The organism is Yersinia sp. 2542 StPb PI, assembly GCF_048593855.1.
Taxonomy (GTDB): Bacteria; Pseudomonadota; Gammaproteobacteria; order Enterobacterales; family Enterobacteriaceae; genus Yersinia; species Yersinia enterocolitica_E.
Genome location: NZ_JAZGQA010000011.1, coordinates 1 through 45,773 on the forward strand (window position 1 = coordinate 1; position 45,773 = coordinate 45,773).

Sequence of the window (45,773 nt, forward strand, 5' to 3'; positions counted from 1 at the left end):
CTATATTTTATGGTGTTTCACAGCTAACTAAACTCGCGCAATATGATCCATATCAATTTTCACGCTATACTGCTTTGCTAGTATCTCGTTGTGCTTTATTAACCCTTAAGAGAGAGTTAGTGTGAAAGCTGACAACCCCTTCGATGCATTATTACCTGCGGCAATGGCTAAAGTAGCCGAAGATGCCGGTGTCTATAAAGCCACCAAGCATCCGCTAAAAACCTTTTATTTAGCGATTACTGCTGGTGTGTTTATTTCAATTGCGTTTGTTTTTTATATTACAGCGACTACCGGTACTGCTGGCGTGCCTTTCGGCTTTGCCAAATTGGTTGGTGGTATTTGTTTCTCCCTGGGGCTAATGTTAGTGGTGGTGTGTGGGGGTGATCTCTTCACATCGACCGTACTCACAACTGTCGCTAAAGCCAGCGGCCGTATCACATGGCGTCAATTGGCATGTAACTGGGTTAATGTCTATATTGGGAATCTGTTCGGTGCACTGTTCTTTGTGTGTCTTATTTGGTTCGCAGGCCAACATACTGTGGCGAATGGTCAATGGGGTCTGAATGTTTTGCAAACAGCCGACCATAAATTGCACCATACTTTTATTGAAGCAGTGTGTTTGGGTATTTTAGCTAACCTGATGGTCTGTCTGGCGGTATGGATGAGTTACTCCGGCCGTACCATAATGGATAAAATGTTCGCAATGATCTTACCGGTGGGGATGTTTGTTGCCAGCGGCTTTGAGCATAGCATCGCAAATATGTTTATGATTCCTATGGGCATTGTGATTAAAAATTTCGCTTCGCCTGAGTTTTGGCAATCCATAGGATCAACACCTGAGCAATTTGCTCACTTAACCGTAAGTAACTTTATTATTGATAACCTGATCCCAGTCACCATCGGTAACATCATTGGTGGCGGATTATTGGTTGGGTTGACTTATTGGGTAATTTATCTGCGCGGTGACCAGCAACATTAATATGTGGCCGCTACGTCTGGTTTTCGAAGAAATTAACATTAAAAGGTAGATGCATTATGACCGAACTTAATGAAAAATTGGCCAAAGCATGGCAAGGTTTTACCAAGGGTGACTGGCAGAACGGTGTAAACGTTCGTGACTTCATCCAGAAGAACTATACCCCTTATGAAGGCGATGAGTCCTTCCTTGCCGGCCCTACCGATGCGACCGACAAACTGTGGGCGCAGGTTATGGAAGGCATCAAACTGGAAAACCGCACCCATGCGCCAGTTGATTTCGATACCGACGTAGCTGCAACCATCACATCTCATGATGCTGGCTATATTAATAAAGATCTGGAAACCATCGTTGGCTTGCAGACTGAAAAACCATTGAAACGTGCACTGATCCCATTCGGTGGCATTAAAATGGTAGAAGGCTCTTGCAAAGTTTATGGTCGTGAACTTGACCCACAACTGAAAAAAGTCTTCACCGATTACCGTAAAACACACAACCAAGGTGTGTTCGACGTTTATACCAAAGACATCTTGAACTGCCGTAAATCTGGTGTACTGACTGGTTTGCCAGATGCCTATGGCCGTGGCCGTATCATCGGTGACTATCGTCGTGTAGCCGTTTACGGTATCGACTTCCTGATGAAAGACAAACTGGCTCAGTTCAATTCATTGCAAGATGATTTGGAAAACGGCAAAGACCTGGAAATGACTATCCAGTTGCGCGAAGAAATTGCTGAACAGCATCGTGCTCTGGCTCAAATCAAAGAAATGGCGGCCAAATATGGCTGTGATATCTCAGGTCCGGCAACTAACGCCCGTGAAGCAGTACAGTGGACCTACTTCGGCTATTTAGCTGCGGTTAAATCCCAAAACGGTGCGGCAATGTCCTTCGGTCGTGTATCTACCTTCCTTGACGTGTACATCGAACGTGACATGAAAGAAGGTAAGCTGACTGAAATTGAAGCGCAGGAATTGATTGACCATTTGGTTATGAAACTGCGTATGGTTCGCTTCCTGCGTACCCCTGAGTATGATGAACTGTTCTCTGGTGACCCAATCTGGGCAACTGAGTCTCTGGCCGGTATGGGCGTTGATGGCCGTACTCTGGTGACCAAAACCAGCTTCCGCTTCCTGAACACCCTGTACACTATGGGGCCGTCTCCAGAGCCGAACATGACCATTCTGTGGTCTGAAAAGCTGCCACTGAATTTTAAAAAGTATGCGGCTAAAGTCTCCATCGATACTTCATCTGTGCAATATGAAAACGATGATCTGATGCGCCCTGACTTCAACAACGATGACTATGCTATCGCTTGTTGTGTTAGCCCGATGATTGTCGGTAAACAAATGCAGTTCTTTGGTGCCCGTGCCAACCTGGCGAAAACCATGTTGTACGCAATCAACGGCGGCGTTGATGAAAAAATGAAGATCCAGGTTGGCCCGAAAGAAGCGCCAATGATGGATGACGTGCTGGACTATGACAAAGTCATGGAACGCATGGACCACTTTATGGATTGGCTGGCTAAACAATATGTTACCGCGCTGAACATCATCCATTACATGCATGACAAGTACAGCTATGAAGCTGCGCTAATGGCACTGCATGACCGTGATGTTTACCGTACTATGGCATGTGGTATTGCAGGTCTGTCTGTTGCTGCTGACTCCCTGTCTGCTATCAAGTATGCCAAAGTAAGCACCATCCGTGATGCTGACGGCCTGGCTATCGACTTCAACATCGAAGGCGAATATCCACAGTTTGGTAACAACGATTCACGCGTTGATGATATCGCTTGTGACCTGGTTGAGCGCTTCATGAAGAAAATTCAGAAGCTGCGTACTTACCGTGGTGCAGTGGCAACTCAGTCCGTGCTGACCATCACCTCTAACGTGGTTTATGGTAAGAAAACCGGTAACACCCCAGATGGTCGCCGTGCTGGTGCACCATTCGGTCCAGGTGCTAACCCAATGCATGGCCGTGACCAGAAAGGTGCTGTTGCCTCTCTGACTTCGGTTGCTAAACTGCCGTTTGCTTACGCGAAAGATGGTATCTCTTACACCTTCTCTATCGTGCCAAACGCATTAGGCAAAGATGACGAAGTACGTAAAGCTAACCTGGCCGGTCTGATGGATGGTTACTTCCATCACGAAGCGTCCATCGAAGGTGGTCAACACCTGAACGTGAACGTAATGAACCGTGAAATGCTGTTAGACGCGATGGAAAACCCGGAAAAATATCCGCAGTTGACTATCCGTGTATCGGGTTACGCAGTACGTTTCAACTCGCTGACCAAAGAACAACAGCAGGATGTAATTACTCGTACCTTTACACAGTCGATATAATTCCCTGCCGCAGTAAAATGGCATAAACTTAAAGGCTCCACTTTAGTGGGGCCTTTATTCATCCAGCGTTGGAGAAATCCTGCTATGTCAGTACTTGGTCGTATTCACTCATTCGAATCCTGTGGCACTGTTGACGGCCCGGGTATCCGATTTATCGTATTCTTCCAGGGCTGCTTGATGCGTTGCCTGTATTGCCATAACCGTGATACTTGGGATACCCACGGCGGTAAAGAAGTTACCGTTGAAGAATTAGTCAAAGAAGCCATCACCTATCGCCACTTTATGAATGCATCTGGCGGCGGTGTGACTGCATCAGGTGGCGAAGCTATTTTGCAGGCCGAGTTTGTGCGCGATTGGTTTCGTGCGTGTCATGAAGTTGGTATCCATACGTGTCTGGATACCAATGGTTTTGTACGCCGTTATGATCCGGTCATCGATGAGTTACTTGATGCCACAGATTTAGTGATGCTGGATTTAAAACAGATGGATGACAGTGTGCATCAGAATCTGGTGGGGGTATCGAATCATCGAACACTGGAGTTTGCCCGTTACTTGGCAAAACGTAACCAGAAAACCTGGATCCGCTATGTGGTGGTGCCGGGTTGGTCAGATGATGATAAATCGGCGCACATGTTAGGCGAGTTTACCCAGAACATGACCAATATCGAGAAAATCGAATTACTGCCTTACCATGAGTTGGGTAAGCACAAATGGGTCGCCATGGGTGAAGAATACAAACTGGATGGGGTGAAGCCCCCTACCGCAGAGATCATGGATCGGGTGAAAGGCATTCTCGAAAGCTATGGTCACAAAGTAATATATTAAGTCATTACAGTTGCAAGCAGCTAATGGTGCGGCAACTTCAAACAAGAAGGGGGGCGTAGTCAGTTAATTAACGCATCCCCATAGATACCGCCAAATTGGGTTATGCCACTGGCGGTATTTTTTTGGTTGTTATATGGCAGCGTAAGGGGTCTGTTGTTTACCTGGCTTACGCAGCAACATCATCAAATACACTAAGGCGACAGCGGCTATCATGATAAACAGTAAATTATCGGAATAGCGCTGCATCAGCAGGGAAGTCATGGTTGGGCCGGTCAGGCTGCCGAGGGTATAACTCATCAGTAATGCCTGATTCATCGCCACTAACTCATCAGCACTGGCCTTTTCACACGCCCAGGCCATGGCGACCGGATAAAGGGTAAAACCGGCACATCCCAGAATAAATAATGCCGGAGCCAGGGCATAATTACCTAAAATAGCTACACTGCCGAGGATGACGACAAACACCTGAATGCGCAGCACCAGTAAACGACCATAACGGTCCGCCATTTTGCCTATCGGCCATTGACCGATAATGCCTGAGCTAACCAGTAAAGCCATCCACCATCCAACGCTGGCATCACTCATGCCCTGATGTGATAGATAGAGCGGCAACAGGCCATAGAGCGAACCTAACAGTATCCCTGAGATAATGCAGCCATTAATGCCCAGGCGAGCGCTACGGCGCTTAAGCATCGGCCAAATGGCAATGTGTGAGGACTCACTGCTACCCTGATGCGAGAAGTGGGCAAACAACAGCGGCAGCATGGCCGTAATGACCAATGTACTGACCCAAGGGATAACATTGAGTAATTGCGTTGACACGACACCTAATAATAATTGCCCGGTGACGGTTCCCAGATAATAGACCATCATATAAGCCGCCAGCAGTTGCCCACGATTGGTTAACGTGCCACTACGCAGTAACGCACTCTCAACAATGACCCAAATCAGAGCGCAGGCGACGCCCGCCAAAAAGCGCCATCCCAGCCAACTCCAGAAATCCACTGATAGCATTAATCCGCAAGTCGCCAACGCAAATAAAAAACAGGCGTAATGGTAGCTGCGATTAAATCCAAATTGCTGGATCAAGCGCCCCGCAATCAATGTCCCAACCAGATTCCCACTAAAATAAGACGAGCTAACCATCCCCACCTGCCAGGTTGGCAATTGTTGATGAGATAACCATAAGGGAACCAATGTATTTAACACCGCGATAGAAATCGTAAACAGCAAAAGCCCACAGAGCAGAAGCAGAACCGGGCGAGAATATGCGGACATAATAAGACAGGAGCCGTCGGGACGATAAAAGTGAGCGCATCATGCCACCGGCGATATAAAAGTCAATTACTGCGCGGGAGGGGATAGCACAATATGTTGGAAGCACCTACTGACAATCTTCAGCCTTTACTCTGGCTATACGCCAAAAAGAAAAAGCGCCCTGAGGCGCTTTCTGCATATTGGATTAGTGATTAATCCGTATGTTATTAACCGATAAAGTCCAGGCCACCCATATATGGGCGTAATACTTCTGGAACCTCAATTCGGCCATCTGCCTGCTGGTAGTTTTCCAGCACTGCAACCAGGGTGCGGCCAACCGCCAAACCAGAACCATTCAGGGTATGAACTAAACGGGTTTTTCTATCGGTTTTATTGCGGCAACGAGCTTGCATACGGCGCGCCTGGAAATCCCACATGTTAGAACAGGAAGAGATTTCACGGTAAGTATCCTGCGCTGGCAGCCATACTTCCAAATCGTAAGTCTTGCTGGAACCAAAGCCCATATCACCAGTACACAGCAGCACTTTGCGGTATGGCAGGTCCAGTAATTGCAGAACTTTCTCTGCATGACCGGTCAACTCTTCCAGCGCCTCCATCGAATCTTCCGGACGAGTAATCTGCACCATCTCAACTTTGTCGAACTGATGCATACGAATCAAGCCACGGGTATCACGACCATAGGAACCCGCTTCAGAACGGAAGCATGGGGTATGGGCCGTCATTTTCAATGGCAGAGTGTCTTCTTCCAGAATCTCATCGCGTACCAGATTGGTCAGCGGCACTTCAGCGGTCGGAATCAGTGCATAGTTACTGCTATCTGACTCTTCTTCCAGCGGTTTGGTGTGGAATAAATCTTCACCAAACTTAGGTAACTGGCCAGTACCGTACAAAGTGGCATGGTTAACCAGATAAGGAACATAAGCTTCTTGATAACCGTGTTTTTCGGTATGCAGGTCCAGCATAAACTGGGATAACGCACGGTGCATACGGGCTATTTGCCCTTTCATTACCACAAAACGCGCACCGGTCAGCTTCACTGCGGCAGCAAAATCAAGGCCACCGGCCATTTCGCCCAGCGAGACGTGATCTCTCACTTCAAAATCATACTTACGCGGCTCACCCCAACGGCTGACTTCAAGATTGTCTTTCTCATCTCTACCCACAGGGACAGAATCATCCGGCAGGTTAGGAATAGACAACGCCAGTAAGCGGATTTCGTTTTGCAGTTTGTCCAGCTCGGCCTTAGCCGCATCCAGCTTTTCACCCAGCGCATTTACTTCCAGACGTAATGGCTCGATATCTTCGCCACGCGCCTTGGCCGCACCAATCAATTTCGATCGGGAGTTACGTTCTGCTTGCAGACTTTCTGTTTCAACCTGTAAAACTTTGCGGCGCTCTTCTTGTTGGCGCAACATCTGAACATCAAGTTTAAAACCTCTGCGAGCAAGTTTTTCGGCGACTGCGTCTAGCTCATTGCGCAGCATATTGGGATCGAGCATGCTAGTCCTGTGCTTGTAGTTATAGAATGCCTTTCATCTTTGAAGTTGCAGCGGTATTAGCAGCGTTCTCTCACCCGAATCACTTACCTCAGTAAACTCATCGAGACTCGCTTACTTGCTGCCTACCTGCCACTTCAACTATTTTGGGCATAATGGTTATTAAAGGAGAATTTCATGACATAAGCGGTATAAACAGCCACTTACCATATAGCGCTAACCTTACCGCAACAGCAAGACTAGCGGTAGCGTTTTATCGGGCTATTTTGATCCTGCTCAGCCAACCATGCCAGCTTTTCACCGATTTTACCTTCCAGACCACGGGATGAGGGTGAATAGTAGCGAGTCGCGGCCATTTCTGGCGGGAAATAGTTCTCACCCGCAGCATAAGCATGCTGTTCATCATGGGCATATCGGTACTCCGCCCCAAGCCCCATCTCTTTCATCAGTTTGGTCGGTGCGTTACGTAGGTGTTCTGGCACATCAAAGTCAGGCTTATCACGCGCGTCCTGCATCGCTGCTTTAAACGCGGAATAAACCGCATTACTTTTTGGTGCACAAGCCAGATAAACAATGGCCTGAGCAATCGCCCTTTCACCTTCTGCCGGACCGACTCGAGTAAAACAGTCCCACGCTGATATAGCCACTTGCATAGCGCGTGGATCCGCATTACCGACATCTTCCGAGGCAATAGCCAATAAACGGCGGGCGACATAAAGGGGATCCCCCCCTGCGGTGATAATACGCGCATACCAATATAGCGCCGCATCCGGGGCCGAGCCGCGAATGGATTTATGCACCGCCGAGATCAGATCATAATAACGATCACCTTTGTTATCAAAACGGGCGCTCCGCTCGCCAGACACTTCTTTCAGCAAATCAGGGGTTAATACTCGCACCCCGTTGGCATCTATTTCTGCCATATCTGCCATCATCTCAAGGCTGTTTAACGCGCGACGAGCATCACCACCAACCAGCTCCGACATCATGCGGCGGGTCTCGTCCGGCAGTTTGATATTCTGCCCACCGTAGCCACGGCTGCCGTCTGACATCGCTTGATCGATCACTTTCTCGATATCTGCGGCGGTTAATGCCTTAAGCAAATAAACCCGCGCTCTGGAGAGCAATGCCGAATTCAGTTCAAACGAGGGGTTTTCAGTCGTAGCACCGATAAAGGTAATAGTGCCATCCTCAATATGCGGCAAAAAAGCATCCTGCTGGCTTTTATTGAAACGATGGACTTCGTCAACAAACAAGATAGTGCGCCGACCAGCATCACGGTTTTGCCGTGCGCGTTCGATGGCCTCACGAATCTCTTTAATACCGGAGGTCACGGCAGAAATGCGTTCCACATCAGCTTGACCGTAACGACCAATAATTTCCGCCAATGTGGTTTTGCCCGTTCCAGGTGGCCCCCAGAGGATCATGGAGTGTAACTGCCCCGCAACGATTGCCCGTGGTAGCGGTTTACCCGGTGCCAGCAAATGTTGCTGACCAATATATTGATCCAACGTCAAAGGCCGCATCCGCGCGGCCAGTGGCTGAAACTCATTTTGGGAAAAGTCGAGGGACATATTACTCACACAAACCTCACTGCCGCTGGTCGTCCAGCGTCACCCCTTTTGGTAGGGTAAATTTAAATTTGCTGGCGTCAGCCGAGCTATTTTGCTGGCCTTTCAGGGTGTAAGCACTGCGCTGCCCATCTTGCTCAACCGCAGTAAAACTCTTGATAGTCCCCGTTGGCGTAACTGTAATGGCAAATTGCTTCAGATTACCGCTGGCACTTTTAGGTGTCAGTTCAAAATCATCACCTTTCTGCTTAACATTGTACTGTTTCCAGTCATCCGGGTTGTTGCGGGTAATCAGCATAAACGGGGTGTTACCGGTTGCATTCTTCAACCAGGTTGCCGTGGCCTGCTCAACAAAAGGGTTGTAGAACCACAAGGTTTCCCCGTCTGAGATAAGTACGCTTTCATCCGGTGAGGTCATATGCCAGTTAAACAGATTTGGCCGTTTCACCCACAGCTCCCCTTCACCTTCCTGCACCGTCGCGCCATCAGCGCTGGTCACTTTTTGCGAGAAATTAGCATGGAAACTGTTCACCTTACTCAGACGACCTTGCAAATCGGTACTGACATCCGCCAGAACTGAAGCTGAAATTAAACCCGATAACAGACAGCAAGCAACAAGCAGTTTTTTCATTATTCTAAATACCTTATAAAATTCTCTGATAAATACGGGGTTATGCTTCTTTGCATAAGGGCCGCAAAGCGGCCCTGTCTATACTCGTCATCTTTCAAGATGCAGGGGGTTGGCTGCCATCACTACTCGGCCCGTCCATGGACCTCGCCTCTGCGAGGCCGCGGCAAGCAGCGTTCAAATCTGCTCCTGACAGATTTGTCACCCAACTCATTGAGTTATCTCAACTCCTTGGGTTCATTTCGTTGCCGCCTACCTGCAACTCGAAATCTATTGGGTATATGTTAACTTCCTCAGAGCAAAATATGACTATTCATGTGGCGGCGGGGCCAACACTTCACGATTACCATTATGGCCCGGCGTACTCACAATCTGCTGGGCTTCCATCTGTTCGATAATACGTGCAGCACGGTTATACCCAATACGGAATTGGCGCTGCACGCCAGAAATTGACGCCCGGCGCTTCTCTAACACAAAGTTCACGGCCTGATCAAATAGTGGGTCCAGCTCTTCATCACTGTCCAATCCAAGACTACCGCCTTCCCCTTCTTCACTACCACTAAGAATGCTCTCAATGTATTGAGGACGACCTCGAGCTTTCCAATCATTAACCACGGCATGCACTTCCTGGTCACGGACAAAGGCACCGTGCACACGTACCGGAATCGAAGAGTTTGGAGCCATATACAGCATGTCCCCCATCCCCAGCAGTGATTCCGCGCCGCCCTGATCGAGGATAGTCCGTGAGTCGATTTTACTGGAAACCGTAAATGCGATACGAGTTGGAATGTTAGCTTTTATCAAACCGGTGATGACATCTACCGATGGGCGCTGGGTAGCCAGCACCAGATGGATACCGGCAGCACGGGCTTTTTGTGCCAGACGTGCTATCAGTTCTTCAACTTTTTTGCCCACTGTCATCATTAAATCGGCAAACTCATCCACCATCACCACGATATAAGGCAGTTTCACCAGCATCGGCGGTGAGATGTCCATGCTATCGGATGGCTTCCAGAATGGGTCAGGGATTGGCCGCCCCATAGCTTCAGCCTGAGCTACGCGCTCGTTATAGCCTGCGAGATTACGCACGCCCAGTGCCGACATCAATTTATAGCGCCGTTCCATCTCGCCGACACACCAGCGCAATGCATTCGCGGCATCCTTCATATCGGTAACCACTTCGGTTAGCAGATGAGGAATGCCTTCATACACCGATAACTCCAGCATTTTCGGGTCAATCATGATAAAGCGCACCTCATCCGGTGTAGCTTTATACAAGATACTGAGGATCATCGCGTTCACCCCAACCGACTTACCAGAACCGGTAGTACCAGCCACCAGCAAGTGTGGCATTTTGGCTAAGTCTGCCACCACCGGCTGCCCGGCAATATCTTTACCAAGCACAATAGCAAGCGGAGAAGGGTTATCACGGAATTTGGCACAGTCGAGCACTTCCCTCAGGTAGACCGTTTGACGATGCTTATTCGGCAATTCAAGTCCGACATAAGGTTTGCCCGGAATAACTTCCACTACACGCACGGCGATAGCTGATAGAGAACGGGCCAAATCGCGGGAAAGATTGGAAATGCGCGACGCTTTAACACCTGGAGCCAAATCCAACTCAAAGCGAGTAATGACTGGCCCTGGAGAAATACCCACAACTTCCGCTTTTACCCGATAATCACCTAAACGTGCTTCAACCAGACGAGCCGTTTGCTCTAAAGCAAACATATCAACGGGTTCTTCCTCCGCTGGCGGAGAAGAAAGTAAATCAAGCGTAGGCAGTGGTGTGGTCGGTTTAATCAACGGCTGATCATTACGCATCAGGAACGGGTGAATCAAGCTGTCCATTGCTGGCGTTGGTTGCACCGGGGCGACAGGTGGTACCGGTATTGTTGGCTCAACAGCAGACGGGGCTATTACCGGAGCATGTGCTGTTGTCGGTGCATAAGTAGGCGTTGCCGCAGACTGCGTATAGGGTGCTGGCACCGATGTGGCTTGCCCTGAATGCGTTTGATGCACTGATGGCTGCTGATATTGCGCTGGTTGCTCAGGCGAAATAGCGTCTGGAGAAGCGGTGGATTCCCCTTCATCAACATAGGGAGAAAGCGTAAACAAGGGCTCACGAGGGCTATCATCAACAAGATCTGCGACCGGCGAGAATGTATAGGCGCGGCGGATATCAACAGGCTGCATTCCTTCTGCGGCACTGTTTTTGTGATGAGTAGCGTCTTGGTGATGAATAGCGTCTTGGTGCTGAACCGCCCCATAACGATGCTGTTGTTGTACTGCGAATGCCTGCCGTAATGCGGCTTCTTCTAAAGCTTGCTCATCTTCTGGCTCAGGGGCGGTGAACGTATTACCCCCTGCGTCTGATGATTGCTCGTAACGCTCGGACTGCTGGTCGGCAAACGCTTTACGCAATATAGCCTGCTGCAACGCATCATCATCTTCTGATAGAGGCTCGCTGTCGAACGACGCTGCATTAACCTGAGGATTTTGCGCTTCTTGTTCGCGTTGTTCCTGCTCCGCCATACGTTGTGAAGGCAACTTGATACCGTAAGAGGCCAACTCACGCCGCGTTGGAATACGCACTGGGTTAGGCCGTGGTAACTCAGGACCGATGCCCTGTTTTACCTGAGAACCGGTGTCACTAGTAGCAGTAAATGCTGGCATAAACGTCGCTGCTGCACTCGCAGCGGCGATGGCTGTTCCCGACAAACCGTGATGAGACAATGGGTTATTTGACAAGCTGCTATTGATCAATGGGTCACTAATCAGTGGATCACTGGCCGAACTTACTGCGGCCAAACCATCAAGGGCACGGCCAAAACCAGTGTTCGTATTAGGAACGCTATCGACCTGATCACTATGGCGCTGTGCTGTTGAGAAATCGAACGGCGAATGGCTGACAGGTGCAGGTGGTACATCCCATGCCCCCATTTGTGGCTCTGGCCGCTCAACAGGCGTGGCAACGCGAGTCTGAACCGGTGATGGCGTCTCTTGCGGAATTTCAAACGAATATAACGGCGGTGTCGCTGTCGAGTTAGCCGTCATCGGTGCCGTGCTATGGCTGCTAACAGACTCGGCTATCGCCCCAGGAGCAGGTTGATAGTCATCATCTGTTGCCCGCAGGCTGCTTAATAGAGGATCATAGTCGCCATTGGACCCAGGCACTGGGGATAAGGCCGGCTCAGGCACATTGGCGATGGCGTCGGTTGCTGATGGCGCGGAGAATAGCACGTCGTCGTCAGCATGAGCCGCAGATGCCGCAAGTGCGGCGCTAGCCGCGCCTACTGCTAGCGCTTTATTTGAAGCCGCCCCCTGCTCTTGTTCAGCAACGTCGGAATCTTCAACCTGATAATCGTCATCTTCATCGTCATAGCGTTCTTCACGACGTGAGCGATTAGTCATAAATGTCAGTGAGCCTAAGACCACCCCGCCAATTTTCTCAGCAATGACCAACCATGACCAGCCGGTAAACAGCGTCAGGCCAACAGCCCAGATACAGAGCAATGTCAGTGTTGCCCCGACACCATTGAACCACGGCAACATGGCATTACTGAACAAGCTGCCAATTACCCCACCAGAGGCAAAGTAATAAAGATCGTCAACATTCAATGCAGCCAGGCCACATGACGTTAAAATCAGGGCTAATGTGCCAATCAGGCGTAAAGAAAGAGCAAAGTAATCGACGTGTTCATTGGCATCGCGCTGACGGAAAGCCGCCCAGCACAACATCACCATAATCACAGGGATTGCGTAAGCCAAAACACCAAAGGTGAAGAACAGTGTATCGGCCATCCAGGCACCAATACCCCCACCAAGATTGTGGATAGGCTCGTGCCATGCAGTCTGGGACCAGCTTGGGTCCGAAGGATTAAAACTGAGCAGCGCCGCCATCAGGTAGGCTGCCAAAATTGTTACCACAATCAAAACCGCCTCAAGTAAACGACGCCCGCTGCTGAGTTTTTTCAGGGTAACTTCTTTATCTTCTGTATATTCCTGGCTCAAGAAAGGCTCTCCAGGTTCCTGTTAACTGGTATGAGTGACAACGCCGAGAACCCTCCCGGCGTTGAAACTGTATGAATAAACAGGAGTGTAACCAAATTACTCAGGTTTTGCACTTGCCTGTTTACCGCGTTTTAATGACTAGGCGGTTACTCTGCTTCACTTCTTCCATGACCACATAGGTACGGGTGTCATTGACGCCCGGCAGGCGAAGCAAGGTCTCACCGAGTAATGTACGGTAAGCAGACATATCAGGTACGCGGGTTTTCAACAAATAGTCGAAATCGCCGGAAACCAGGTGACACTCTTGAATTTCCTCAAGATTTTTAACAGCGGCATTAAATTGCTCAAACACATCCGGAGCGCCACGATTCAGAGTAATCTCAACGATAACCAGCAGCGACGCATCCAAATACTGTGGATTAAGCAGTGCTGTATAACCATGGATGAAGCCCTGACGCTCTAAGCGGCGAACCCGTTCCAAACATGGTGTTGGTGATAATCCTACTCGTTTTGAAAGCTCAACGTTAGAGATACGCCCATCCTTTTGTAATTCATTCAGGATGTTACGATCTATACGATCAAGCTCTTTCCCCGGGCGTTTTTTATTATCTATCATCTTATAGTCTCTCTTAATTTCCTTGAGTCTGTGACATGCTCTCATCGTGCTTATACTTCGAGCCTGCTACAGACAACGACCCGCAGCCTGTTTTATGCAAATATATCAACACGTTGTTATCTCACACCCTGTCTGTCCAACTGTATGCGAGGTACTCGATGATTATTAGCGTTGAGGAAGAGATAGCACATCACGAACCGCCGTAGAAACTCCCCCCTACAGTTGTTCGAGAACTTACTTCACACGCCATCCAGCATTAATCGAAAACGTTCCAGGGTTTTCGCTTGGCATCACTGATACCAAATCTGAAATTTATGGCGCGCAGATAATTTCTTCTTCCACTGATGTTTTCGCAAATGCACAGCCGATTGTCAAAGTAAAAGAAGTTAAATCAGTAGAACGTGCCAGAATTAAAATCCCAGAGTGTTTCCCTTAGCTATTTTTTCGCCCTAAATTTGCTATAAAATGGTGCAAAAAGGTGGTTTAGTGTCATGGCTATTTTTTGCTCAATCGGCTTGCAAGCCACATGTTTTATAGGGTCAAAGCTTTTCAGCGCGAGTTGGCGCGTAACGTAAAAATTAATTTGGGTCCAATTTGCCCGTAGCCTGACGTCGCTTCACCGCTAACTGCCGATTCTTAATACATTTAGTTCATTAAATAGGCATCACCTATCAAACAAATCGCTAACAACATTTTTGTCTGCTTTTTTTAATGCCCAATTTTCCCTACAATCGCTAACATTGTCCGCCATTGTGGGAAAGAGGTATTCATGAGCACGGCTAAACATAGCAAATTGATTATTCTGGGTTCTGGCCCTGCGGGTTACACTGCGGCGGTTTATGCTGCACGCGCCAACCTGAAACCTGTATTGATTACCGGAATGGAGAAAGGCGGTCAGTTAACCACCACGACCGACGTGGAGAACTGGCCTGGTGATCCTGAAGGATTGACTGGCCCTGCTCTGATGGAGCGGATGCATGAGCATGCAGAAAAATTCCAAACAGAGATTCTATTCGATCATATCAATAGCGTGGATTTGCAAAACCGCCCATTCCGCCTGTTTGGTGATGGTGCTGAGTACACCTGTGACGCGCTGATTATTGCTACAGGGGCTTCTGCCCGCTATCTGGGAATGGCGTCAGAAGAAGCCTTCAAAGGCAAAGGGGTCTCTGCCTGCGCAACTTGTGATGGTTTCTTCTATCGGAATCAGAAAGTGGCAGTAGTCGGTGGCGGTAATACTGCGGTTGAAGAGGCGTTGTATCTGGCGAATATCGCAGCTGAAGTTCATTTAATTCATCGTCGTGATAGCTTCCGCTCAGAGAAAATCCTGATTGATCGCCTGATGGAAAAAGTAAAAAACGGCAACATCGTATTGCACACTGATCGCACCTTGGACGAAGTTTTGGGTGATGACATGGGTGTCACCGGTGTCCGCCTTAAATCCACCAAAAACAGTGAGACAGAAGAGATTGCTGTTGCTGGCGTCTTCATTGCGATTGGCCACAGCCCAAATACCGCCATCTTTGATGGTCAACTGGCACTGGAAAACGGCTACATCAAAGTTCAGTCAGGTCTGCAAGGTAATGCCACACAAACCTCCATTCCGGGTGTGTTCGCTGCAGGCGATGTTATGGACCATATTTACCGCCAGGCAATTACCTCCGCCGGTACCGGCTGTATGGCGGCACTGGATGCAGAACGCTATCTGGATGGGCTAGTAAACGATAAGTAACGATTCCGCATGGGGATCCAAGCGCTATGTGGCGGGTGGTTTACGATAAGTGAACCACCCGTTTTTTATTTTCACTCGCCCGCATCCCAATTAAAAACAGTAAATTACTCCTGTTGTGGAATGCGGCGACTATCACAACCTAATGGTTTCACCTCTCGTCATGACAAGGTAATATTGCCTTTCGCGAGTTTGCCACCGTCAGCGGTGACAAACACTTTTTGATATTTTCTAGCTCCCTGCGCAGATAAATTGCCTGATGAATAAAACAAGACAGTATGAGTTGATTCGTTGGCTGAAAAAACAAAGCGCCCCCGCGCAACGTTGGCTCCGCCTGTCCATGTTACTTGGCCTCCTCAGCGGGTTATTGATCATCGCTCAGGCATGGTTACTGGCCACCCTGCTGCAATCTCTGATTATCGACCAACTCCCCCGATCGGCATTGACTGCTGATTTTTGGCTACTGGCCGGAACCTTTGCATTGCGCGCCGTGATCAGTTGGTTGCGCGAACGGGTGGGATTTATCTGCGGAATGAAAGTTCGCCAGCAGATCCGTAATGTCGTTTTAGACCGATTAGAACAGCTCGGCCCTGCGTGGGTGAAAGGTAAGCCCGCGGGCAGTTGGGCAACCATCATTCTGGAACAAATTGAAGATATGCAGGACTACTACTCCCGCTATCTGCCACAGATGTATCTGGCCGTATTCATTCCATTGCTTATCCTGATTGCCGTCTTCCCTATCAACTGGGCGGCAGGTTTGATCTTATTTGTCACCGCGCCATTGATCCCGCTGTTTATGGCACTGGTCGGGATGGGTGCCGCCGACGCCAATCGGCGTAACTTTGTCGCACTGGCACGGTTGAGTGGCAACTTCCTTGATCGCTTACGCGGATTAGACACGTTACGGTTATTTAACCGCGCTAAAGCAGAAACCGACCAAATTCGTGATGCCTCAGAAGATTTCCGCCGCCGCACCATGGAAGTGCTGCGTATGGCATTCTTATCTTCAGCCGTATTAGAGTTTTTCGCCGCCATCTCTATTGCCGTGGTTGCCGTCTACTTTGGTTTTTCCTATTTGGGTGAACTGAATTTTGGTAGTTATGGTTTTGGCGTCACCCTGTTTGCGGGTTTTTTGGTATTGATCCTGGCCCCTGAATTCTTCCAACCGCTGAGAGATTTAGGCACGTTTTACCACGCAAAAGCTCAGGCAGTTGGCGCAGCAGAATCGCTGGTCACATTTTTGAGTAGTGAAGGCGAAGCGATTGGCCAAGGTGACCAAGTGCTGCCGGGTAACCAAGCTATCACCCTAGAAGCCGACCAACTGGAAATTCTGGCCCCTAATGGCACCCGGTTGGCCGGACCGTTGACGTTCTTATTACCCGCAGGCAAACGCGTTGCCATTGTTGGTCTGAGTGGCGCAGGTAAAAGTTCATTACTCAACCTGCTGCTGGGCTTTTTACCCTATCGCGGCTCACTGAAAGTGAACGGGGTTGAATTACGCGAACTGGAAGCACCAGCGTGGCGTAGGCAATTAAGCTGGGTTGGCCAAAACCCACATTTGCCGGAACAGACGCTGGCGGCCAACATTTTGCTGGGCCAGCCAGATGCGTCACACAGCCAATTGCAACAGGCGGTAGAGCGTGCTTATATCAATGAATTCCTGGCTGATTTGCCACAAGGGCTGAATACTGAAGTCGGCGACCATTCTGCACGTCTCTCCGTTGGGCAGGCGCAACGTGTTGCCGTTGCCCGCGCCTTACTGAATCCGTGCCGCTTATTGCTGCTGGATGAACCCACCGCCAGCCTTGATGCTCACAGTGAACAATTGGTGATGAAAGCACTAGAGGAAGCCTCTCGCAGGCAGACGACGCTACTGGTTACCCATCAGTTAGAAGATACGCTGGGTTATGATCAAATCTGGGTAATGGATAGTGGCCTTCTGATTCAGCAAGGTGATTACTCCACCCTCAGCCAGTCTGACGGTTCATTTGCCAATCTGCTGTCCCATCGCAGTGAGGAGCTTTAATTATGCGCGTACTTCTTCCTTTTTTGGCGTTGTATCGCCGCCATTGGTTCCTGATTTGTCTGGGTATCGTGCTGGCAATTGTCACGCTGCTGGCCAGTATCGGCTTGCTGACATTATCAGGTTGGTTCCTTGCGGGTACCGCCATCGCTGGCCCTGCTGGATTATATACGTTTAACTACTTGCTACCGGCTGCCGGTGTCCGAGGGGCCGCAATTACCCGTACGGCGGGCCGCTACGCAGAGCGAGTTGTCAGCCATGACGCGACATTCCGTGTACTGGCACATCTGCGGGTCTTCGCTTTCCAGAAGATCCTACCACTCTCCCCTGCCGGTATTGCCCGTTTTCGCCAAAGTGAACTGCTGAACCGGTTGGTCGCCGATGTTGATACCCTCGATCATCTCTATCTGCGCGTCATTTCACCGCTGGTGGCCGCCATCGCAATTATTGCTGCCGTGACGTTTGGTTTGAGCTATCTGGATGTCAATCTGGCCCTGACACTCGGTGCAATTCTGCTGGGGTTATTACTACTCGTCCCATTGATCTTCTATCGTGCCGGTAAGCCCATTGGTCGTGACCTGACGGACCTGCGTGGTCTCTATCGTTCGCAACTGACCTCTTGGTTACAGGGGCAGGCAGAGTTATTGGTATTCGGTGCGTTACAGCAATTCCGTGCCTCGTTGCAGGATATTGAACAACGCTGGATGAGACGCCAACAACAGCAAGCATCCTTGGCTGGTTTAGCGCAGGCGCTAATGATTCTGGCTACTGGCCTAACGGTCACGCTAATTTTATGGCTCGCCGCTGGAGGTATTGGCGGGAATAATCAACCAGGCGCATTACTGGCGCTCTTTGTTTTTACCTCTTTAGCCGCATTTGAAGCCTTGCTGCCGGTGGCTGGTGCATTCCAACACTTGGGACAAGTTATCGCTTCTGCGACCCGCGTTGCGCAATTGATGGAACAACAGCCTGAAGTGACATTCCCGACCAATGGTCCAGAGGTGGCCGCACAGGTGGCGCTAGAAGTGACAGGGTTGAGTTTTACCTACCCACAGCAGCCCTTACCCGTTTTGCAGAATATATCTCTGTCACTGGCCGCAGGGGAGCATATTGCGCTACTTGGGCGCACAGGCTGTGGAAAATCCACACTGTTACAATTATTAACCCGGGCCTGGGATGCCAGCCAAGGAAGTATCACGCTTAATGGGGAACCATTGGCCAATTATGACGGAAATACCTTGCGCCAGATGATGACAGTGGTCAGCCAGCGGGTACATGTCTTCAGCAGTACATTACGTGAAAATCTGTTGCTGGCTTGCCCTACGGCGTCTGATGCACAGTTGAAAACAGTTTTGGAACACGTCGGGTTAGCCAACTTACTTGATAACAGTGAGGGACTGAATGCCTGGATGGGGGATGGCGGCCGGCCACTCTCTGGCGGTGAACAGCGTCGTTTAGGAATTGCCCGTGCCTTGCTACATCCTGCGCCTCTTTTGCTACTTGATGAACCTACCGAAGGGTTAGATGCTGAAACAGAACAACAAATTCTGGCTCTGCTGCGCCAACACTGTCAGCACAAGAGCCTGATCATGGTCACTCATCGTTTATACGGTCTGGAATATATGGATCGAATCTGCGTGATGGATGGTGGCAAGATAGTCGAGCAAGGCAATCACCACAGTTTATTGCAACACAAAGGGCGCTATTACCAATTCCATCAACGCCATTGAACACTGGGCTGCGTGAATTGTGAATGAGTCACCTGATGCGAGCAGGTAATTAGCATAATTCGCGCTAATATGAATAAAAACCACTGAAGAAAAAGTGGTATTCATTGTTATTTATTATACCCAGCGAACTTAGCGTAGCAGCTAACAACGCTGTGGCTTCAAGTACGAAGGCTATGAGCCTGAAGATATCATCAGGGGGATTTATGCGCATTACACAGCTATCTTCTCAGTCATTTGCATTCCCCTCACCTGAGCTGGCTCTGCGCGAACCTAATGGTTTGCTGGCTCTTGGGGGCGATTTAGCCGCTCCTCGCCTGCTGGCAGCTTACCAGAAGGGAATTTTTCCTTGGTTTAGCCCCGGAGAGATGATCCTATGGTGGTCGCCGGACCCGCGCGCGGTGTTATTCCCGGAAGATTTGCATATTAGCCGCAGCATGCGCCGCTTTCTGCGCCGTTGTCCTTATCGCCTCACACTTAACCATGCTTTTGCCGATGTGGTCAGCGCTTGTGCTGCGCAACGTGATGAGGGGACGTGGATTGGCGAGGATGTACAGCAAGCTTATTGCCAATTACATGCATTAGGGCACGCGCACTCAGTTGAAGTTTGGTTGGAAAATGAACTGGTTGGCGGATTATATGGCATTGCAGTGGGTAAACTGTTTTGCGGAGAATCGATGTTTAGCCGAGCTGACAATGCTTCAAAAAGCGCATTAATGGTTTTTTGTCATCATTTTACCCGTCAAGGTGGAGAACTGATTGACTGTCAGGTCCTCAACGCTCACACTGCGTCGCTGGGTGCGATTGAGATCCCACGAAACTTTTTTATGCAGCAGTTGAGTCAACTCCAGTTTAGTCCACTACCGGCTGAATGCTGGTTACCGCAATCGTTGAATTTTTCATCCGCGATGCAGTAAAGATCAACCGTTGAGAAAGTACCCCACATTAGGCTTTATCCCCTCTTACCGGCAGACTAATTTTGCTGAAATGGTGCGATGACCGCCAACACTTCTTTACATAATGTGGGTTTTTCGGCATTATCTTGCCGGTTAAAAACTAAGGTAGTAACACCTAGAGGATTCGATGGCCAAAGAAGACAATATTGAAATGCAGGGCACCGTTCTTGATACGCTGCCGAACACCATGTTCCGCGTTGAATTGGAAAACGGGCACGTGGTAACCGCTCATATCTCCGGTAAAATGCGTAAAAACTATATCCGCATCCTGACGGGTGACAAAGTCACTGTAGAGCTGACCCCGTACGACCTGAGCAAAGGCCGCATTGTCTTCCGTAGCCGTTAATCGGCTAATCTGTCGCCAGTTTAAGACTGGCGAGCTCTGAGGATGTAGTCCCCCTCCGGCGCCCTTCCCATTTATGGCAAGGGCGTTTTGCGTTTTCTTTTTTTTATCGATTGAGTAGGTTTATTCATCGTGAAATCAACAGCAAAATGCAAAAGTCACTAATCGTGGAAAACAAAAAGGGCGATAAGTTTATAGCTTATCGCCCTTTTTTATTGCCCGGTATACTTGACGCAGTAGCCGTGTAACGCCGATATCCCCCGAATCACTCAATACTCGCTCATCGGGAATCTTTCATTTGCCATCGACTGCAACGCCACTTATTTCGGACATCTTACATTTAATGAACGGCACCTTCAGTTTTGCGTTTCTGTGCACTCTGAAACTCATAAGCCAGTTGTTGTTTTTCTTTATCCAGCCCAACAGTGACCGAGCCACCATCAATCAGAGAACCAAACAACAGCTCGTTTGCCAGTGGTTTCTTCAGATTCTCCTGAATCACCCGCGCCATTGGTCGTGCACCCATCGCTTTGTCATAGCCTTTATCAGATAACCAATTACGGGCTTCTTCACTGACTTCCAGTGATACGCCTTTAGCATCTAACTGCGCCTGCAACTCAACGATAAATTTATCGACCACCTGCTGAATAACGGTAGGTGATAAGTGGTTGAACCAAATAATGTTATCCAACCGGTTACGGAATTCCGGGGTAAACACTTTTTTGATCTCTTCCAGTGCGTCAGTGCTGTTATCTTGCTGTTTAAAACCAATTGAGGTCCGTTGCGTTTCACGCACACCAGCATTGGTGGTCATCACCAGAATGACGTTACGGAAATCAGCTTTACGCCCATTGTTATCCGTCAGAGTGCCGTTATCCATCACCTGTAGTAACAGGTTAAACACATCTGGATGGGCTTTTTCAATTTCATCCAGCAGCAGAACTGCATGAGGATGTTTGATAACCGCATCGGTCAACAGACCACCTTGATCGTAACCTACATAACCCGGAGGCGCACCAATCAGGCGGCTAACAGTATGGCGCTCCATATATTCAGACATATCAAAACGCAGCAGTTCGATATCCAGTGCTTTGGCCAATTGCACCGTAACTTCCGTCTTACCTACCCCTGTTGGGCCAGCAAACAGGAACGATCCGACCGGCTTATGCTCATGCCCTAATCCTGCGCGGCTCATTTTGATCGCCTCGGATAGCGCATCAATAGCTTTATCCTGACCGAATACCAACATATTCAGCCGATCACTCAGATTTCTCAGCACATCGCGATCACTGGCAGAGACGGTCTTCTCAGGAATACGGGCGATACGAGCCACCACGGATTCAATGTCCGACACATTGACAGTTTTCTTACGTTTATTAAGTGGCATCAGGCGGCTACGAGCACCAGCCTCGTCAATCACATCAATGGCTTTATCCGGTAAATGGCGGTCATTAATATACTTAACCGACAACTCCACCGCTGCGCGTATCGCTTTCGCGGTATAACGCACATCATGATGTGCTTCATATTTCGGTTTCAGGCCGTTAATAATCTGAACGGTCTCTTCCGGTGTCGGCTCAGTAATATCAATTTTCTGGAAACGCCGTGCCAGTGCGCGATCCTTTTCAAAGATATTGCTGAATTCCTGATAAGTGGTAGAGCCAATGACCCGGATCTTGCCACTAGAAAGCAGTGGTTTAATCAGGTTAGCTGCATCCACTTGCCCACCGGAGGCAGCACCTGCGCCGATAATGGTATGAATTTCATCGATAAACAGGATGCTGTCTTTGTCATTTTCTAACTGTTTCAGCAGCGCTTTGAAACGCTTTTCAAAGTCACCACGGTATTTGGTTCCGGCCAGCAGTGAACCGATATCCAGTGAGTACAGAGTGCATTCCGACATCACTTCAGGAACATCGCCCTGCACGATACGCCAGGCCAGGCCTTCCGCGATAGCCGTTTTACCGACACCGGATTCTCCGACCAACAGCGGGTTGTTTTTACGCCGACGGCACAATACCTGAATAGTCCGTTCCAGCTCTTTGTCGCGACCGATAAGTGGGTCAATGCCCCCCACGCGAGCCAGTTGATTCAGATTGGTGGTGAAGTTTTCCATACGGTCTTCCCCTCCTGCCTGCTCTTCATTTACCGGGTTTTCTGCATTCGGTGCTTGACCCGGTTCGTCCTTACGAGCGCCGTGGGAAATAAAGTTCACTACATCCAGACGGCTGACATCATGCTTACGCAGCAGGTAGGCCGCCTGAGACTCTTGTTCACTGAAGATGGCGACCAACACGTTGGCACCCGAGACTTCATTGCGCCCAGAGGACTGGACGTGGAAAACTGCACGTTGTAACACGCGCTGGAAACTGAGCGTAGGCTGGGTGTCACGCTCTTCTTCGCTAACAGGTAATGTTGGTGTGGTTTGTTCGATAAACGCTTCCAGCTCCTGGCGTAACGCTACCAGATCAACCGTACACGCCTCCAGCGCTTCCCGCGCAGCCGGATTGCTTAGCAATGCCAGCAATAGGTGCTCCACGGTCATAAACTCGTGTCTGTGCTCACGCGCTCTGGCGAAAGCCATATTGAGACTGAGTTCAAGTTCTTGATTGAGCATAGGCACCTCCCAATAATTGCCTTAATCAGGCTTTTTCCAGCGTACAAAGCAATGGATGCTCGTTCTCCCTGGCGTATTGATTTACATGTGCGACTTTCGTCTCTGCAACTTCAGCAGTAAAAACACCGCAAATCGCCTTTCCTTGATAATGCACATTGAGCATCAGTTGTGTTGCACGTTCAATATCATAAGAAAAGAACTTTTGCAGAACGTCAATCACAAATTCCATCGGTGTGTAATCGTCGTTGTTAAGTATAACTTTATACATAGACGGCGGTTTGAGCGCCTCTTTCTGTTTATCTTTGACTAAATGTTCAAAATTCAGCCAATCGTTGTTGTTACCCATTGCCTGCCCATCGTTTCACAGAACCATACAGGAGCAATACCTCACTCCGGTTATAAGACCATTTCATGCAGATATCTATTATTATTTTAACATCACTTATGCCATAACGCCGCCAGAGAAAGAAGTCGGTTTTTTTGCGTTAAAAGTGATTAAATTGTAACCAGATAAACACAATAGCGTTAGCTACATCAAACTTTGAATAACTGCCTTGGTCAGACAAAAGCCCTCCCCTTGACGTTAAGGCCATTTCCACTAGAGTGTATTTTCGTGAGCTGTTGGAGTTTTAACCAATTCGCGCTCACTTTAACCAGTTATTACCTCATCTCAAACTAGAATAGCCTTGCGAGGAACGTAGAAGTATGGAGACGGGTACTGTTAAATGGTTCAACAATGCCAAAGGTTTTGGCTTTATTTGCCCTGAGGGCGGCGGCGAAGATATCTTCGCTCACTATTCAACTATTCAGATGGATGGCTACCGCACATTAAAAGCCGGTCAGATGGTTAACTTTGATGTCCATCAGGGACCAAAAGGAAACCATGCCAGCCTGATAGTTCCACTCGGGTTAGATGTCCTATTGCAAGAAGCCATACCGCAGGAGCTCGCTGCAATGGCCTGACACCACGCATTCACTCGCCTGCACCTGCCCATCAGCGAAACAGTCTGGTGCCAAAGGTATTTCCCGGGCGGCGTGTTGCTACTAACATCGATTACGTTTCAAAATGCCAGCCAACGATGACTGGCATTTTTATTTCTCATACTTCTAATATGCGGCCATATGAACCAAGTTCAATCCTTTGACTGATCTATTCACCAGCTAATTTATTCTCGAGCCAATTTATTCTCGAGCTAATGCATCAATCGGATTTAGTCGAGCAGCACTGCGGGCCGGTAGATAACCAAACACCACACCTATCACTGTAGAGCACAAAAATGCGCTGAACAATGCAACCGGCGGGAAAGCTATCTGCCAGTTAGGCAGAAACATCTCTACAACCAGACCGATGGCAAAGGATAGCGTGATACCCAGAGCTCCACCGACCAGGCAAACCAGAATCGCTTCAATTAGGAATTGCTGCATAACATCACTGGATCTCGCCCCTACAGCCATGCGAATACCGATCTCTCGAGTGCGTTCTGTCACCGAAACCAGCATAATATTCATCACCCCAATTCCCCCTACCACTAATGAAATTACTGCCACCAGTGTCAGGAACAATTGCATGGTACGGGTAGTTTTTTCCGCCGTTTGCAACAAACTATCCATGTTATAGGTGAATATGTCTTTCTTGCCGTGGCGCATCGTCAACAACCGCACTAGCTGCTGCTCAGCTTCTTTGCTGCTATACCCCTCTTTAATGCGGATAGTTATCGAATCAAAGTAGGCACGCCCCATCAGACGGCTCGCCATGGTGCTGTAAGGTACCCATATTCGCAGCGCTTTACTGCTACCAAACATAGATTGCTTTTCTTCTACCACCCCAACCACGGTGGCAGGCATATTCCCCACCAAGATGACCTGCCCTACGACGTCTTTCATATGCGGGAACAAGCGGCGCTGGGTATTACGGTCAATAACAGCAACTTGCGACTGGCGTTCAACCTGCTCACGGGTAATGGCCGTTCCCTGTTCGAGTTTCATACCATATACACGGAAATACTGTTCACTGACCCCCGATACGCTGGCGGCAACATCAATATTGCCATAGCGGAGCCGCATACTGCCTGCGATGGTCGGGGATACAGCACTGACGTAGGACTGTGCTTTCAGTGCTGCCATGTCGTCATAAACCAATGCCTGCCGGGTACTGGGGTCGTCATCGCCGAAATCTTTGCCGGGATAAACATCAATAGTATTAGTGCCAATAGCCCGGATATCAGCAAGAACGAGTTGTTTGGCCGCATCCCCAACTACCAAGATAGAGACAACAGAGGCAATACCGATAATGATGCCCAGCATGGTCAAGGCCGTGCGCATTTTATTGGCCGACATCGCACGCCAGGCCATTAATAAAGCCTCGCGGAAACGACCCGCCAGTTGCTGCCATGATGGAGCGGGTGGCGTCAGACTAATTGCCTCAGAAGCGGCCACTGCTTGCACCGTTTTCGAGCCTGAATCCGCCATAATGCGGCCATCTTTTATTTCGATAACCCGCTCAGCTTGAGCCGCAACAGTAGGGTCATGAGTCACAATAATAACCGTGTGCCCCTGCTGCTGTAGCTGTTTCAGAATAGCCATAACTTCAACGCTGGAATGACTATCCAGTGCACCGGTTGGCTCATCAGCCAAAATCACCTGCCCACCATTCATCAGGGCGCGGGCGATACTGACACGCTGCTGCTGCCCACCAGATAGCTGGTTGGGTTGGTACCCGACACGGTCGCCCAGCCCCAGGCGGGTGAGTAACATATTGGCCCGCTCGCGGCGTTCATTTTTACCCAAACCGGCATAGACCGCCGGGACTTCCACATTGTGGGCAGCACTGAGATGCGGCAGCAAATGATAACGCTGGAAAATAAAGCCAAAGTGCTCACGGCGCAGAGCCGCGAGTGCATCATTATCCAATACCGCCACATCCTGCCCTGCGACGCGGTAAACACCAGCACTAGGCTTATCCAGACAGCCCAAAATGTTCATCAGCGTCGATTTACCCGAACCGGAGGCGCCGATAATTGCCACTAACTCACCGGCATTAATTGTCAGTGAGACATCCTGCAATACATCCACGGTCTCTTCACCGGACTGATAGCTACGACGGATGCCTTTTAACTCAAGCAATGCCGTCATTACGTCTCCTCCGTGCCACCGCGGCTAACGATGACCTCATCACCGATATTCAAACCAGAAATCACCTGGGCATCAACGTTATTACGGATACCAATCGTCACTTCACGTTTCTCTTCTTTACCGTCTTTCAGCACCGCGACCTGATAACGGTTAGTCCCTAACTCATCACCCAAGGCCGATAACGGAATAACCATTGCCTGTTTTACGTTGGCAAGTTGAATTGAAACCTGCGCAGTCATTTGCAGGCGCAATAAGCGATCTGGATTCGGCACCTCAAAACGTGCCGAGTAGAAAATGGCATCATTTACTTTTTCTGGTGTTGGTTGAATGTCTTTTAACACCCCATCAAAGTGTTTCCCAGGATCACCCAGCACGGTAAATGAGGCTTTCATCCCCGGTTTAAGATGAATGACATCCGCTTCGGATACCTGCGCATTCACCAACATAGTGCTCATATCCGCCAACGTCAGAATATTAGGCGCTTGTTGCGCGGCGATCACTGTTTGCCCCTGCAAGGTGGTGATTTGCACCACATCGCCATCCATTGGCGCAGAAATTTTGGTGTAATCGAGATTAATATTGGCTGTATCCAAACTGGCTTTAGTCTTATTAATTTGCGCATTAATCGTCTCTACCTGCGCTTTTTTCACTGCCAGCGTGGTACTGGCCTGATCCAAGTCTTGGCGCGATACCACCTGTAATTTTGCCAGATCCTGTTGACGGCGCAGGGTGACCGCGGCCAGTTGCATTTCAGCCTTCGCCTGTGCCAACTGAGCATTCAAATCCTGTAATGTCGCCTCTACTTCTTTAATTTGGTTCTGTGCCTGTTGCGGGTCGATCATCGCCAGCAATTGCCCTTGCTTAACTTGATCGCCAATCTCCACATACAGTTTTTCCAACTGGCCACTGACCTGTGCACCCACATCAACTTTACGCACCGCATCGAGTTTGCCGGTTGCCAGAACATTCTGTTGCAAGTCACGATTGGCAACTTTTACTGTTTGGTATTGCACCGGGGCTGGGGCCGTCAGATGTCTGATGAGGAAAAAACCCCCGATAATTAACACGGCAATTATGGTAAGCCATCGGCGCTGACTGCGACTGAACTGCATCAAATCAATTACCTTCCTTATTCGTCAATTTTTCAATCTGCTGAAAATAGCATCAGAAATTCTCATTTAACTAAACCAAATATCAATACAACCGTGCTATAGGCGAAATCTAAGATGCATTGAGCCTCTGTTTAGTTCCCGTTTGTTTGAATAGCGCCAGAAACACAGCGATATTACGGATTTAATCATGCATAACATCAATAACACAGCATCAATCCCCAACAATATTAACCGTTGGGGGTTAATTACATTGCTATTCAAAGGTAGTCAGGCTCTGGGCGGCTCATGGCAAAAGTTGCAGTTTCGGCTTAAATTTATCGCCCGGACCCTTATCAGCCCAAAACTGACCTTTCGTTTATTGGGTGTACTGGTAAAACAACCGTTACTAAACAGTATACTGCGCGCACAACCCGATTTGCCTTGTAAGTTGCATCGTCCTTATCTGACTAACACGCTCAATAATCGTCAAAAACTGGGGGTGCTACAGGATCATTTCCTCTTGGTAAACCAATGTATGCCTGCGGCATTACGTCGCAACTACTTGCATACTTCGCCCTATAAACTGGCTGAATTAATTGGCAAGAATGAGGAAAAGTATTCTCTTTATTTGGGTGTTATTCCAAAACTCAATAAGGAGGGAGAAATTACGCTGATGCTGGCAAATGAGCAACAGCAAACGCTGGCGGTGCTGACTTTCAGCCTGTTTTACTATCAACAGCAAAAAACATTGTTTATTGGTGGGTTACAAGGTGCCGATAATGGAACACCACACAGCGCAATTCACACCAGCACTAAAGCTTGTCATGGTTTATTCCCTAAACGTTTGGTATTGGAAGCCGCATGCTGTCTGGCAGAGTTAATGGGAATAACACAAATTAAAGCCGTGGGGAATGAAACGCACATTTATCAAAACTGGCGCTATCGGGCCAAGAAAAAAGAGAAATTGCATGCTGACTATGACAGTTTTTGGTTGTCTGTTGGCGGAGAAGCGTGCACAGAAGGCCATTTCAATTTACCAACCAAAATCGCGCGTAAACCGATTGAAGATATTGCTAGCAAAAAACGGGCAGAATATCGCCGCCGCTATGAGTTACTTGCACAACTGGAGGGTGCGTTAGCCGCGCATTTTACTCACGACGTGGCGTGATCCGTATTGAAGTGATCTGGTGCTAATCGGCTCGACCACGCGCCAGCCAAACTACGCGAGAGAACATTTTTTTCAGTAATAGGGGGACAGATTCTACCCCCCTCTCTTTGGCCTGACTGGCAACCTCAATAGCCAGATCCGGCTTGGAGGTACGGTGAATCGCCTTTTCAATCACCCTACGCGGCTGCATTTTGGCATTGGCAGGAATTGCTGAGATCCGATGATAGACATCATCAAAACCAGCGCGATATAAAAAGTGTTCCATATCTGGTGCTGGCAATATAGTCAGACGATCCCGTTCATGATCGCGCCCGTTGTCCGCCATATTACGCACCGTGGCGGCATACTTTTTACCGGCATCATCGCCATCAGTCAGAACATGCCATTGAATGCCCATCCGGTTGGCAAACTTAAGCAGCGGGCGCAAACCACTCTGAGCGAACTCAATCACTTTTACCCCTTCAGCTTCAAAGTGGTAACCACACTGGCGAGCAAACTCATTGAGTAACCAGATCTCTGTTTCACCTTCCACCAGCAGCCAGCAACGGGCAAACAGGGCTGAGGGCCGATTGAAACGAATATGGAAAGCGATACGGCGGCTATCTTCAGGGCTCATGCCACGAGAGCCAATACGATAAGTCGCGACTTTTGCCGATTCGCGCACCAATCGGCAAATGCTCTCTATCGGCACTAATGACACTAACTCACCGGAATTTGTCGTGGTAATCCGTTGCAGAGGGAGCTGGCTGAGCAACCCCCAGGCGACGGACAGCATTATCGGATGCAAGCGGGTTTCAGGGTCTTCTACCAGTAGCAATGGCCGAGAATGGGGATCGAGACTCAATGGCCCTTTAGCCTGTAATAACGTTGAAAACATCCCTAAAAGTATCAACCGCATACTGCGGCTGTTCGGCTCAGCCACCATCCGGTTTATATTGTCGAGGGCCAGCCAGGCTTCACGTTCCGGTTGTGGCCGATAACGGTGATTACGCAAACCGGCGGACTGCGATCCAGACTCGGCAAAGTAGTGTTCCAGCAGTTGGCGCATCGCCTCCAAGCCCTGGCGTAATTCTGAATTAGTCAGTTTCTGTGGGTTACGGACCAACTCACGGCTTAATTGATCCAATTGCTGGTTCAACGCCACTTTATCAGGTGCATGGCTGTTTTCAGTGCTGCTACGGAGCCGGCGCATAAAGCGCGCATCACGCAATCGCAATACCGGGTGGATACGAATAACGCCACGTGCCAACTTCTCAATATCGTGCAAAGACAGTGGCTGGCCTTCTAAATCAAGGAACGTACGCCAGGTACACACCGTGCCATCATCAGCCAGTTCCCCCTCGACCCGATAATAAATACGATGCAGACCATCATCATTTTTTATCCATAATGGGGCTAAATGGCGGTAACGTGGGGAGTGCCAATGACCAATGTCTTTCTCACAAAAGGTAAAAATAACCTGTAAATGGCGCTCTTTAGCCGTCTCGTCCCCTGCCGGATAATAAAAATCCTGCACGGTAAAATGATAGAGTTGAGGTTCGGGAGACAACAGCAGCGTGAGCGCATCTAATAAGCTGGATTTACCCCAGGCGTTCTCACCGATCAGCACAGTATTATCGTCAAGGCTCAATGAAATACGATTAATACCGCGAAAACCGACAATATCAACACGTTCAAGATACATGCTACGCCTCCGGTGCGAATTTATTCATACTGATACTACAGATAACACTGTTAACTCAGCAATCATAGTCGATTGTCTTGACGCCAGACGCAAAAAAACCTTACGGGTCAAGTGCCGCGGCCCGTGCGTACTGCTTTACTCTGTCTCTGATTTTAGATAGCTTATTGCGCCACAGCTCATTATTCATCTGCTCATGATAACCAAAGTCATTGGCGTTACAACAAGTCCACAAACGAATGATTAATCGGTCTCGAACCGATTTGCACAACATTCATGCTCGTTCACAGGGTGAGTCTCAAGGAGGTTCATTCATTCCGATGAGCTTACATCGATAAGTGATTCGGGTGGGCAAGTGCAGCTAACACCACAGTAACGTCAATGAAGAAGGGTATAGGACGGTATAACTCGTGTATTCAGGATTGTTGATCATACTTTTGCCGTTAATTATTGGTTATCTGATCCCACTTAGTCGCAAACCATTAATTCAATTAATCAACCGTCTATTAAGCTGGATGGTTTACGTTATTTTATTTTTTATGGGGATCAGCCTGGCCTTTTTGGAAAACCTCAGCGCTAACCTGCTGCTCATTTTCCAGTACACCGGCATCTTTTTTCTGTGTATTTTTTGTGCCAATTTGCTCGCACTGTTTTTGCTCGAACGCAAAATACCGTGGAAGAATACTCATCGGCAGGAAGCATTACCCTCACGGCTGCATATGGCACTAGAGTCATTAAAACTGTGCGGCGTGGTCATTGTTGGCTTCCTGTTGGGTCTAAGCCAATGGGAGTGGTTGCAGTTTGCCGCCAAAGGCAGCGAGTTGGCACTGATTTTCCTGCTGTTCTTAGTGGGGATTCAATTGCGTAACAGTGGTATGACACTGCGCCAGATAGTGTTGAACCGCCGTGGCACCATGGTGGCATTTGTGGTAGCAATCAGTGCCTTACTCGGTGGTATGCTTGCTGCACTACTGATCGGTTTGCCGGTTAAAACCGGGCTGGCGATGGCCTCTGGCTTTGGTTGGTATTCACTGTCTGGTATTTTGCTGACTGATGCGTTCGGCCCAGTAATTGGTAGTGCCGCATTCTTTAACGATTTGGCGCGTGAATTAGTAGCCATCATGCTGATTCCAACCTTAGTCCGCAGTAGCCGCTCCACGGCGCTTGGCTTATGTGGCGCCACTTCTATGGACTTCACCTTGCCAGTATTGCAGCGCAGTGGTGGGCTGGAGATGGTCCCTGCCGCTATCGTCCACGGTTTCTTGCTAAGCTTACTGGCCCCGGTATTGATCGCTTTCTTTTCTTAATCACTTTATTACCCAGCGCAGTGGATCAGCCGATTCACTGCGCGCTCTTCCTGCCTAATAGTGAATAAATTCTCATTCGCAGCAAAAGTTGCGCCAAATCAAAACAAGTGAAAGTTGCATTAAAAAAGCCTTTTTAAACCTCGGGTGCACCTCTATGCTTTTAAACACGCATTACAAATGCAACTTTAAAAGGAAAAATAATTATGTTCTGTGTGCAATGTGAACAAACTATCCGAACACCTGCGGGTAACGGCTGCTCTTACGCGCAGGGGATGTGCGGGAAAACCGCCGAAACCTCTGATTTACAAGACCTATTAGTTGCTGTACTGCAAGGGCTTTCCGCATGGGCATTGACCGCCCGCGAACTTGGTATTATCGATCATCAGATTGATAGCTTTGCACCCAGAGCTTTTTTCTCGACCCTGACCAATGTGAATTTCGACTCAGACAGAATCGTCGGTTACGCGAAAGAAGCCATCTTATTGCGCCAATCACTGGCCATTCGTTGCCGCTTGCTTGATAGCACTATCACGGTTGATCACCCACTGGCTGAGCTACAACTACTGTCCGACGATATCCCTACCCTGCAACAACAATCGCTGCAATTTGCGCTGAACAACGATAAAGCTGACGTCGGTGACGATATCCACGGCTTGCGCATGCTGTGTTTGTATGGACTGAAGGGGGCGGCGGCCTATATGGAACATGCCCATGTCCTGGGGCAGTTCGATGAGCAGATTTATGCTGATTATCATGCTTATATGGCCTGGTTGGGTACCCAACCGCGTGATGTCGACACGCTACTGAATAATGCAATGGGTATTGGCAAAATGAACTTCAATGTGATGGCCATTTTGGACCACGGCGAAACCCAAGCCTATGGCGATCCGCAGCCAACATCGGTGAATGTGCGCCCGGTTGCCGGTAAAGCTATCTTGATCTCCGGTCATGATCTCAAAGACTTACAAATGCTGTTGGAGCAAACTCAGGGAACCGGCGTTAATATTTATACCCACGGTGAAATGCTGCCTGCTCACGGCTACCCTGAGTTAAAACGCTATCCACATCTGGTGGGTAACTACGGCAGTGGCTGGCAGAATCAGCAGACCGAATTCGCCAAATTCCCCGGTCCGATCCTAATGACATCTAACTGTATCATTGACCCGAACGTAGGCAATTACGGTGATCGTATTTGGACCCGCAGTATTGTTGGCTGGCCGGGTGTTAATCACCTGGATGGGGAGGATTTCACCCGCGTCATTGAACAGGCATTGGGGATGGCTGGCTTCCCGTATAATGAGCTGGAACACCTGATTACTGTCGGTTTTGGCCGCCAGACCTTGCTGAATGCGGCAGATACCGTTATTGATTTGGTCGCCACTAAAAAGCTGCGTCATGTATTCCTGGTCGGGGGATGTGACGGTAGCCGTACAGAACGTAGCTATTTCACTGATTTTGCCCGCAGTGTGCCACAAGATTGCATCATCATGACACTGGCTTGCGGCAAATATCGCTTCAACAAACTGGATTTTGGTACCTTGGAAGGCTTGCCACGCCTGCTGGATGTCGGCCAGTGTAATGATGCTTACTCCGCCATCATGCTGGCGGTTAAATTATCAGAAAAACTGGGTTGTACCGTCAATGACCTGCCACTCAGTCTGGTACTGTCATGGTTTGAACAGAAAGCTATTGTCATTCTCCTGACCCTGTTGTCATTGGGTGTCAAAAATATTTATACCGGCCCGACCGCGCCAGGTTTCCTGACTGACAACCTGATGGCCATCCTCTACGAGAAATTTGGTATGCGTCCTATTACCACCGTAGAGCAAGATATGAGTGCGATTTTGGGGAATTAAGTCGATATTTTGGCTCATTAAGTAATGGCACGTTGCCCGGCCAGAGTGGTTTATTGCCACTGGTCGGGCACTATTAATGGCTTTTTTGCCCGAAAATGACCTGATTCGTTGTGAGGTTTTGATGACTGATTTTATCCCAACCGCTGATTTTATCCCAACCGACTGTCCTACCGCCCTGTGCCCTAACCGCATGCAAGTTCATTCCATCTGGCAAGAAACACCCGATGTCTGGAGCCTGCGGTTAATTAATCACGATTTTTATCCTTATTTACCGGGCCAATATGCCTTGGTAAGCATTCGCAATAGTGATGAAACTCTGCGGGCATATACGCTTTCCTCGACACCCGGTTTAAGTCCGTTTATCCAGCTCACCGTGCGCTGTTTAGCGGATGGGGAAGGATCACGCTGGTTGACCCAGCAAGTCAAGGTGGGGGATTACCTGTGGCTTTCCGATGCTCAGGGCGATTTTACTTGTGCTCACGCTGATGATGACCACTACCTGATGCTAGCTGCTGGCTGTGGTGTCACTCCCGTGATGTCGATGTGTCGTGACTTACTGGCACGGCGTGCACAAGCAGATATCCGGGTGATATTTAATGTGCGCTCACCAGCAGATGTCATTTTTGCCGCTAGCTGGCAAGCCTTGTTACAGCGCTATCCACAACAATTACAGCTCACATTGATGGCTGAATCAGAGGCCAGCGATGGGTTCGTTGCAGGCAGAATCAATGCACAAATAATGCAACAGGTAGCACCTGACATTGCCCACCGCCGGGTGATGACTTGTGGACCCGCGCCCTATATGGATTGGGTTGAGCAGTATTGCCGCGAACAATCAGTTCCAGCAGATCATTTCCAGAAAGAGCAGTTCCGCACCCGTGATGACGCTGTCGATAGCGGTAATGAATTGACGATGACCATCAGCCATCCTTTGCGCAGTGTTAAAGTCCCGGTGGGTACGTCCCTGCTATTCGCCTTGGAACAACACAAAGTACCAGTGATGGCCGCCTGCCGCGCGGGTGTTTGTGGTTCTTGTAAAACCCGTATTCTGCATGGCAAATATACCACCAGCAGCACCATGACGCTGACAGCAGAAGAGATTGCTCAAGGTTATGTGTTAGCTTGTAGCTGCCAGTTACAAGGTGATGTCCAACTGGCCTGAATGCCGATTAGCCCCCATTAATGGCGCAATTATTGCCAAACGCGCCATACTTTGACCTCATAGAATAATGACTCGCCATTAATCCTTGAGGGAACACAACTATGAAGCAAACTGTGGCAACACTGGTCGCAAAAACGTTGGAACAAGCAGGTGTTAAGCGAATATGGGGTGTAACCGGCGACTCGCTCAATGGCCTGAGTGATAGTCTGCATCGGATGGGCACTATCGAATGGCTGGGTACTCGCCATGAAGAGGTGGCCGCCTTTGCCGCCGGGGCTGAGGCACAACTCACCGGGCAGTTAGCAGTCTGTGCCGGCTCCTGTGGCCCGGGTAATTTGCATTTGATTAATGGCCTGTTTGACTGTCATCGTAATCATGTCCCCGTATTGGCTATTGCCGCACATATTCCCTCCAGTGAGATTGGCAGTGGTTATTTCCAGGAAACCCATCCGCAAGAACTGTTTCGCGAATGCAGCCACTATTGTGAGCTGGTTTCTAACCCGGAACAGCTGCCACGGGTGCTGGAAATCGCCATGCGTCAAGCCATCCTCAATCGCGGCGTTTCAGTGATCGTATTGCCAGGTGACGTGGCGTTACAACCTGCACCAGAAGATGCCGCCATCGTGTGGCAAACCCCCAAATTACCGCTAGTTCAGCCGCTGATGAGTGAGTTGAACATTTTGGCGCAAACGCTTAATCAGGCGAAAAATATCACGCTAATGTGTGGTAGCGGCTGTGCTGACGCCCACGATGAAGTGGTGAAATTAGCTGAAATGCTGCAAGCCCCGGTAGTACATGCCCTGCGCGGGAAAGAACATATTGAGTGGGATAACCCTTACAGCGTTGGCATGACAGGGCTGATTGGTTTTGCCTCCGGCTATCATGCCATGCTCAATGCCGATACCCTGATTCTGCTGGGAACACAATTCCCCTACCGTGCATTCTATCCAACCAACGCCAATATCATCCAAATTGATATCAACCCCGGCAGTATTGGTGCACATTGCCCGGTCAATATGGCGTTGGTCGGCGATATCAAAACCACGCTTAGCGCGCTGTTGCCACAACTAGAAGTCAAAAGTGACAGCACATTTTTGCAAAAAGCGTTAGAGCACTACCGTACCACCCGTAAAGATCTGGATGGTTTGGCAACCGCCAATGATAATCAACCCATCCACCCGCAATATCTGGCACAACAGATTAGCCGCCATGCCACTGATGACGCAATATTCACCTGTGATGTCGGCACACCGACGGTATGGGCGGCCCGCTATCTGGAAATGAACGGTAAGCGGCGTTTACTGGGATCGTTTAACCATGGATCGATGGCCAATGCCATGCCGCAAGCCATTGGCGCGCAAGCAACGGCCCCTGACAGACAAGTGGTTGCCTTATGCGGTGACGGTGGTTTCACCATGCTGATGGGGGATTTTCTCACGCTGGCACAATTAAAACTGCCGGTGAAAATTGTGGTGTTTAACAACAGTGTTCTGGGGTTTGTCGCCATGGAGATGAAAGCCGGTGGCTATCTGACCGATGGCACTGACTTGCATAACCCAGACTTTGCCGCCATTGCCAATGCCGCCGGTATCAAAGGGATTCGGGTCGAGAAAGCCTGCGAATTAGATGCCGCACTGGAGAGTGCTTTCGCTCATCCGGGGCCGGTTTTGCTCGATGTGGTCACCGCCAAGCAAGAGCTAGCGATGCCACCACAAATCAAATTTGAGCAAGCCAAAGGATTCAGCCTTTACATGCTAAGGGCTATCATTAATGGCCGTGGCGATGAGGTGGTCGAGCTGGCAAAAACCAACTGGCTCCGCTGATTCCCAAAGCCATCTGGTAACAGAATAATTAGCAATGAAAGTGGTTATTTAATCACTTTCATTGTTCCCCCCCTTCAGTTCCTGATTGAGACAGAAATTATCCTTATATTTTATGTGTCATAAACGACATTTTTTACTCGTCACCCAGCAAAATAGCAAATAGAGGCGTACTGTCTTTTAATCAGTGGTTGCCATTATTTATCAGGATAATTGTTAGTAGCTATATAAGCAGCACGCTAACTTTATTTATGGTGGTGTCATTATGTCAAAGAGAACCAAATCAGGGACTTCGGCTACGGCTGAATTAACCTGTTTACTGCGGGCAAAGTCATACGGTGATAAACGGCCTTATTTTAAAAGTGATGATTACGTGGCGGTTATTCTAAGCCAGACCTTCCATTCATTCTTTTCTATGATGCAGAAAACCTTTCTATTGGGCGATGATAGTTTACATATCGCTACCCCGGCAGGAATTTACCCTTATATTGTCGCCAGAACCTTGTATATCGATGATCTATTTAAGAAAACCGCAGGTCGATTTAGTAAAATATTTATTCTGGGTGCGGGCTTTGATTCAAGAGCGATTCGTTTCTATCACGCACTGCAACATAGCCGGGTTTATGAGATAGATCATCCAGCCATGCAACAATCTAAAATAGAGAAACTCCGTGAGTGTGATATCACCCCACCTACCAATCTAACTTTTTTACCCCTTGATTTTAATCTGCAAAGTCTGGCGGACATTCTGGCGGATATCCCGTTACAAGCGGGTGAAAAATGCCTGTTTCTGCTGGAGGGGTTATTGATGTATCTCGAGCCAGAACAGGTAAAAACACTGTTTAGTGCCATAAGTGACTACTGCAATGAAGGTAGCCAAATTATCTGCGACTTTGTTTATGCTCATCTGTTGACGGAACTCTCGGTATTAACCGACGAAGAAGGCTTACCCCAGCACAACCCGGAATATGGCGCAAAAGAGAGTGTTGAACGTGTGCGCAGTATTGGCGAAGAGTGGACGTTTGGTATCACTACCCGCGGCATAGATACCTTGTTGGAGCAATACGGTTTCATATTATTGGATAAGGCTGATGCCCACGAACTGGAAACGCGTTTTTTTACCGATAAACAAGGCAAATGCCTGGAGGAAATTAATACATCTTCGTGTTTGGTCTATGCTCAGCGAGAAAAATCCTAATAAATCAGCCAATAATGCCGATTCGAATTAATTATCAGTTATCACGATAAATATTACTCACCAAATAGCTAAATAATACCTTTCACTCCTTTCTTGTTTTATCAATCTGGCTATGATGAAGAATATCTTCTTATTCTGACCGCGAGAAAATTATGCTGATCGATTTACGTAGTGACACAGTAACTCAACCTGACACCGCAATGCGCAATGCGATGGCTAACGCTGAAGTGGGTGATGATGTCTATGGCGATGACCCAACGGTTAATGCCTTGGAAGCTAAAGCCGCCAGCCTGTCAGGTAAGGAGGCGGCACTGTTCCTGCCAACCGGCACCCAGGCCAATTTGGTGGCACTATTAACCCACTGCCAGCGGGGTGAAGAGTATATTGTCGGTCAGAAAGCCCATAACTATCTGTATGAAGCCGGTGGCGCGGCGGTGCTTGGTAGCATTCAGCCACAACCTATTGAAGCCAATGATGACGGTACCCTGCCACTGGATAAAGTGTTGGCAGCCATCAAACCCGATGATATTCATTTTGCTCAGACCCGGCTGTTGAGTTTGGAAAATACCCATAGCGGCAAAGTGTTGCCTCTTCGTTATTTACAGCAAGCCTGGGCGCTGACTCGAGAGAAGAAACTGGCACTGCATATCGATGGCGCACGTATTTTTAATGCTGCCGTCGCCTTAAATGTGCCACTAAGCGAGATCAGCCAGTATTGCGATACCCTGACGATTTGCCTCTCAAAAGGGTTGGGCACACCGGTGGGTTCCCTGTTGTGCGGCAGTGCTGAGTATATTCAACGCGCCCGCCGCTGGCGTAAAATGACCGGTGGCGGTATGCGTCAAGCGGGTATTCTGGCCGCGGCAGGCTTGTATGCCTTAGAGCACAATGTCAGCCGGTTAAAAGATGACCATGACAATGCAATATGGCTAGAGCAGCAACTGCGCGCATTGGATATCGAAATTGCAGCACCCGGAGCACAGACCAACGTACTGTATATTAAGCAATCCGCCGAGGCTGCCGCCAAGCTTGGCCCTTGGATGCGTGAACGCGGTGTATTGATCAGTGCAGGCCCGGTAACTCGAATGATTACTCACCTTAATATCAGCCGCCATGATCTGGAGAAAGTGGTTGCACTGTGGCGTGAATTTTTGACCGAACAGCGCTCATGACACCGCAACGGATATTGGTATTAGGTGCCAGTGGCTATATCGGCCAGCACCTGGTTCCAAAGCTTAGCCAACAAGGACACCATGTCATTGCCGCCGCCCGCCGCATTGAGTGGTTAAAAGAGCAACAGTGGCCGGGAGTCGATTGTCACTTTGTTGATCTTTATCAGCCAGCCACCCTCAGTGCTGCGTTGCAAGATATTGATGTTGTTTATTATCTGGTTCATGGTATGGGCGACGGGCAGGACTTGATTGAACAGGAACGTATTGCTGCTAATAATCTGAAAACGGCGCTACAACACAGCGCCGCAACCTCATCGTCCACGGTGAAACAGATTATTTATTTAGGTGCCTTACAACCCGAGGATAACAGCTCGCCTCATCTGATTGCGCGCAAGTTAACCGGTGAGCTGCTGCGCCAAAGCGGCATTCCGGTCACCGAACTACGGGCCAGTATTATCGTCGGCCCCGGTTCGGCCGCGTTTGAAGTGATGCGCGATATGGTTTATAACCTGCCCATCCTCACCCCGCCACGCTGGGTTCGTTCTAAATCGTCGCCCGTTGCACTGGATAACCTGCTGGTGTATTTGACTGAATTACTCAACCATCCGGCACAAGATAACCGAATTTTCGAGGTTGCCGGGCCGGAATACATCAGTTATCAGACCCTGTTTGAGCGCTTTATTGCGATCAGTGGTAAACGGCGTTGGCTGATACCGATCCCACTCCCTACCCGGTTTATTTCGGTTTATTTCATCAATCTGGTCACCTCGGTACCCACGCCGATTGCCAGTGCATTGATTGCCGGATTGAACCATGATTTACCAGCCAATGGTGAAGCTTTGCAGGCGCTTATCCCACAACAGCTGATAAGTTTTGACGACGCGGTCAAAGAGACACTGCGCCGTGAAGATGAAGTGGTCGACTCCGCCGATTGGGGCTACGACCCCGAGGCCCGCGCCCGCTGGCGGCCCGGCTACGGATTTTACCCTAAACAGGCCGGTTGCCAGCTATCGACCACCGCCTCCAGCGAGGCGTTGTGGCACGTGGTGCAACAAATCGGCGGTAAAGAAGGTTATTTTTATGGTAATCCGTTATGGAAAGTCCGCGCCTGGATGGATGACATCGCCGGTGGTGGCGTGGTATATGGCCGCCCAGAGCGGGAAACACTGGCATTAGGTGACCTGATTGATGGTTGGAAAGTCATTACGATCAAACCATTACGCCAGTTAGCCATGATGTTCGGCATGAAAGCGCCGGGTCTGGGCCGTCTCACTTTTACTATCAAGGATTTAGGTGGCTGCCGAAGCATTGATGTGCGGGCGTGGTGGCATCCGGCCGGTTTTAGCGGTTTACTGTACTGGTTTGTCATGATGCCAGCACACCTGTTTATTTTCCGTGGAATGGCAAAACGCATCGCGGCGCTGGCCGAGCAATATGATCGTGAACCTACCGCACCCGCGCACAACGAATCAGAGCCTTAAATCAAACGGCGTGATGCATCCCCTATTTAATGGGCGTTGCAGCTAATAACGCTGCAAATTCAAGTAAGCAGGGGATTCTGATTGCATAGCACCGCATTTCACGAAAGAATGGCATCTTATTTGCTGGGCGAATGATTCCAAACGCTAGCATTCTGATTTTTGGTGGGAACCGAATTCGCTATGAAGGTATTGGTCACCGGTGCAACCTGTGGGTTAGGCCGAAATGCCGTTGAATATCTCCGTCGTCAGGGTATTAAAGTCATCGCTACCGGCAACAATCCGGCGATGGGCGCATTGTTGACAAAAATAGGTGCTGAATTTATTCATGCAGATTTGACAAACCTGGTCTCCTCGCAGGCGAAAGCCATGCTGGCAGACGTCGATACCCTATGGCATTGCTCTAGTTTTACCTCTCCTTGGGGCACCGAACAGGCGTTCGAACTGGCTAATGTGCGCGCCACACGCCGTTTGGGGGAATGGGCCGCAGCCTATGGTGTGGAGAATTTTATTCATATCTCCTCACCGGCTATTTATTTCGATTATCACCACCATCGAAATATTCAGGAGGACTTCCGCCCGGCACGTTTTGCTAACGAGTTCGCCCGCAGTAAAGCTGCCGGTGAAGAGGTTATCAAACAATTAGCACTTTCCAATCCACAAACACATTTCACTATTTTACGCCCGCAGGGGTTATTTGGCCCTCACGACACCGTGATGCTGCCGCGCCTGTTACAGATGATTAAGTATTATGGCACTTTGCTGTTACCCCGTGGCGGTGATGCGTTGGTGGATATGACTTACCTGGAAAATGCAGTGCATGCGATGTGGCTGGCGACTCAACGTGAGAACACGCTGTCCGGTCGCGCTTATAATATTACCAATCAGCAGCCCCGCCCATTGCGCACCATCGTGCAACATTTACTGGAAGAGTTGGATATGACATGCCGTATCCGCTCCGTGCCCTACCCGATGATGGATATCATGGCCAGAGCCATGGAGAAACTGGGAAATAAAGCAGAAAAAGAGCCGGTGCTGACACATTATGGTGTCGCTAAGCTCAATTTTGATCTAACGTTGGATACCCACCGGGCTGAAGAAGAATTAGGCTATCGGCCCATTGTCTCACTGGACGAAGGGATTATCCGTACCGCCCGCTGGCTGAAAGAGCACGGTAAGTTATGCGCTAAGTAAAACAGCACCCTAGGTAAAAATTGGTGGAAATGGTTGATTTACTGACCAACTGCAACTCTGATGACTTTGGGTATATACTGAAATAACTTTCATAACAGATTCTTTCACCTAAGGTCATCATATGAAAAAGAAAAATATTGCCCTTGTTCTTCCTCTTGCCATTCTGCTTAGCGCCTGTACCAGCACCGTTGATCCCGCTTATAAGGATATCAGCAGCCGTACTGCACCTTGTGTTGAAGGTGGGCCGGATACCGTAGCGCAAAAATTCTATGACCTCCGCGTGCAACAAATTGGTCATCAAAGTGGCTTACCTGATGATAATCTCTCGGCCCAATTTCGCCCTTATTTGAGTCAGGCGTTGTACGAGCAAATTCAGATTGCCAGAAAACAGATTGGCAACCGCACTACGACCCAGGTGAATAAAACTCAAACCATAAACGGCGATATTTTCACCAGCCTGCGGGAAGGGAGTACCAGTGCCGACGTTGCCAGTGCCTCAACCATTCCCAATACCGATGCCAGAAATATTCCGCTGCGGGTTAATTTGACGCATCAAACTGCGGGTGGCCAATCGGTGATGTGGCAAGACGAAGTGCTGATGATACGTGAAGGGACATGCTGGGTTGTCGACGATATCCGTTTTATGGGGGTATCTGCACCGGCAGGGAGCTTGCGGCAGCTACTGGGTGATCACTAACCAGCCCAAAATGCCGCCAACACCCCTGTAATTTGAAAGAAAATGAGCATCCCCTATAGATTTCGAATTGCAGGTAGGCGGCAAAAGAGTGCATCCCGATGAGCTTACACAGTCAAGTGATTCGGGTTAGCGAGAGCAGCCAACCCCCCTGCAATTTGAAAGAAAATGAGTATCCCCTATAGATTTCGAATTGCAGCTAGGCGGCAAAAGAGTGCATCCCGATGAGCTTACACTGGTAAGCGATTCGGGTTAGCGAGAGCAGCCAACCCCCCTGTAATTTGAAAGAAAATGAGTATCCCCTATAGATTTCGAATTGCAGGTAGGCGGCAAAAGAGTGCATCCCGATGAGCTTACACTGGTAAGTGATTCGGGTTAGCGAGAGCAGCCAACACCCCTGCAATGTGAAAGATGACGGGGATAGCTCTGTCAGATTTATGCATCGCGTGACAAATTCCCTCGGATATCAGTCAAATCCAAATGTTATGCTATTTTGCTGGGTTTATTCTGGTTATTAATAAATTTTAACGCACAAAGATTGCATAAGTATGCCGCGGAAGTTACCATTCACCGCATCATTGGCTATTCAGATTTGGCGCATGAGTATTCAACTTAACGGAATTAACTGTTATTACGGCGTACATCAGGCGCTGTTCGACATTACATTAGACTGCCCGGCTGGCGAGACCTTAGTGCTATTAGGGCCAAGCGGTGCAGGTAAAAGCTCATTACTGCGCGTACTGAATCTGTTGGAAATGCCCCGTTCAGGGACTTTGCAGATCGCCGGTAATCACTTCGACTTTACTCAGGCTCCCGGTGCAAAAGCGATTCGCGAATTGCGCCAGAATGTGGGTATGGTCTTTCAGCAATATAATCTTTGGCCACATCTGTCAGTGGTACAAAACCTGATTGAAGCCCCTTGCCGTGTGCTGGGTCTATCAAAAGATGAAGCCATGGCACGTGCGCAGAAGCTGCTGTCACGGTTGCGTTTGACTGATTTTGCTGACCGCTTCCCCCTGCACCTTTCTGGTGGCCAACAACAGCGAGTAGCGATTGCCCGCGCGTTGATGATGGAGCCGCAAGTTTTGCTGTTTGACGAACCCACAGCGGCACTTGACCCGGAGATTACCGCACAAATCGTCAGTATCATCCGTGAATTGGCCGGCACCGGCATCACTCAGGTGATTGTTACCCATGAGGTTGAAGTGGCCCGTAAAACGGCCAGCCGTGTGGTTTACATGGAAAACGGTCATGTGGTGGAACAAGGTGATGCCAGCCACTTTACACAACCAACAACCGAAGCTTTTGCCAGCTATCTGTCACATTGATATCTATTTGGGAATTTGCGATGAAAAAATTAATAATAGCGGCCGTCCTTGCCAGTATCAGTCTGTCCGCCTCTGCCGCGGAAACTATCCGTTTCGCGGCTGAAGCCACTTATCCGCCATTCGAATTTATTGATGCCAATAATAAAATGCAGGGCTTCGATATCGATCTGGCTAATGCGCTGTGTAAAGAGATGCAAGCCGAATGTACCTTTACCAACCAAGCCTTTGACAGCTTGATCCCAAGCCTGAAATTCAAACGTTTTGATGCGGTGATTTCAGGTATGGACATTACCCCTGAGCGCCAAAAACAAGTTGCCTTTACTAAACCTTATTACGATAACTCCGCACTGTTTATCGCTGAGAAAGGTAAAGTGGCTGATTTGGCGGCCCTGAAAGGCAAACGCGTCGGGATGCAAAATGGTTCTACCCATCAGAAATACCTGATGGAAAAACACCCTGAAATTACCGCCGTACCTTATGACAGCTATCAGAATGCTATTCTTGATTTGAAAAATGGCCGTCTGGACGCAGTATTTGGCGACACCGCGGTCGTCAACGAGTGGTTGAAGCAGAATAACCAACTCGCTGCGGTGGGTGACAAAGTGACTGACGCTGACTATTTCGGTACCGGTTTAGGTATCGCAGTGCGTCAGAACAACACCGAGTTACAGGGTAAGTTAGATGCTGCACTGGCGAAAGTTAAAGCAGATGGCACCTATCAGACAATTTATAAAAAATGGTTCCAGCAGTAATCTAAGCACCCATGAATGAATTTCAACCTTTAGCAAGCGCCGCCGGTATGACCGTCGGCCTTGCCGTTTGTGCACTGGCCCTCGGTCTGGTTCTGGCGATGCTGTTTGCCGTCTGTGAATCATCACGGGTGAAAGTGGTCAGCTACCTGACTACCGGCTGGGTCACCATTTTGCGTGGGCTACCGGAGATTCTGGTGGTCCTGTTTATCTATTTCGGCTCCTCCCAGTTGTTGATGATGCTGTCGGACGGTTTTACCCTAAATCTTTATCTGTTTGAGCTACCCATTAAGCTCAATATCGATAATTTTGAGGTGAGTCCGTTCTTGTGTGGTGTTATCGCACTCGCCCTGCTCTATTCTGCTTACGCCTCGCAAACCTTACGCGGCGCACTGAAAGCAGTGCCTATCGGGCAGTGGGAGTCAGGTCAGGCATTGGGTTTGAGTCAGGCGGCCATCTTCTTCCGTTTAATCATGCCGCAGATGTGGCGTCATGCATTGCCAGGCTTGGGCAATCAGTGGTTAGTGTTGCTGAAAGATACGGCGTTAGTGTCGCTTATCAGCGTCAATGACCTGATGCTACAAACCAAAAGTATTGCAACCCGGACCCAGGAACCTTTCACTTGGTATGTAATTGCAGCGGCAATCTACTTGGTGGTGACTCTGCTGAGCCAGTATGTGCTCAAATGGATTGAACTCCGTACCACTCGTTTTGAACGGAGCCCATCCTGATGCTGGAATATTTACCCGAGATCCTTAAAGGGCTGCATACCAGCCTGACGTTGACGATTGCATCACTGTTGGTGGCACTGGTGTTGTCGCTGCTGTTTACCATTGTGTTAACGCTAAAAACACCGATTATCACGCCACTGGTTAAAATTTATATCACACTGTTCACCGGCACCCCGCTGCTGGTGCAGATCTTTTTGATCTATTACGGTCCAGGTCAATTCCCTGCTATCCGTGAATATCCGTGGTTATGGAGCTTATTGTCGCAACCTTGGTTGTGCGCAATGATTGCGTTGGCATTGAACAGTGCGGCCTATACTACGCAACTGTTCTACGGTGCAGTTAGGGCAATTCCATCGGGTCAATGGCAATCTTGCGAAGCATTGGGGATGTCAAAAGCCCAGTCGTTACGCATCCTACTGCCATTTGCCTTTAAGCGCGCATTATCATCCTATTCCAATGAGGTGGTCTTGGTATTCAAAAGTACCTCATTGGCTTATACCATCACATTGATGGAAGTTATGGGCTATAGCCAACTGATGTATGGCCGTACCTATGACGTGATGGTGTTTGGTGCCGCCGGGATTGTCTATCTGTGCGTGAATGGTTTGCTAACGTTGCTGATGAGATTGGTGGAACGCAGAGCACTGGCGTTTGAGCGGCGGAATTAAGATTATTCTTTTGATTTTGTGACCAATTTGGTTGTTAGCTGTTTAGTGATCATATTCGGCTGTTAGGGCTTCACAGCTCACCTGACCTCCAATGAACCAACCGGCAAAGGGGCCATAAGCGTGGCCCCTTATGTAATCCCGCGCGAACCCAAACCTCTAGTTTGTCCTTCCTGTAATTAAAATAAAAAAACAAATTTTTAATC

The 45,773-nt window shown here is 49.0% G+C and carries 34 protein-coding genes; 23 read left to right on the forward strand and 11 right to left on the reverse strand.

Annotated features, from left to right (window positions below; genetic code table 11):
- Nucleotides 1-121: 121 nt before the first annotated feature.
- The 3 genes from focA to pflA all read left to right on the forward strand — a co-directional run bounded on the left by focA (nt 122) and on the right by pflA (nt 4,143).
- Nucleotides 122-979 (forward strand): formate transporter FocA, encoded by an 858-nt coding sequence (focA, locus tag V1952_RS02940; RefSeq protein ID WP_050084953.1) that lies wholly within the window; start codon nt 122-124, stop codon nt 977-979.
- A 56-nt stretch (nt 980-1,035) separates the two neighbouring features.
- Complete coding sequence (gene pflB / locus V1952_RS02945) at nt 1,036-3,318, forward strand: formate C-acetyltransferase (protein WP_083158433.1); 2,283 nt, start codon at nt 1,036-1,038, stop codon at nt 3,316-3,318.
- A gap of 84 nt (nt 3,319-3,402) precedes the next feature.
- Nucleotides 3,403-4,143: a pyruvate formate lyase 1-activating protein gene (pflA, locus tag V1952_RS02950; RefSeq protein WP_372559339.1), complete on the forward strand. Its 741-nt coding sequence runs from the start codon at nt 3,403-3,405 to the stop codon at nt 4,141-4,143.
- 129 nt (nt 4,144-4,272) lie between these two features.
- Here pflA and V1952_RS02955 read toward each other — a convergent pair whose 3' ends face one another.
- From V1952_RS02955 to lrp, 6 genes are all read right to left on the reverse strand, one after another.
- Entirely contained in the window at nt 4,273-5,421 is a 1,149-nt protein-coding gene (locus V1952_RS02955; RefSeq protein ID WP_372559340.1) for an MFS transporter, read from the reverse strand.
- Nucleotides 5,422-5,627: 206 nt separating this feature from the next.
- Nucleotides 5,628-6,920, reverse strand: coding sequence for a serine--tRNA ligase (gene serS / locus V1952_RS02960; RefSeq protein ID WP_372559341.1), 1,293 nt, complete (start codon nt 6,918-6,920; stop codon nt 5,628-5,630).
- A 236-nt stretch (nt 6,921-7,156) separates the two neighbouring features.
- The gene (locus V1952_RS02965) at nt 7,157-8,500 is read right to left on the reverse strand and encodes a replication-associated recombination protein A (protein WP_372569320.1); all 1,344 of its coding nucleotides are present in this window, start codon (nt 8,498-8,500) and stop codon (nt 7,157-7,159) included.
- A 7-nt stretch (nt 8,501-8,507) separates the two neighbouring features.
- Complete coding sequence (lolA, locus tag V1952_RS02970; protein WP_083158429.1) at nt 8,508-9,119, reverse strand: outer membrane lipoprotein chaperone LolA; 612 nt, start codon at nt 9,117-9,119, stop codon at nt 8,508-8,510.
- A gap of 306 nt (nt 9,120-9,425) precedes the next feature.
- A complete protein-coding gene (locus V1952_RS02975; RefSeq protein ID WP_420074294.1) occupies nt 9,426-13,130 on the reverse strand; it encodes a DNA translocase FtsK 4TM domain-containing protein in 3,705 nt (1,234 codons plus the stop codon).
- A 121-nt stretch (nt 13,131-13,251) separates the two neighbouring features.
- The gene (lrp, locus tag V1952_RS02980; RefSeq protein WP_002211340.1) at nt 13,252-13,746 is read right to left on the reverse strand and encodes a leucine-responsive transcriptional regulator Lrp; all 495 of its coding nucleotides are present in this window, start codon (nt 13,744-13,746) and stop codon (nt 13,252-13,254) included.
- Between the two features lie 769 nt (nt 13,747-14,515).
- Between lrp and trxB the strand changes: the two genes are divergently transcribed.
- The 5 genes from trxB to infA all read left to right on the forward strand — a co-directional run bounded on the left by trxB (nt 14,516) and on the right by infA (nt 20,527).
- A complete protein-coding gene (gene trxB, locus V1952_RS02985; RefSeq protein WP_372559344.1) occupies nt 14,516-15,478 on the forward strand; it encodes a thioredoxin-disulfide reductase in 963 nt (320 codons plus the stop codon).
- A gap of 256 nt (nt 15,479-15,734) precedes the next feature.
- The gene (gene cydD / locus V1952_RS02990; protein ID WP_372559345.1) at nt 15,735-17,501 is read left to right on the forward strand and encodes a heme ABC transporter permease/ATP-binding protein CydD; all 1,767 of its coding nucleotides are present in this window, start codon (nt 15,735-15,737) and stop codon (nt 17,499-17,501) included.
- Nucleotides 17,502-17,503: 2 nt separating this feature from the next.
- Nucleotides 17,504-19,228 carry a heme ABC transporter ATP-binding protein/permease CydC gene (gene cydC / locus V1952_RS02995; protein WP_420074295.1) on the forward strand — a complete coding sequence of 575 codons (1,725 nt, stop codon included), beginning with the start codon at nt 17,504-17,506 and terminating at the stop codon, nt 19,226-19,228.
- A 203-nt stretch (nt 19,229-19,431) separates the two neighbouring features.
- A complete protein-coding gene (gene aat / locus V1952_RS03000; RefSeq protein WP_083158424.1) occupies nt 19,432-20,142 on the forward strand; it encodes a leucyl/phenylalanyl-tRNA--protein transferase in 711 nt (236 codons plus the stop codon).
- A 166-nt stretch (nt 20,143-20,308) separates the two neighbouring features.
- Nucleotides 20,309-20,527 carry a translation initiation factor IF-1 gene (gene infA / locus V1952_RS03005; RefSeq protein ID WP_002211347.1) on the forward strand — a complete coding sequence of 73 codons (219 nt, stop codon included), beginning with the start codon at nt 20,309-20,311 and terminating at the stop codon, nt 20,525-20,527.
- Between the two features lie 337 nt (nt 20,528-20,864).
- On the opposite strand, the gene clpA is transcribed toward infA, so the two are convergent.
- Entirely contained in the window at nt 20,865-23,141 is a 2,277-nt protein-coding gene (clpA, locus tag V1952_RS03010) for an ATP-dependent Clp protease ATP-binding subunit ClpA (RefSeq protein WP_420074296.1), read from the reverse strand.
- Between the two features lie 25 nt (nt 23,142-23,166).
- Complete coding sequence (gene clpS / locus V1952_RS03015; protein ID WP_005184739.1) at nt 23,167-23,487, reverse strand: ATP-dependent Clp protease adapter ClpS; 321 nt, start codon at nt 23,485-23,487, stop codon at nt 23,167-23,169.
- Nucleotides 23,488-23,846: 359 nt separating this feature from the next.
- On the opposite strand from clpS, the gene cspD reads away from it, so the two are divergent.
- The gene (cspD, locus tag V1952_RS03020; RefSeq protein WP_372559347.1) at nt 23,847-24,104 is read left to right on the forward strand and encodes a cold shock-like protein CspD; all 258 of its coding nucleotides are present in this window, start codon (nt 23,847-23,849) and stop codon (nt 24,102-24,104) included.
- 219 nt (nt 24,105-24,323) lie between these two features.
- On the opposite strand, the gene macB is transcribed toward cspD, so the two are convergent.
- Both macB and macA read right to left on the reverse strand, forming a co-directional pair.
- Nucleotides 24,324-26,273 (reverse strand): macrolide ABC transporter ATP-binding protein/permease MacB, encoded by a 1,950-nt coding sequence (gene macB / locus V1952_RS03025; RefSeq protein WP_083158422.1) that lies wholly within the window; start codon nt 26,271-26,273, stop codon nt 24,324-24,326.
- On the reverse strand, nt 26,273-27,385 hold the full coding sequence (gene macA / locus V1952_RS03030; protein WP_193784808.1) for a macrolide transporter subunit MacA: 1,113 nt from the start codon (nt 27,383-27,385) through the stop codon (nt 26,273-26,275). The genes macB and macA overlap by 1 nt, the downstream gene beginning before the upstream one ends.
- Before the next feature lie 187 nt (nt 27,386-27,572).
- Between macA and V1952_RS03035 the strand changes: the two genes are divergently transcribed.
- Nucleotides 27,573-28,532, forward strand: a complete 960-nt coding sequence (locus V1952_RS03035; protein WP_372559348.1) for a VirK/YbjX family protein — start codon at nt 27,573-27,575, stop codon at nt 28,530-28,532.
- 22 nt (nt 28,533-28,554) lie between these two features.
- Here V1952_RS03035 and V1952_RS03040 read toward each other — a convergent pair whose 3' ends face one another.
- Nucleotides 28,555-30,216 (reverse strand): ATP-dependent endonuclease, encoded by a 1,662-nt coding sequence (locus tag V1952_RS03040; protein ID WP_372559349.1) that lies wholly within the window; start codon nt 30,214-30,216, stop codon nt 28,555-28,557.
- A 407-nt stretch (nt 30,217-30,623) separates the two neighbouring features.
- On the opposite strand from V1952_RS03040, the gene V1952_RS03045 reads away from it, so the two are divergent.
- The 13 genes from V1952_RS03045 (at nt 30,624) to artM (ending at nt 45,570) form a co-directional block, all read left to right on the forward strand.
- Entirely contained in the window at nt 30,624-31,520 is an 897-nt protein-coding gene (locus V1952_RS03045; RefSeq protein ID WP_083158418.1) for a lysine exporter LysO family protein, read from the forward strand.
- A gap of 203 nt (nt 31,521-31,723) precedes the next feature.
- Nucleotides 31,724-33,376 (forward strand): hydroxylamine reductase, encoded by a 1,653-nt coding sequence (hcp, locus tag V1952_RS03050; RefSeq protein ID WP_372559351.1) that lies wholly within the window; start codon nt 31,724-31,726, stop codon nt 33,374-33,376.
- A 190-nt stretch (nt 33,377-33,566) separates the two neighbouring features.
- Nucleotides 33,567-34,538 (forward strand): NADH oxidoreductase, encoded by a 972-nt coding sequence (gene hcr, locus V1952_RS03055; protein ID WP_372559922.1) that lies wholly within the window; start codon nt 33,567-33,569, stop codon nt 34,536-34,538.
- Nucleotides 34,539-34,639: 101 nt separating this feature from the next.
- Nucleotides 34,640-36,361, forward strand: a complete 1,722-nt coding sequence (poxB, locus tag V1952_RS03060) for a ubiquinone-dependent pyruvate dehydrogenase (RefSeq protein WP_420070957.1) — start codon at nt 34,640-34,642, stop codon at nt 36,359-36,361.
- Between the two features lie 262 nt (nt 36,362-36,623).
- Nucleotides 36,624-37,556 carry a class I SAM-dependent methyltransferase gene (locus V1952_RS03065; protein ID WP_420074297.1) on the forward strand — a complete coding sequence of 311 codons (933 nt, stop codon included), beginning with the start codon at nt 36,624-36,626 and terminating at the stop codon, nt 37,554-37,556.
- 152 nt (nt 37,557-37,708) lie between these two features.
- Nucleotides 37,709-38,728: a low-specificity L-threonine aldolase gene (ltaE, locus tag V1952_RS03070; protein WP_420074298.1), complete on the forward strand. Its 1,020-nt coding sequence runs from the start codon at nt 37,709-37,711 to the stop codon at nt 38,726-38,728.
- Nucleotides 38,725-40,209: a DUF2867 domain-containing protein gene (locus tag V1952_RS03075; RefSeq protein ID WP_420074299.1), complete on the forward strand. Its 1,485-nt coding sequence runs from the start codon at nt 38,725-38,727 to the stop codon at nt 40,207-40,209. The genes ltaE and V1952_RS03075 overlap by 4 nt, the downstream gene beginning before the upstream one ends.
- A gap of 180 nt (nt 40,210-40,389) precedes the next feature.
- A complete protein-coding gene (locus tag V1952_RS03080; protein ID WP_372559356.1) occupies nt 40,390-41,400 on the forward strand; it encodes an NAD-dependent epimerase/dehydratase family protein in 1,011 nt (336 codons plus the stop codon).
- Nucleotides 41,401-41,521: 121 nt separating this feature from the next.
- Nucleotides 41,522-42,097: a lipoprotein gene (locus tag V1952_RS03085; protein WP_420074300.1), complete on the forward strand. Its 576-nt coding sequence runs from the start codon at nt 41,522-41,524 to the stop codon at nt 42,095-42,097.
- A gap of 596 nt (nt 42,098-42,693) precedes the next feature.
- Complete coding sequence (gene artP / locus V1952_RS03090) at nt 42,694-43,422, forward strand: arginine ABC transporter ATP-binding protein ArtP (protein WP_050074082.1); 729 nt, start codon at nt 42,694-42,696, stop codon at nt 43,420-43,422.
- A gap of 20 nt (nt 43,423-43,442) precedes the next feature.
- Nucleotides 43,443-44,174 carry an arginine ABC transporter substrate-binding protein gene (gene artJ, locus V1952_RS03095; RefSeq protein WP_005184779.1) on the forward strand — a complete coding sequence of 244 codons (732 nt, stop codon included), beginning with the start codon at nt 43,443-43,445 and terminating at the stop codon, nt 44,172-44,174.
- Between the two features lie 11 nt (nt 44,175-44,185).
- On the forward strand, nt 44,186-44,902 hold the full coding sequence (gene artQ, locus V1952_RS03100) for an arginine ABC transporter permease ArtQ (RefSeq protein WP_005184781.1): 717 nt from the start codon (nt 44,186-44,188) through the stop codon (nt 44,900-44,902).
- Nucleotides 44,902-45,570, forward strand: a complete 669-nt coding sequence (gene artM / locus V1952_RS03105; protein ID WP_032899150.1) for an arginine ABC transporter permease ArtM — start codon at nt 44,902-44,904, stop codon at nt 45,568-45,570. Before artQ ends, artM begins: the two co-directional genes overlap by 1 nt.
- Nucleotides 45,571-45,773 lie beyond the last annotated feature (203 nt).

Bases quoted from the DNA above. Each gene is read 5' to 3' on its own strand.
- pflB (WP_083158433.1), top strand. From the start codon at position 1,036: ATGACCGAACTTAATGAAAAATTGGCCAAAGCATGGCAAGGTTTTACC.
- pflA (WP_372559339.1), top strand. From the start codon at position 3,403: ATGTCAGTACTTGGTCGTATTCACTCATTCGAATCCTGTGGCACTGTT.
- V1952_RS02955 (WP_372559340.1), bottom strand. From the start codon at position 5,421: ATGTCCGCATATTCTCGCCCGGTTCTGCTTCTGCTCTGTGGGCTTTTG.
- serS (WP_372559341.1), bottom strand. From the start codon at position 6,920: ATGCTCGATCCCAATATGCTGCGCAATGAGCTAGACGCAGTCGCCGAA.
- lolA (WP_083158429.1), bottom strand. From the start codon at position 9,119: ATGAAAAAACTGCTTGTTGCTTGCTGTCTGTTATCGGGTTTAATTTCA.
- lrp (WP_002211340.1), bottom strand. From the start codon at position 13,746: ATGATAGATAATAAAAAACGCCCGGGGAAAGAGCTTGATCGTATAGAT.
- trxB (WP_372559344.1), top strand. From the start codon at position 14,516: ATGAGCACGGCTAAACATAGCAAATTGATTATTCTGGGTTCTGGCCCT.
- cydD (WP_372559345.1), top strand. From the start codon at position 15,735: ATGAATAAAACAAGACAGTATGAGTTGATTCGTTGGCTGAAAAAACAA.
- cydC (WP_420074295.1), top strand. From the start codon at position 17,504: ATGCGCGTACTTCTTCCTTTTTTGGCGTTGTATCGCCGCCATTGGTTC.
- aat (WP_083158424.1), top strand. From the start codon at position 19,432: ATGCGCATTACACAGCTATCTTCTCAGTCATTTGCATTCCCCTCACCT.
- infA (WP_002211347.1), top strand. From the start codon at position 20,309: ATGGCCAAAGAAGACAATATTGAAATGCAGGGCACCGTTCTTGATACG.
- clpA (WP_420074296.1), bottom strand. From the start codon at position 23,141: ATGCTCAATCAAGAACTTGAACTCAGTCTCAATATGGCTTTCGCCAGA.
- clpS (WP_005184739.1), bottom strand. From the start codon at position 23,487: ATGGGTAACAACAACGATTGGCTGAATTTTGAACATTTAGTCAAAGAT.
- cspD (WP_372559347.1), top strand. From the start codon at position 23,847: ATGGAGACGGGTACTGTTAAATGGTTCAACAATGCCAAAGGTTTTGGC.
- macB (WP_083158422.1), bottom strand. From the start codon at position 26,273: ATGACGGCATTGCTTGAGTTAAAAGGCATCCGTCGTAGCTATCAGTCC.
- macA (WP_193784808.1), bottom strand. From the start codon at position 27,385: ATGCAGTTCAGTCGCAGTCAGCGCCGATGGCTTACCATAATTGCCGTG.
- V1952_RS03035 (WP_372559348.1), top strand. From the start codon at position 27,573: ATGCATAACATCAATAACACAGCATCAATCCCCAACAATATTAACCGT.
- V1952_RS03040 (WP_372559349.1), bottom strand. From the start codon at position 30,216: ATGTATCTTGAACGTGTTGATATTGTCGGTTTTCGCGGTATTAATCGT.
- hcp (WP_372559351.1), top strand. From the start codon at position 31,724: ATGTTCTGTGTGCAATGTGAACAAACTATCCGAACACCTGCGGGTAAC.
- hcr (WP_372559922.1), top strand. From the start codon at position 33,567: ATGCAAGTTCATTCCATCTGGCAAGAAACACCCGATGTCTGGAGCCTG.
- poxB (WP_420070957.1), top strand. From the start codon at position 34,640: ATGAAGCAAACTGTGGCAACACTGGTCGCAAAAACGTTGGAACAAGCA.
- V1952_RS03065 (WP_420074297.1), top strand. From the start codon at position 36,624: ATGTCAAAGAGAACCAAATCAGGGACTTCGGCTACGGCTGAATTAACC.
- ltaE (WP_420074298.1), top strand. From the start codon at position 37,709: ATGCTGATCGATTTACGTAGTGACACAGTAACTCAACCTGACACCGCA.
- V1952_RS03075 (WP_420074299.1), top strand. From the start codon at position 38,725: ATGACACCGCAACGGATATTGGTATTAGGTGCCAGTGGCTATATCGGC.
- V1952_RS03080 (WP_372559356.1), top strand. From the start codon at position 40,390: ATGAAGGTATTGGTCACCGGTGCAACCTGTGGGTTAGGCCGAAATGCC.
- V1952_RS03085 (WP_420074300.1), top strand. From the start codon at position 41,522: ATGAAAAAGAAAAATATTGCCCTTGTTCTTCCTCTTGCCATTCTGCTT.
- artP (WP_050074082.1), top strand. From the start codon at position 42,694: ATGAGTATTCAACTTAACGGAATTAACTGTTATTACGGCGTACATCAG.
- artJ (WP_005184779.1), top strand. From the start codon at position 43,443: ATGAAAAAATTAATAATAGCGGCCGTCCTTGCCAGTATCAGTCTGTCC.
- artQ (WP_005184781.1), top strand. From the start codon at position 44,186: ATGAATGAATTTCAACCTTTAGCAAGCGCCGCCGGTATGACCGTCGGC.
- artM (WP_032899150.1), top strand. From the start codon at position 44,902: ATGCTGGAATATTTACCCGAGATCCTTAAAGGGCTGCATACCAGCCTG.